The organism is Streptomyces sp. NPDC012510 (assembly GCF_042955065.1).
GTDB lineage: Bacteria > Actinomycetota > Actinomycetes > Streptomycetales > Streptomycetaceae > Streptomyces.
The window spans coordinates 386,443-443,710 of sequence record NZ_JBIBEN010000005.1 but is presented as its reverse complement, the minus strand read 5'-3'; the positions used below and the strand labels follow the sequence as shown (position 1 = coordinate 443,710).

Sequence of the window (57,268 nt, the reverse complement as noted above, 5' to 3'; positions counted from 1 at the left end):
GGCCCATGTGACGGTCGGCGTCGGGACACCGGTTCCCGTCGGGGAGTCGCCGCTGACCGTCGACGACCCCGACATCGCCCTACTGCAGAGGCTCAGGGATGCGCTGGCGGCCCTTTGAGCGGCAGCGGGAGCGCCCCGCCGAGAGGAGACTGATCATGGCCGCGGAGGCCGAAGTCCTCGACGAACTGCACCGGTTGAGGGCACGCGTACCCCAGTTGACCGGCTCGCTGGCGGCCAGTGTGGACGGGCTGGTCCTGGCCCACGACACCCCCGGCGTGGAACCGGAGGGCCTCGCGGCGCTCACGGCCGCCGCGCTCGGCGTCGCCGTACGGATGACGGACGCCGCCGGCCGGGGCGAGCTCCGCGAACTGCTGCTTCGCGGCGACAACGGCTATGTGGCGACCTACGCCGCAGGCTCGTCCGCCGTACTGACGCTGCTGGCCCCGGACCGGGTCAACGTGGGCCGGCTGCACCTGGAGGGCCGCCGCGCCGGCAGCCGTATCGGAAAGCTGATGGACGCCCAGCCCCGGCCGGACGACCCGGCCACCGCCCGGGCGGTCACCAGGAACCCGGCGCGGTCGGTGGCGCAGAGCGCGAGCCCGGCAACCACCCCGTCCCCGACGCCGGCCAAGGCCACGGTCAGGTCGACCATGCCCCGCCGGACTCCCCGTACCACCACCCCACGCACCACCCCCCGAACCACTTCCCACGCACCTACCACCACTGAGAACTGAGAGGACACCACACACCATGGCCAACACCGAGACCGCGTTGAAAGATGCCCTCGCGTCCATCGAGGGCGCGACCGGCGCCGCCCTGGTCGACTACACCAGCGGCATGGCACTGGGCACGATCGGCGGCAGCAAGAGCTTCGACCTCACCGTCGCCGCCGCCGGCAACACCGATGTCGTACGCGCCAAGCTCCGCACCATGGAGCACCTCGGCCTCAAGGGCGAGATCGAGGACATCCTGATCACCCTCTCCGACGCGTACCACCTGATCCGTCTGCTCACGGGTCGCGGCGGCAACGGCCTCTTCCTCTACCTGGTGCTCGACGCCAAGCGGGCCAACCTGGCCATGGCCAGGCACCAGTTGAAGAAGATCGAGGGGGAGTTGGAGGTCTAGGAGACCGAGCACCCGGCGGCCCAAAGCCCGGAGGTCCACCATCCCGACACCACGCTTCGGCGGCGCGCCCCCACCGGGGAGCGCCGCCCAGCACGTTCCTGGGAGGAAGAACCGGGACCGCACACCCGTGCGAACATCGGCGCCACCCCTCCGCTACCGTGTCCGCCCTGAACCGAGAGAAGAGGGTGACTGTGGGAAGAGCGGTACGGGGGACGGTACTGGCCCAGATGGCACTGCTGGCAGGGGTGATGACGGGGTGCTCGGAGTCGGCGGCGGGCGGCGACGCGAAGCCGTCGGCGAGCGCCACCGAGTCGGCGAAGGCCCGGGCCACGGGGGACGCGGAGGGCTCGGAGGCCGCCGTGTCCACCGTCGAGAGGGGTGGCAGCGTAGGCGCGGCCGGTTCCGCCTGCGAACTGCCGGTCACCTTCGACACCGCCGAGAAGTGGCGGCCGGAGGCAGTCGAGACCCAGGCGCCCGGCGGCGGAAGCGGTTCCGAGGAGGACGAGCTCGCCGCCGAGCTGGCGGAGGGGCTGCTCCATCAGGGCCCGTTCACCGCCGCGTGCGAGATCGACGCCAAGCCGGCCGGGAACATCGGCTTCATCCGCGTGTGGACCGGCGAGGCGGGCGCGACGGAGGGCGACGCGAAAGCGCTGCTCAAGAAGTTCGTGGCGGCCGAGGGCGGCACCAGCGAGGCCGAGTACAGCGGGTTCTCCTCGGACTCCGGTGTCTCCGGGACCGAGGTCGAGTACCTCTACACCAGCGAGGCCCTGAACGAGACCAAGAAGGAGCGGGCCTTCGTCGCGGTCACCCCGGGCGGCCCCGTCGTCGTTCACCTCGGCGGCCTCGACAGTCAGGAACATGAGCGGATGCTCCCGGCGTACGAACTCGCCAAGCGGACCCTGCGCACCACCTGAGACCGGACCCCGCGCACCACGAGAGGCCGTACCCCGCGCGTCGCTCGAGCCCCCTGCGCCCCATTCGCACCCCTTCACCACACCATTCACGCCATTCACGCCATTCACACCCAGTGAGCCCTGCCGTGCTGCGAACCGCTGGTGAAGCTCTGAGAATCGGTGGGGAGCGCATCCATGGCGTACGACCGGGCAGGACTTCCCCGGACGGATCACCGACCGGGGAGGTTCTCGTGTCCACCGCAAGCCCCGCCGGAGCGCCGGCGCCCGCCGAGGAGACCGGCCTCAAGCGGGTGCTCGGCCCCAGACTGCTGATCCTCTTCGTGATCGGCGACATCCTCGGGACCGGTATCTACGCGACCACGGGCGCGGTCGCCGGGAAGGTCGGCGGAGCCCTCTGGCTGCCCTTCGCCATCGGTTTCGTCGTGGCGATCCTGACGGCGGCCTCGTACGTCGAACTCGTCGGCAAGTACCCGAAGGCGGCTGGGGCGGCCCTCTACACGCAGAAGGCCTTCAAGCTGCCCTTCCTCACCTTCATCGTCGCGTTCATGGTGATGTGCTCGGGTCTGTCGTCCGCGAGCGCCGCCGCGCGCGCCTTCAGCGGCGACTACCTGGACGAGCTGACGAACGGTGTCCTGCCCCCCACCCTCGTCGCCATCACGTTCATCGTGCTCCTGGCCGCGCTGAACCTGCGGGGCGTCTCCGAGTCGGTGAAGACGAACGTGGTCCTGACCCTGGTCGAGCTGACCGGTCTGCTGATCATCCTCACGATCGGCGCGTGGGCGGTCCTGTCGGGTGACGGGGAACCCTCGCGCCTGACCGAGTTCGAGGCGAGCGGTACGGGATACGCCCTGCTCACCAGTGTGCTCGGCGCCACGGCCCTCGGCTTCTTCGCCTTCGTGGGCTTCGAGGACTCGGTGAACATGGCGGAGGAGACGAAGAACCCGACCAGGACCTTCCCCCGAGCGATCTTCATCGGCGTCGCGGTGACGGGCACGATCTACGTCCTGGTCGCCCTGGTCTCGTCCCTCCTCGTCGACGCCGACACCCTGGCGGGTTCCAGCGGGCCCCTGCTCGAAGTCGTGAAGGCCGGCGGGGTCGACTTCCCGCACAAGCTGTTCGCCCTGATCGCCCTCTTCGCGGTCACCAACTCCGCCCTGATCAACATCATGATGGCCTCCCGCCTCTGCTACGGCATGGCCAACGAGCGCATCCTCCCGCGCGGCATGGCCCGTGTTCTGCCCCGCCGCCGCACCCCGGTCGTGGGCATCGTCTTCGTCACCCTCCTCGCCATCGGCCTCGTCTCCACCGGCGAGATCGAGGGCCTCGGCGACACCACCGCCTTCCTCCTCCTCTGTGTGTTCGCCGTCGTCAACATCGCGGTCCTCGTCCTGCGGCGCGACCGGGTCGAGCACGCGCACTTCCGCACGCCGACGGCGCTGCCGGTCCTCGGCGCCGTCACCGCTCTCGTCCTCGCCAGCCCCCTGGCCGACCGCCCCGTCGACGTCTACATCCGCGCCGGGATCCTGCTGGCCATCGGCATCGCCCTCTGGGCCGTGAACAAACTGGTCCTGCGCGCACGCGGCGAGTCCTGACGCCGAATCGAGGGACTTCAGGGGCGGGGCGGCGCTCCGGAAACCTGGTCCGGCGGTGCGCCGAGCACCGTCCGGCAGTCGTGCCACGCCGCCTCGCTGAGCAGTGGCCGGAATCCGGTGAACAGTTCGAGGAGCCCTGGGCCCCACTTCTCACGGAAGTCGGGGTCCTCGCGGGCGAGGTCCAGTTCGTTGGCGGCGGACAACTCGGCGAAGTCCCGGCGCAGCTGTGGAGCCGGCGTGTGCGTACGGCCGGTGAACCGGTCGTGGAAGGGGGCGTCGGCCCGTGTCAGAACCGGATGGGTGGCTCGTCGGTCGCACGAGCCGTAGAGGTACACGAGCGCTTCGGCCTCGGCACCGATGACCGCCGCCAGGTCGGCACGGCGGTCCGGCGGCAGCAGCGCGGTGGGAAACCCGTCGGTGCCGTAGAACGCGTGGCACAGGCCCGCGAGCCGGAGGGCCGGGCGGGCTCGCCAGAGGCCGAGCCGGGCGTGTACGCGCTGGAGATGGGCGAGGAGAGTGCCGCCGGGGTGAGCGAGGTCGGCGGCACCGAACCGGCGCAGGAGCGTGACGGCCCGGTCGGCCGCGGCGGTGGAGGTGGGCACGGGCCTTACCCTTCGGTGGATGGGCGGATGGGCGGATGGGCGGATCGGCGGGCCGACGTCTGCGACGAGCGGTCGGCACCCTACGATCCCGAGCCGACGGCTCCGGGTCAATCCAGGGAATTCCTCTCCAACACCCAAGCCCCGGCTTGGAGTTCGCCTTTGGCTGCCTCGAGACGAGCGTCACCCGCCCCGGCAGCCGGACGTCTCAGCGGCGGCTTCCTCCCACCCCCGCGTCCCCCGCGCCCACTCCGGTGATCCGGTACCCGGCGACCCGCTTGCCGGTCGGGCGGCCTCCCCGCGCGGAGAGCCAGTCGACGCGGACCCAGAAGAGCTGCCCCGTGGCCAGTTCGCGGCGGCCGAGCCAGGCCGCCTTGAGGCGGAGCCCGGTGCCGAGGCCGGCGAGGAGCATGCCGCCCGCGGCCGGCAGCGCGAAGGAGGAGCCCAGGGCGGCGACGAAGCCGAGGAGCAGCCACCAGCGGTGGCCACGACGCCAGTTGCGCAGGGTCACGGCCCGGTCCTGGAGCACATCGTGCTTGCCGGCCCGCGCGGCTCCACGCGCCGCCGCGAGATACCGGCCCCGCCGAGTCGTCAGCACCACGCCGGCGGCGACGATGAACAGCACGGCCCCGGCCAGCACCCCGATCCGCCGCCCGGTCATCCCCGACGGCACCACGCCGATGCCCGCCGCGACCACTCCGAGCCACCACGACGGCGCCGCCCCGGCCCGCACCACGACGGCCACCCGAGCCAGCCCCTGTCCTCCGCGTGTCACGCTCCCCGCCTCCCGTCATCGAAGGTCGTACGACAAGACGCCGGGCACGGTAACCAGCGAACGTGAGACGCACCTGAGAAACCGGGAAACCGCCGCCGACCTGGAAGCTTTTGGCCCGGAAGCCCTCGAGAGGCCCGGGGAAGCCCCGGGGAAGCCCCCGGGAGGCCCGGAAGGACCGCGACCGCCTGCCGCCGCCGGCCGCCGCCCGCGACCGCCCGCGACCCGCGACCGCCCGCGACCCGCGACCGCCCGCGACGGCCCCCGACGGCCCGACCGGGCGGGCTAATCCACGAACAACCCTCTGGTCGCCGCCTTCGCGTCGAACTCCTCCAGGCGGGCCTGGGCCTCCGGCAGACCGTCGCACATGGCCTCCAGGAGCACCCGGCCCAGCAGCATCGGGGCACAGGCCGTGTCGAAGGCGAGCCCGGTGCCGACGGCGGCGGGCAGCAGCAGATCGGAGGCCTTGGCGACCGGCGCGAAGGCGGAGTCGGCGACCGTGACGACGAAGAGCCCCGCCTCCTTGGCGTACGCCAAGGTCTCCACGACCTCGCGCGGATGCCGGGGCAGCGCGAAGCAGAGCAGCGCGGTCGCGCCCGCCCGGACCGCCGCATCGATCCGGTCGTGGAGCATGCTGCCGCCCTCGTGCAGCAGCCGTACGTCGGGGTGGACCTTCGCGGCGAAGTACGCGAAGCCGTACGCCTGGGAGGCCGCCGCCCGCAGTCCGAGCACCGGCAGCGGCCGGGATCCGGCCAGCAGCCGCCCGGCGCGTTCGACCGGGGCGGGGTCGGCGAGCACCTCGGCCAGGTGCCGCAGGTTGTCGATCTCTGCCTCGACGGCCTGCTGGTACTCGTTGTAGGCGGTGGTGTCCGCGACCGGCTCGGCGGGCGCGACGTCCCGCAGATGCCGGCGCAGCGCCGGATAGCCGTCGAAGCCCAGTGCCACGGCGAAGCGGGTCACGGAGGGCTGGCTGACTCCGGCCAGCTCCGCCAGCTCCACGCTCGACAGGAACGGCACGTCTGCCGCCCGCCGCACCATGCTGTGCGCGATGCGCCGCTGGGTCGGCGTCAGCCGGTGTCCCTCGAAGAGCGCCTGCAGCCGCGCGGCGGGACCGTCCGTCACACCCGTGCCCTTGTCCGCGCTCATGACGCGCTCCCCCTTCGCGGGTCGTCCTGGACGTCCGTCCAGATCTCGGTGAACCGATCGAGCAGTGCGGCCGCCGCACGCACGTCCGCCGTGAGCGGCCGGTCGGCCGGGTCCGCGTCGAGCACAGCCTCCGCCGGCTCCAGCACCCGCCCGACCGGCGGCTCCGGATCCGGCCGCGACTCGTGTCGGCGCAACGCCCGTACGGCACCGACGAGTTCACGGGCGACGACGAGCCGGTACGCGCCGCGCGCCCGCGACGTCCGCTGTGCGGCGAGCGGGGCGGAGGCCGCCTGTTCCTCGGCGCCCCGGGAGACTACAGCGTGGCCGAGCGACGCGGGCGCGGAGAAGGCCCGCAGGTCACCGAGGGCGGCCCCGGCGGCGCACTCCGGGGCAGTGGCCCCGGTGGGCACGTCCTCGGTGCGGTTGGCGCCGACGCCCGTGGAACGGCCGTGCACACGGCCGGTCGCCGCCATCCGCCGTGCGGCGTCCCGGGACTCCTCGACTCGCCGCACCGCCCCGCCGCCGGGCACGGGCCGCGCGAGCCCGTCGGCGAGCCGTACGGCATCGGCGGCCCTCCGCGCGTCCCCGTCGAGGACGACGGGCTCGACCGGAACGGCCACCGCCGCGGCGGAGACGGAGGCCTCCGCTCCCCTGATCCGAGACGGCATCACCCGCGGCCTCCTCACCCTCGGACGGACGCTCCATATTCAGACACCGAGAACTCTGCATGAGGTTATACAGACCAGGCAAGGGAATCCGGGGGCTGTCCCCAGTGCCGACCAGCCCCCGACTCCCTACCGTGAACGGCATGACCGGTATGGATGCCCATGACGCACGGCTCGGCGACACCGAGCTCAAGAAGGAACTCGCCGCCACCCTCCACGCCCGCAGAGAGCTGGGTGAGGACTACGAGTCCGCGCTCGTGGAGTCGTTCCTGGAGAAGGTCGACCAGCGCATCGACGGCGCCGTCGACCGCCGGGTCCGGCGCCAGGTCGCCGAGCAGCAGATGGTGGTGGCCCGTGGCAGCCGCACCCCCGGATCCACCGACACCTGGGGCGAACGCTACGGCTTCGGGGTCGTCTCCCTGGTCGCCGCGATCCCCCTCTCCGGCATCGGCGGCGGTGTGGCCGATCTGCGCGGCCTCTTCGTCACCTGGGCGGGGATCGTGGGTGTGAACGTGGCGTGGGCTCTGCGCGATTCACCGGTGCTGTACCGCCGCCGGGAGAAGCGGCGGGACTCGGAGTAGGAGGAGTAGGCCCGGTCCGAGGCACGGGGGAGTTGTGCGCGGGGACCGCCGCACCCCCGTGTGACGGGGGGCGGGACGACGGCGGTCCCCGCGAGGGACGCGGGCCGGGTCAGGACCGGGCTTGCGCGTCCGTGGCGTCCATGGAGGTCCGGGAGCCGCTCCGGAGGCCCTTGACGCCGTTCGGTCGCCGGCCCGGGCGGGGAGCCGCTCCCGCCCTGCCGACATCCCCCAATGTGCCGGACCCGTGTTAAGCGGGTGCTGCGCGGACGTGACGCGCTCGTACCACTTCTGCGAAGTCACACCCTCGACGCGAGCAAATCATCGCCGTGAAGCACTACTTGCGTTGTTCTCTACTGCTTCGCCTCGCCCTTGGCGAGGAACGCGAGCAGGTCCTGCCGGCTGACGACACCCGTCGGCTTGCCCTCGACGAGCACGATCGCCGCGTCCGCCGAACCGAGCACGGACATCAGGTCGCCGACCGGCTCACCGGAACCGACCTGCGGCAGCGGCGCCGACATGTGCTTCTCCAGCGGGTCGTCGAGCGAGGCGCGCTGGGTGAACAGGGCGTCCAGCAGCTCGCGCTCCACGACGGACCCGACCACCTCGGCGGCCATGACGTCCGGGTGTCCGGCGCCCGGCTTCACGATCGGCATCTGCGAGACGCCGTACTCCCGCAGCACCTCGATCGCCTGCCCGACCGTCTCGTCCGGGTGCATGTGGACGAGGGAGGGGATGGCGCCGTGCACCTTGTCGTTCAGGACGTCGCCGACCCGCGCGCTCGGCCCCTCGTCCTCCAGGAAGCCGTAGTCGGCCATCCACTCGTCGTTGAAGATCTTGCTGAGGTAGCCGCGTCCGCTGTCGGGCAGCAGGACGACGACCACGTCGTCCGGGCCGAGCCGCTCGGCGACCGTCAGCGCGGCGACGACGGCCATACCGCAGGAGCCGCCCACCAGCAGGCCCTCCTCCTTGGCCAGCCGGCGGGTCATCTGGAAGGAGTCCTTGTCGGACACGGCGACGATCTCGTCGGCGACGGTCCGGTCGTACGCGGTCGGCCAGAAGTCCTCGCCGACGCCCTCGACGAGGTAGGGCCGCCCCGAACCGCCGGAGTACACGGAGCCCTCGGGGTCGGCGCCGATGACCTGGACGCGACCGTCACTGGCGTCCTTCAGGTACCGGCCGGTGCCGGAGATGGTGCCGCCGGTCCCCACACCCGCCACGAAGTGCGTGATCCGCCCCTCCGTCTGCTCCCACAGCTCAGGGCCGGTCGAGTGGTAGTGGGAGAGCGGGTTGTTGGGGTTGGAGTACTGGTCGGGCTTCCAGGCACCGGGCGTCTCGCGCACCAGCCGGTCGGACACGTTGTAGTACGAGTCGGGGTGCTCGGGAGCGACCGCCGTGGGGCATACGACGACCTCGGCGCCGTAGGCCCGCAGCACGTTGATCTTGTCGGTGCTCACCTTGTCGGGGCACACGAAGATGCACTTGTACCCCTTCTGCTGGGCGACGATGGCGAGCCCCACGCCCGTGTTTCCGCTGGTGGGCTCGACGATCGTGCCGCCTGGCTTCAGCTCCCCGCTCTGTTCGGCCGCCTCGATCATGCGCAGCGCGATGCGGTCCTTGACCGAGCCGCCGGGGTTGAAGTACTCGACCTTGGCCAGGACGGTCGCCTGGATGCCCTCGGTCACGCTGTTGAGCCTCAGCAGCGGGGTGTTGCCGACGAGGCTGATCATCGAGTCGTGGAATTGCACCGTTGTCTCCGGAGCTGCAAAAAGGGATGGCCGTGATGTTCCGCCAGCCTAAGCCCCACTCTCCGTGTTCTGGCCCCTCTTCACCATCCACAGGGATTGGCCGAGGGCCGGTACGGGGCAAGGAGTGGTTGTACCGGTACGAGGAGGTGGCGGCGACGCATGTCGAGTATGTCTAGGGCGAGGGTGGCCCGGCGCATCGCGGCGGGCGCGGCGTACGGCGGCGGTGGCATCGGGCTGGTCGGTGCGGCTGCCGTCGGTGTGCTGCTGGCCGAGGTGCGGATGGCCAAGCGTGTCGTGGGCAACGGGCACAGCCCGCATCCACCGAGCGCGGAGGGCCTCTACGGCCACGGGTACTACGACCGGTACGGCCGCACATACGGCCCGTACAGCAGTTCGCACGACCGATTGCACGACGCTCACGACGACCCCCCGATCCGCCTCGTCATGCTCGGCGACTCCACGGCCGCCGGTCAGGGCGTGCGCCGGGCCCGGCAGACCCCGGGCGCCCTCATCGCCTCGGGGCTCGCGGCGGTGGCGGAGCGCCCGGTGCGGCTGCGGAACGTGGCACTGCCCGGCGCCCAGTCCGACGACCTGGACCGGCAGGTGGCGCTGGTCCTGGAGGACCCGGCCCAGGTCCCCGACATCTGCGTCATCATGATCGGCGCGAACGACGTCACCCACCGGATGCCCCCGACCCGCTCGGTCCGCCACCTGTCGGCGGCCGTGCGGCGCCTGCGGACCGCCGGGGCGGAGGTGGTGGTCGGCACCTGCCCCGACCTCGGCACGCTCGAACCCGTGCAGCAGCCGCTGCGCTGGCTCGCACGCCGGGCCTCGCGGCAACTGGCGGCCGCGCAGACGATCGGCACGGTCGAACAGGGGGGCCGCACGGTGTCCCTGGGCGACCTTCTCGGGCCCGAGTTCGCCCAGAACCCCCGGGAGCTGTTCGGCCCGGACAACTACCACCCCTCCGCCGAGGGGTACGCGACGGCGGCGATGGCCGTCCTGCCGACCGTGTGCGCGGCGCTGGGGCTCTGGCCGGCGGAGGAGGAGCGGCCGGACGTCAGCCGCCGCGAGGGGTTCCTGCCGGTGGCCCGCGCGGCCGCCGAGGCCGCGTCCGAGGCCGGCACCGAGGTGACGGCCGCGATGCCCACGGGGCCGCGTGGGCCTTGGGCTCTGCTGAAGCGGCGGCGCCGGCGGAGGGTGCCGGTGTCGGACCCCGAGCCGAGCGCTGCCGCGGAGGCGCAACCGGGCGCCTAGGGGGTGCCTGTGATCGGGCGGCCGCGGGTGCGTGGGGGCTGGTCGCGCGGTTCCCCGCGCCCCTGGCAGGGGCGCGGGGAACCGCGCGAGCAACCACGGACCACCCGCGGCCGCCCGATCCCACGCGCCCCGAGCCACCAGGCGCTCCGGCTCAAAAAGCAAGCGCTTAGAAAAGTGCGGTCGGCGTCACACCCGGGTACCCGTGACCCCGGCCATACGGCCGGGTAACTTCCCCCAGAGCCCTGCTTTCCGACCGCATGCCAATGGAGCCGTGATGCCCGAAGCCGTGATCGTCTCAGCCGCCCGCTCCCCCATCGGCCGCGCGGGCAAGGGCTCGCTCAAGGACCTGCGCCCCGACGACCTCACCGCCACGATCATCGAGGCCGCCCTCGCGAAGGTCCCCGAGCTGGACCCGAAGGACATCGACGACCTGATGCTCGGCTGTGGCCTGCCCGGCGGTGAGTCGGGCCACAACCTGGGCCGGATCGTCGCCGTGCAGATGGGCATGGACCATCTGCCGGGCTGCACGATCACCCGTTACTGTTCCTCCTCGCTCCAGACCTCCCGGATGGCGCTGCACGCCATCAAGGCCGGCGAGGGCGACGTCTTCATCTCGGCCGGTGTCGAGACGGTGTCCCGGATGGCCTTCGGCTCCTCCGACGGCATGCCCGGCACCCACAACCCCCTCTTCGCCGAGGCCGAGGCCCGTACGGAGTCCGTCGCCAAGTCGGTGGGCGCCTCCTGGCACGACCCGCGCGAGGACGGCGTGCTCCCCGACCCGTACATCGCGATGGGGCAGACCGCCGAGAATCTGGCCCGCCAGTGGGGTGTGACCCGGCAGGAGATGGACGAGTTCGGCGTCCGCTCGCAGAACCTCGCCGAGGAAGCCATCGAGAAGGGCTTCTGGGAGCGTGAGATCACCCCCGTGACGCTGCCCGACGGCACGGTCGTCAGCAAGGACGACGGACCGCGCGCGGGCGTCACCCTGGAGGCCGTGCAGGGCCTTAAGCCGGTCTTCCGCGAGGACGGCCTCGTCACCGCCGGCAACTGCTGCCCGCTGAACGACGGCGCCGCCGCCCTCGTGATCATGTCGGACACCAAGGCCCGCGAGCTGGGCCTGACCCCGCTCGCACGGATCGTCTCCACGGGCGTCTCCGGCCTCTCCCCCGAGATCATGGGCTACGGCCCGGTGGAGGCGTCGAAGCAGGCTCTGTCGCGTGCGGGCCTCACCGTCGACGACGTCGACCTGTTCGAGATCAACGAGGCCTTCGCCGCCCAGGTGATCCCCTCCTACCGCGACCTGGGCATCCCGCTGGACAAGCTGAACGTCAACGGCGGCGCCATCGCCGTCGGCCACCCCTTCGGCATGACCGGCGCCCGCATCACGGCCACCCTGATCAACTCGCTCCAGTTCCACGACAAGCAGTTCGGCCTGGAGACGATGTGCGTCGGCGGCGGCCAGGGCATGGCGATGGTCATCGAGCGCCTGAGCTGACCGACCGACGAGCCCGCGTGGACCCCTGACCGCACGGGTCCACGCGGGTGCGCACCCACGTGTCCACGCCGGTGCGCACCGTGAAGCTGTGGCCCGGAGTCCCGGAATGCACGGGGCTCCGGGCCGTTTTGTGATCCAATCTCCCCCAGGATGTGACCTATCTCCCGCCGGAGAGCGATTTACGCAGGTCAGAGCCATTACGCCACCAAACAGGGATCAGAAGTCCTGTCCGTTTCGTGACATTACGCACTGACAGCTGGTTAGTCCGCCCTTCAAGCTGATGTAGGAAGTCGGGGGTCGACTTTGAACCGGGAGTACGTCAGTGAGCGCCATGCCGATCGCCTTGCTGCTCACCACGGCCGCCACCGCCGCCGTGGGCGTCGCCGTCCTGCGCACCCTCAGGGAGCTGCGCCGACAGGTCGCCGCCTTGCGCACCGAACTCGCCGAGAGCAGGGCCTCCGGTGGGCGCGCCCTGGTGCCGGCCGCCCGTCCGGCCGCCGACACGGAGGAGATACGCGCGGCCGTCGCCGAGGCGCTGGCCGAGGAGCGGGAGCGTGAGCTGGCCGAGGCGCGGGCGTTCTGGGCCGCCCAGGAGGCCCGTGACGTCACCGACACGCCCTCCCTGCTGGGTCTGCCCGACAGCGAGCTGTTCCTGCCCCGGCAGTCCGATTTCGAAGGTCTGGAGCACCTTGAGCCGGTGACCGAGCCGAGCCTGGAGGGCGACGAGTTCGCCGGCGAGTCCGCGGAGCTGGCGGCGGCCCGCCGACGTCACCCCTCGCACCCCGATTTCGTACCGGTGCAGTCACCTGTCAGCAACGACCACGAGCGCACGGTCGCCGCTCTGGAAGACCTCGCCGCATCCCGCACCGAGCTGGCGGACGTCCGCCCCGGCCCCCTGGGCACCCTCGACGTCTATGTCTTCGCCGACGGCACCACCCTCTGCATGACCCCCGGCCACCGCGAGACCGCCGAACGCCTCGCCACGGCCCTGAGGACCGGCCGGACGCCCGTCCTCCTGGGTGGCTCCGGCATCTCGGGCGCGTACACCCTCACCTTCGAGTGCGGCGAGGAGACGGTCTACATCCTGGCGGACCGCGTCATCGCGTCGCTTTAGGGCCGTTTCTCCACTGCCGGTCGAGGGCGCCCGCCTCCGGCGCGGCGAGAGGGAAGCTCACAGGCGCCCGGAGTCACACACCGGCCCGCCGCTGAGCCTCCTCCACCAGCGCCACCGCCTCCGCCAGCTCATTCTCGTCGGCCAGCACCAGCGCGAGATCATTGCCGGCGACGGTCACCTGATCCGCCGCCGCGAACATCCCCACGTCGGGCATCTCCTGCGGCGGCCCCTGGGGCGCCTCAAGCCGCTGGGCACGCAGTGCCAACTCCCTGGCCAGCCCCAGTGCCTCCGCTGCGGCCCCCCGCTGCAGCCGGCTCTGCGGAGCGGCCCGCAACCGGTCGGCGAAGTGGTCCACGGCACGGGTCAACGGCGTCGTATCAAGCACGCCGCGAGAGTACGCGCCCGCACGCGACTGTTGCCAACACGCCGCCACTCAGGCAACGTGACCTGAAGGACCGGCTTACATTCCCTTTCGTCCGGAGGCGCCGATGTCCCAAGTCTTCTCCGAGGAGACCCATCGCAATCTGCTCGCCCGCATCCCCCATTGCACCGGTCGTGAAGTCTCCGACTGGCTCCGCAAAGTCGACGAAGGCCCCGCTCTCTTCAATTTCGAGGAGAAGGTCAGCTGGCTCCGGCACGAGTACGACCTCGCGTACGGCCACGCCAAGGCGATCATCCATGAGTACGACCTGAGGAGGGCCGCGCGAAAACTGCTCTGACGCGGACGTCGGGGCAGCCGAGAACCGCGAAGGGCCCGCGAACCGGATGGTTCGCGGGCCCTTCGACCGTTGTCACGTTCCACTGCGCTGCGGCCCCTGTCGGAGGCTGGTCGCGCGGTTCACCGCGCCCCTGCAGGGGGCTCTAGTCGTCGCCGCTGAAGATGGCGACCAGACGGAGCATCTCGACGTAGATCCACACCAGGGTCATGGTCAGGCCGAACGCGGCCAGCCAGGCCTCGTCGCGCGGGGCGCCGTAGGCGATGCCGTCCTCGATCTGCTTGAAGTCGAGGGTCAGGAAGAACGCGCCGAGCAGGATCGCGAGGATGCCGACGATCGCGCCGAGCGGGCCCATGCTGCGCAGTCCGCCGTCCGGGGCGACCCCGAACACGACCAGCAGCAGGTTGACCGCCATGACGAGGATGAAGGCGATCGCGATGGTCATGCCGATGCGGGCGTATCGCGCCGTGACCCGGATCCAGCCCGCCTTGTAGACCAGGAGGGTGGCGCCGGAGACGGCCATCGTACCGAGCACGGCCTGGAAGGGTGCGCCGGACCACCGCGAGTTGAACATCTCGCTGAGCACGCCCAGGAAGACACCCTCGAAGGCGGCGTACGTCAGGATCAGCGCGGGTGAGGCCTTGCGCTTGAAGGACTGCACCATCGCCAGGACGAAGGCGATGAGCGCGGCGCCGATGGCCAGGCCGAAGCTGGTGGGCGTCACCGGCAGGACGGCCCAGGCGAGGGCCGCGCCGACGACGACCGTGCCGAGCGTCATGGCCGAGCGCAGGACGACGTCGTCCATGGTCATGGCGCCCGTGCGGGCCGGGGCCTGCGGCGGGACGCCGTGCTGTACGTCCTGCTGGGCGTACGGGTTCGTCGCGTACGGGTTGCCGCCCTGCTGGGCGTAGGGGTTGCCCTGGGTGCCGACAGCTGCTCCCCCGGCCTGCGGCGCGGTGTTGAAGCCCGCGTAGCCGTTGTCGCGGCTGAACCCCCGTCGCGAGAAGACCGGGTTGCTGCTCCTCATTTCACTCCTCCATGGCCACCCTGCGTGGCCTTGGCTCAAGAGTAATAGGTAGGCAAAGGATTGCCTCTAGTGCCTGGGGAGGATCTTTCCCTCGCCCTGACATCGAACACGCTACGCGTTTCCCTGATTCCCCGTGCCACGCCCCCCTCAACCCATGACCAACCCGGTACACCCCCGCGACCGTCCAGAGATCAACCAGCTGTCCGGAGGTGTCGGGGTGCCGTCGGAAGAGGGCCGCCGAGCGGCGCGGAGGACGCGCGTCACTCCAAGGAATGAATGGTGCGGATCTGGGGTAAATGCTCGGGTTGGTCGGAAGTGCCCGGAACCGGACTTGAACCGGTACGCCCGCGAGGGGCAGCGAGGTTTAAGCTCGCCGTGTCTGCATTCCACCATCCGGGCAGGCCATCGGCTCCGCACTGAGGTTCCGAGCCTATCGGGGCGCCTCCCCCGAACAGTCGAAGAGCGGACCGATGTTGTCTTATTTTATTGACGTCTGAGGGTGCATCAGCCCACGGAACACGCCATCCGCACTTGCCAATAGCCTTTCGGACGGCACGGCCGCCTGCATGCGGAATGACGGAATTTCACCGCCCGAACGAGCGGTCCCACCCGCGACACGGGCGGTGACGCGGTGACTCGTGTCGGTCATGACCCCCACGGACCCCTCGGGACCCTCCGTCATCCCCAGGTATGACGCGACCGCCGCCCGTCCGTCGGAAGTCTGCCCCCGGAACCGGAACAGCGGCTGACTACACGACGCCCCCGCGTCGCGACGATGGAGTCACCGCACCAAACGAGTGGCCTCCGGCACGCCCGGCCGTCCCTCGATCACCCCAAACGCCGTCGCCCTGACAGGAGTTCGCCCCCGTGACCACCACTCCCCTCGCCGACCGGGCCACCGCCGTGGCCGCCCGCGCCACGGAACTGTCGAAGGTCTACGGACAGGGCGAGACCCGGGTGGTCGCCCTGGACCAGGTCACCGTCGACTTCCAACAGGCGCGGTTCACCGCGATCATGGGCCCCTCGGGGTCCGGCAAGTCCACGCTGATGCACTGTGTCGCCGGCCTGGACACCTTCTCGTCAGGCTCCGTCCGCATCGGCGAGACCGAACTGGGCGCGTTGAAGGACAAGCAGCTCACCAAGCTCCGCCGGGACAAGATCGGCTTCATCTTCCAGGCGTTCAACCTGCTGCCGACGCTGACGGCGCTGGAGAACATCACCCTCCCGATGGACATCGCGGGCCGCAAGCCGGACAAGCAGTGGCTGGACACCGTGATCGGGATGGTGGGCCTGGCCGACCGGCTGAGCCACCGCCCCGCCCAGCTCTCCGGCGGCCAGCAGCAGCGCGTCGCCGTGGCGCGGGCGCTCGCCTCACGGCCGGACATCATCTTCGGCGACGAGCCCACCGGAAACCTCGACTCCCGCTCGGGCGCCGAGGTGCTGGGCTTCCTGCGCAACTCCGTGCGGGAGTTGGGGCAGACCGTGGTGATGGTGACGCACGACCCGGTGGCGGCGGCCTACGCGGACCGGGTCGTCTTCCTCGCCGACGGACGCGTCGTCGACGAGATGCACGAGCCGACGGCGGACTCCGTCCTGGACCGCATGAAGAGGTTCGACAGCAAGGGCCGCACCAGCTAGCGGACTCCACCCCTCGGCCCCGCACACCGGCCGAGGCAGTCCTCCCCCGGCCCCGCACACCGGCCCAGGCAGTCCTCCCCCGGCCCCGCACAGCAACCGAGGGAGCCTCTTTGAGCCCGCACACCAGCCAGGCGACTTCTCGGCCGGCCGGGCCCTCACCACCACCGCTTCGCGGACACCCATCGCCTCCCGCCCCCGAAACAGGGACCCCTTTCATGTTCCGTACCGCCCTGCGCAACGTGCTCTCGCACAAGGCCAGGCTTCTCATGACCGTGCTCGCGGTGATGCTCGGCGTCGCCTTCGTGTCGGGCACGCTGGTCTTCACCAACACCATTTCGGACGCGCTCCAGAAGAGCTCGGCCACCGGTTTCGACCACGTCGACGTCGCGATCGAGACGGCGTGGCAGCCGGACGAGGGCGACACCGTCGCCGAGCAGCCGAAGCTGACGCCGGGGCTGCTGGCGAAGGTCGAGCGGGCGCCCGGTGCCGAGTCCGCGACCGGTGTGGTGAGCGGGTCCACCGCGCTCGCCGACAAGAACGGCAAGCTGATCGGCGACGGTTTCCAGTCGCAGGGCGGTAACTACTGGGGCACCGACGACCCCCGGTACCCGATCCGGGACGGCCGCGCGCCCAAGGGCGAGAACGAGGTCGCCATCGACTCGGCGACCGCGAAGCGCGCCGGGTACGAGGTGGGCGACACCATCCGGCTGTCCGTCGACGGCCCGGTCCTCACCCCCACCATCAGCGCGGTCTTCACTACGGACGACGGCAATGTCGCGGCCGGCGGCAGCCTCGCCCTGTTCGACACGGAGACCGCCCAGAAGCTCTTCCACAGTGAGGGCGAGTACGACTCGATCAACGTGACGGCGGCGGCCGGCACCAGCCAGGCCCAGCTGCAGCGGGCCGTCGAGAAGGTCCTTCCCGAGGACACCGCCTCCACGATCACCGGACAGGAACTCGCCGACCAGCAGGCCACGCAGATCGCCACGAGCATGAGCGGCATGAAGAACGCGCTGCTGGTCTTCGCGGGGATCGCGCTGTTCGTGGGCACGTTCATCATCGCCAACACCTTCACCATGCTGGTCGCCCAGCGCACCAAGGAGCTGGCGCTGCTGCGCGCGGTGGGCGCCTCCCGCCGCCAGGTGACCCGCTCGGTGCTGATCGAGGCGTTCATGGTGGGCGCGGTCGCCGCGGTCACCGGTCTCGCCGCCGGCATCGGTATCGGAGCGGCGATGCGGTCGCTGATGGGCACGCTCGGCGCGACCGTGCCCGACGGCCCGCTGGTGGTCTCCCCCGGCACGGTCGCCACCGCCCTGCTCGTCGGCGTGCTGATCACCATGCTGGCCGCCTGGCTCCCGGGCCGCCGCGCGGCGAAGATCCCCCCGGTCGCCGCGATGAGCAGCGTGCACGCACAGGCCACCACCAAGTCGCTCGTCGTACGGAACACGATCGGCGCACTGTTCGCCGGCGCGGGCATCGCCACCGTCCTGTTCGCCACCACCATGGACGGCTCGGACGGCCAGGCCCCGATGGGTGTCGGCGCCGTGCTCCTGATCATCGGCGTGTTCGTCCTGACGCCCCTGCTCTCCCGCCCTCTGATCGCGGCCGCCGCCCCGCTGATGCGTGTGTTCGGGGTCTCCGGCAAGCTCGCCCGGCAGAACTCCGTGCGCAACCCGCGCCGCACCGCCGCCACCGCCTCGGCACTGATGATCGGTCTGACACTGATCACCGGGATGACGGTGATGGCGGGCAGTCTGCAGAAGACCATCGACAAGATGGCCGCCGACGCGATCAAGGCGGACTACGTCGTGTCGATGACCACCAGCGCCTACCTCTCCCCCGACGTGGAGAAGAAGCTCGCCGCGACCGACGGCGTCACCGCGATCTCACCGCTGCGCAACGCCGAGTCCCGCATCGGGGGCGAGACCGAGTACCTCACCGGCGTCAACGGCTCGGCCATCGGCGAACTCACCGACTTCACCGTGGACGACGGGACGTTCAAGGTCGGCGGCGGGGACGTCGTCGTGGACGCGGACACCGCCGCGCGACGCGGCTGGAAGGCCGGCTCGACGGTCACCGCCGGCTTCGAGGGCGGCGAGAAGCAGAAGCTGACGATCGCCGGGGTCTACGAGAGCAACGAACTGATCCGGGGCATCCTCATGGACAACAGGACGCTCACCGAGCGTCTGCCCGATTCCGTCGACCCGGCCGACATGATGGTCATGGTCAAGACCTCGGCCGGTGCCTCCGACGCCTCCAAGGACCGCCTGGAGCGGGCCCTCGGCGACAACCCGGCGATCCAGGTGCAGGACCGCGAGGACCTCTCCGCCGAGGTGGCGCAGATGTTCACGCTGATGCTGAACATGCTGTACGGCCTGCTGGCCATGGCCGTGATCGTCGCCGTCCTCGGGGTCATCAACACCCTCGCCATGTCGGTCTTCGAGCGCTCGCAGGAGATCGGCATGCTCCGCGCGATCGGTCTGGACCGGCGGGGCATCAAGCGGATGGTCCGTCTGGAGTCCCTCGTCATCTCCCTCTTCGGCGGTCTCCTCGGCATCGGCCTCGGCGTCTTCTTCGGCTGGGCCGCCGGTGAGCTGCTCGCCGCCAAGATGGCGACGTACGAACTGGTCATACCCTGGGCCCGGATGTCCGTCTTCCTCCTCATGGCCGCCACCGTCGGCATCCTGGCCGCACTGTGGCCGGCCCGCCGCGCGGCGAAGCTGAACATGCTGTCGGCGATCAAGTCGGAGTAACCGCGAGGAGGGTGCGACAGCATGCGTGTGGGTCCCGTTCCGCCCAGGAACGGGACCCACACGCGTCCGCTCACGCCCGCGAACGCACGGTCAGGCGCCCCATGTCCTGGCCCTGAGCGGCAGCCCCGACGCACCCCCTCCCGGGGTCCTTACGGCCAGTACCTGGTTGACGCCGAGGTGGTTGCGTTCGAAGCCGACGGCGGAGGCGGCCATGTAGAGGCGCCAGACGCGGGCGCGGCCGGGCCCGACGAGGGCGACGGCCCGGTCCCACTGGGCTTCGAGGTTGGTGACCCAGGCGCGCAAGGTGAGGGCGTAGTGCTCGCGGAGGGACTCCACGTCACGGACCTCGAAGCCGGCGCGTTCGAGCTGGGTGACGGTGGTGCCGACGGGGGCGAGTTCGCCGTCCGGGAAGACGTACGCGTCGATGAAGCCGTTGATGGAGTACGTGCTCTCGTCGCGCTGGGGCCGCCGCGAGATCTGGTGGTTGAGCAGCCGGCCACCGGGGGCGAGGAGCCGGTACAGGTCCTCGGCGTACTTCAGGTACCGCTCCGCGCCGACGTGTTCGGCCATACCGACGGAGGAGATCGCGTCGTAGGGGCCGTCGCTGACGTCGCGGTAGTCCTGGACACGGATCTCGACACGGTCGGTCAGGCCCTCGTCGGCGACGCGCTTGCGGGCGTACACCGCCTGCTCACGGGAGAGGGTCACGCCGACGACCCGGGCGCCGTACTCACGGGCGGCGTGCACGGCCAGGGAGCCCCAGCCGCAGCCGACGTCGAGGAGCCGCGTGCCCGGGGTGAGGTCGAGTTTGCGGCAGATGAGGTCGAGCTTGTCGCGCTGGGCGGCTTCGAGGGTGGTGGTGCCGTCACCGGCCGCCCAGTAGGCGCAGGAGTACACCATCGAGGGTCCGAGGACGATCTCGTAGAAGTCGTTGCCCACGTCGTAGTGGTGGCTGACGGCCCGTCTGTCGGTGCGCCGGGTGTGCAGGTGGCGGGTGCGGACCTCCTCGCGGGGTGGTTCGGGCGGGACCAGGACGGCGGGACCGGCCAGCTTCAGCAGCCCCCTGACGGCCGCCCGCACCTCCGGATCGCGCAGGGCCTCGGACAGACTCCGGGCGTCCTCGTCCCGCTCCCACACATGGCCCGCGATCAGGTCCAGTACGGCGTACAGGTCGCCGTCGACTCCGAGGTCACCGGCGACCCACGCGCGGGCCAGGCCCACTTCGCCGGGCTTCCACAGCAGCCGGCGCAGGGCCCTGCGGTTGCGCACCACCAGCGCGGGGGCATCCGGCGGGCCGGCCGTCGATCCGTCCCACGCCCGAAGCCGGACCGGGAGCGGGGCTCCCAGCGCCTGCTCGAACAGGGCGCTCATCCGCGATGCGGCATCCTGCATGGCGTACACCTCCGTGACGAGAGATCCCGGAATGTCCAACGCCACGGTAATCACCGGCGAGGCGGTGTCTTATTCCCGCCGGACGGTGTGTTGTTCGGGTGCGGGTGCGTGGGGCTTCTCGCGCGGTTCCCCGCGCCCCTGAAAGACCAGGCCCCGCGCCTTTGAAAGACCAGGGCGCGGCCCGTGCTCCCGCGCCCACTGACCGAAGCGTCTCGGGAACGCCGAAGGACCCCCCGCACCACGGATGGCGGAAGGTCCTTCGGGTCGTTCAGCGGTGACCGGGAGGGGTCAGGAGGCCTTGGCCTTCTCCTCGGTCTTGGCGGCCGGAGCGGCGGCGACCGGCGCCGGCTTGGCGGCCTCGTAGAACTCCTCGCGAGGAGTCTCGATGGCGCCGAGGGAGACGACCTCGCGCTTGAGGAACATCGCGAGCGTCCAGTCGGCGAAGACCCGGATCTTACGGTTCCAGGTGGGCATCGCGAGACCGTGGTAGCCACGGTGCATGTACCAGGCGAGACGGCCCTTGAGCTTGATCTTCATCTTGCCCATGACGATCATCGCCACGCCCTTGTGGAGGCCGAGGCCCGCCACCGCGCCCTTGTTGGAGTGCGCGTACTCCTTCTGCGGGAAGCCCCGCATACCGGAGACCACGTTGTCGCCGAGGACCCTGGCCTGACGCAGCGCGTGCTGGGCGTTCGGCGGGCACCAGGCGTTCTCGACACCGGCCTTGCGGGCGGCGACGTCGGGCACCTGGGCGTTGTCGCCGGCGGCCCAGATGTAGTCGGTGCCCTGGACCTGGAGGGTCGGGGCGGTGTCGACGTGGCCGCGGGGGCCGAGCGGCAGACCGTAGCGGGAGAGGACCGGGTTCGGCTTGACACCGGCGGTCCAGACGATCGTGTTGGAGTCGACCTCGAGCCCGTTCTTCAACACGACGTGGCCGTCGACGCAGGACTCCATGGAGGTGTTGAGGTAGACCTCGACACCTCGGCCCTCGAGGTGCTCCTTGCCGTACTTGCCGAGCTTCGGACCGACCTCGGGGAGGATCTTGTCGGCGGCGTCGACGAGCACGAAGCGCATGTCCTCGCGGGACACGTTGTTGTAGTACTTCGCGGCGTCGCGCGCCATGTCCTCGACCTCGCCGATGGTCTCCGCGCCGGCGAAGCCACCGCCCACGAAGACGAAGGTCAACGCCTTGCGGCGGACGTCCTCGTCGGTCGTGGAGTCGGCCTTGTCGAGCTGCTCCAGCACGTGGTTGCGCAGGCCGATGGCCTCCTCGATGCCCTTCATGCCGATGCCCTGCTCGGCGAGGCCGGGGATCGGGAAGGTGCGGGAGACCGCGCCGAGCGCGATCACCAGGTAGTCGAAGGGCAGCTCGTACGCCTCGCCGACCAGCGGGGCGATCATGGCGACCTTGCGGTCCTGGTCGATGGTGGTGACCCGGCCGGTGAGGACCTCCGCCTTGGGGAGCACGCGTCGCAGCGGGACGACGACGTGACGCGGGGAGATGCTGCCGGCGGCGGCTTCGGGGAGGAAGGGCTGGTAGGTCATGTACGACCGGGGGTCGACGACCGTGACGGTCGCCTCGCCGTAGCGCATCTTCTTGAGGATGCGCCGAGCTGCGTACAGGCCTACGTACCCACCGCCTACTACGAGGATCCTGGGACGCTCCGTGGTGCTCATGCCATCGAGTATGTACCCGCCATCCGGGGGGTGCTCGTGCGCCCCTTCACAAGCTTCCCCGCCCCCTCTGATACACTGCGCGGCCCCGTTGACCGGGGGCACCCCTCACCAGGGAACCGGCCGGGGGGTTTGACCGTTGTCAAGGCCGCGTGAACTGCCGTTCCGGCCTCTCGACGGCACTGGACCACTCTCCGGTTTCACCCGGACGAGACCCCCGCGACACTCCCTCGGGAACGGCCGGTTGACCCCCGGGAACCCCGGAAGGCTCTGCGAAGCCTCAAAACATCGCTCAACAGGGGCGATTCTCTTGTGAAGAACTTCACGAAGTTTCTCGGCGCCGGGTCGACGAGGGGTGCCACAGCCCCCCTCGGACGCGCTCATGCGTTATCCGAACAGCTCAAGCGAGGCCGTCGGCGCACAGCCACCGCGCCCCCACCGTCCTCACGAGCCCCGCGGGCTACGCCACGGACCAGGCGATGCCGTCCAGAATGTCGTGTTCGCTCACCACGACCTCCGTCGCCCCGATCCGCTCCATGATCGTGAGGAGGACGAGCGCACCCGCCGCGATCACGTCCACCCGGCCGGGGTGCATCGACGGGATCGCCTCCCGTTCGGCGTGCGTGGAGCGCAGCAGCCACTCGGTGATCTCCCGCACCCGCTCGTAGGGGATGCGCGAGTGGTGGATGGCCGTCGAGTCGTACGCCGGCAGGTCCTGGGCGATCGCGGACAGGGTGGTGACCGAACCGGCCAGCCCGACCAGGGTGTGCGCCTCACGCAGCGGCACGTCCTGCTCGGCGAGGTCGAGGGCCGCCTCGATGTCGGCGCGGATCGCCTCGACCTGCTCCGGTGCGGGCGGGTCGACGACCGCCCCGTCCCGGACGAGGTGCCGCTCGGTCAGCCGTACGCAGCCGATGTCCACGGAACGCGCGCCGCGCACGGTCTCGTCGCCGACGACGAACTCGGTGGAGCCGCCGCCGATGTCCACGACCAGGTAGGGCCTGGTGAGGTCGGTGCGCCCCGTCAGCTCCTTGGTGGCGCCGGTGAAGGAGAACTCGGCCTCCTGGTCCCCGGAGATCACCTCGGGCCCGACGCCGAGGATGTCGAACACCCCGCGCACGAAGTCGTCCCGGTTCTCGGCGTCCCGGGAGGCGGACGTGGCGACGAACCGGACGCGCTCGGCGCCCAGTTCCTTGATGACGGCCGCGTACTCACGGCAGGCCGCGAAGGTCCGCTCCAGCGCCTCGGGGGCCAGTCGGCCCGTACGGTCGACGCCCTGGCCGAGCCGGACGATGGTCATCCGCCGGTCCAGCTCGACGAGTTCACCGGTGGACGGTTCGACGTCGGCCACGAGGAGCCGGATGGAGTTCGTACCGCAGTCGACGGCGGCGACCCGGGTCACTTGGCAGCCTCCCCGGTCTCGCCGGCGGCGTCGGCGTCGGCGTCGGCGGAGTCGACGGGCCCGGCCACGAACCAGCCGGACTCGCTCGCGTCGGCTTCCCCGCCCTCCCGCGCGGGCGGCGTCGACGGCACCACGCACGGCCCCTTCGCCCACCACTCCGGGAGCATCGCGATGGCCTCGTCGCCCAGCGGGTTCACGCCCGGACCGGCGGCCAGGGAGTGGGCCACGAGCACGTGCAGGCACTTCACACGGTCCGGCATGCCGCCCGCGCTCGGGAAGCCCTTCAGGACCTCTATCGCGTCGCGGCGGGCGATGTAGTCCTCGTGGGCGGCCTGGTACGCGGCGGCCAGCTCGGGGTCGGTCGCGAGCCTCTCCGTCATCTCCTTCATCACGCCGTTCGCCTCCAGCGTGCCGATCGCGGAGGCCGCGCGCGGACACGTCAGGTAGTACGTCGTCGGGAAGGGCGTGCCGTCCGGCAGGCGCGGTGCCGTCTCGACGACGTCCGGCTGCCCGCACGGGCAGCGGTGCGCGATCGCGCGCAGCCCGCGCGGCGGGCGCCCGAGCTGCTGCTGGAAGGCCTCGACATCGGCGTCGGTCGGCTCGGTGCGCGGGGTGGGCGGCGGGGGCGTTTCCATACCTGTACGTCAGTCTCTCTAGAGCTCTGGTCGGTTCACTGGCCGGCGGCGACGGCCGGGGCGGCGGCGTCGGCCTTGTCGACCCCGTCCCAGACGTTGGTGTACCAGGGGCGGTCGGCCGCGCCCTGCGTCGTACGGGACTGCTTCGCCGCGTCCGGGTCGATCATCGTGTAACCGGTCTCGCCCGGCATCACATAGTGCAGCCGCTCCCGGATGCGCTGCTCGGCGTACGCGTCGTCCTGCCAGCGTGCCTTGAGGTCGCGCAGCTCCTCGACCCGCCGGCGCGCCTCCTCGCGCTGCCGCTGCGTGTCCGCGATCTCGGCGCGCTGCGAGACGTACTGCCTCATGGGATAGGCGAGCGCCACGATCAGCGAGCAGAGGACGAGGGCGAGGAGCGCGGCCCGGCCGGTCAGCCGGGAACGGCGCGCCTGCCGCTTGGTCTGGGAGCGGTAGACCCGGGCCGCCGTCTGCTCGCCGAGCAGCTTCAGCCTGGTCGCGGTGGAGAAACGGTCCCGGTCCCGGTCCTTCACGGCCATGTCCCGCGTCCCCTTCCGCTTCTGCCTTCTCCTGCGCGCATGTGCGTACGTCCCCGCACACGGTACGGGACCGGTACGGGGACGTACGTACGACTGGCTCGGGCTTGGCCCTCAACGGGTCAGCCGACGGCTCAGCCCTTGAAGCGCGGGAAAGCGCTGCGGCCGGCGTACACCGCGGCGTCGTCGAGGATCTCCTCGATGCGCAGCAGCTGGTTGTACTTGGCGACGCGGTCCGAGCGGGCCGGGGCGCCGGTCTTGATCTGACCGCAGTTCACGGCGACGGCGAGGTCGGCGATGGTGACGTCCTCGGTCTCGCCGGAGCGGTGGGACATCATGCACTTGAAGCCGCTGCGCTGGGCCAGCTCGACGGCGTCCAGGGTCTCGGTGAGGGAACCGATCTGGTTCACCTTCACCAGCAGCGCGTTGGCGGCGCCTTCCTCGATACCGCGGGCCAGCCGCTCGGGGTTGGTGACGAACAGGTCGTCGCCGACGATCTGGACCTTGTCGCCGAGGCGCTCGGTGATGGTCTTCCAGCCGTCCCAGTCGTCCTCGAACAGCGGGTCCTCGATGGAGACGAGCGGGTACGCGTCGACGAGCTCGGCGTAGTAGTCCGTCATCTCGGCGGCCGAGCGCTCCTTGCCCTCGAAGACGTACACGCCGTCCTTGTAGAACTCGGAGGCGGCGACGTCGAGCGCCAGGGCGATCTGCTCGCCGGGGGTGTAACCGGCCTCCTTGACGGCCTCCAGGATGAGGTCGAGTGCGGCGCGGTTGGAGTCCAGGTTCGGGGCGAAGCCGCCCTCGTCGCCGAGGCCGGTGTTCAGGCCCTTGCGCTTCAGCACCTTCTTGAGGGTGTGGTAGACCTCGGCGCCCCAGCGCAGGGCCTCGGAGAAGGACTCCGCGCCGATCGGGGCGATCATGAACTCCTGGATGTCCACGTTGGAGTCGGCGTGCGAGCCGCCGTTCAGGATGTTCATCATCGGCACCGGCAGGAGGTGCGCGTTGGGGCCGCCCAGGTAGCGGAAGAGCGGGAGGTCGCTGGCCTCGGAGGCGGCGTGGGCGACGGCGAGGGAGACGCCGAGGATGGCGTTGGCGCCGAGGGAGCCCTTGTTGTCGGTGGCGTCCAGGTCGAACATCGCCTGGTCGATCAGGCGCTGCTCGGTGGCGTCGTAGCCGACGAGCTCCGGGCCGATCTGCTCGATGACCGCGAGGACGGCCTTCTCCACGCCCTTGCCCAGGTAGCGGTTGGGGTCACCGTCACGGAGCTCGATGGCCTCGAAGGCACCCGTGGAGGCGCCGGACGGAACGGCGGCACGACCCGTGCTGCCGTCGTCGAGGCCGACCTCGACCTCGACCGTGGGGTTGCCTCGGGAGTCCAGGATTTCCCGGGCTACGACGACGTCGATGGACGGCACGAGCATCTCCTTCTTGGGATGTGACGCGATGTGACGCTGTTTGCGACTAGAGCCTAACCGCCCCGGGCCTGTCGGCAGCCGACCGACCGTCCCGTGGACAGACAGACCGTATCCATTGTTCCCGGCCGGAACAAAGGGGGGGTGGACAAGAAGGAAGCAGGAGAAGCTGGAGAAGGGGGCGCGAGCAACGAAAAACCCCGCTCCGGTGCGTACGGGGGAATGCGCACCGGAGCGGGGAGCCCGTAGGGACGGGGGGACGGCCCTCACGGGGTCTTCACTATGGAGGACACGGCCGTGAGGGGGCTGTGGTTCAGCCGGGGAGCGGCCTGTTTTCCCGGCCCGGCTGAACCCGCCTCACCGGCCCGGCCGTTGGGGCGGCCGTGAAGGAGGGCCGGTGGTGCCTGACGCCCGGTGGCCGTTGCGGCCCGGGGTCGGGGGTCAGCTCAGGTGGAGCTGCTGGCCCGGGAAGATGAAGTCGGCATCGTCGATGATGTCCTTGTTCAGCTCGTAGAGCTTCTCCCAGCCGCCCTCGACGTTCTCCTTCTCGGCGATGGCGCTGAGGGTGTCACCGCTAGCGACCTTGTACTCGCCGTCGCCCTTCTTGACCTTCTTGCCGGTCGGGGTCTCGACGGTGGCGCGCTCGGAGGAGCGGGAGGCACGGGTCTCCTGGGTGCTCTTCTGAGTGCCCTCCTGGGCGCTCTCCTGCGAGGAGCCGGAGTTCGAGCCCGAGTTCGACGAGGAGGCCGGGGCACCGTCGTACGAGGCGCCGGACAGGCCCTTGCCGCAGACCGGCCAGGCACCCTTGCCCTGGCTCGCGAGGACCTTCTCGGCGATCTCGATCTGCTGCGCCTTGCTGGCCTGGTCGGCGGTGGAGGCGTACTTCGTACCGCCGTACCCGGCCCAGGTGGAGGCCGCGAACTGCAGACCGCCGTAGTAGCCGTTGCCGGTGTTGATGGACCAGTTCCCGCCGGACTCGCACTGGGCGACGGCGTCCCACTCGGAGGCGGTGGCGGCGGAGGCGCTGCCGGCGGCCATCAGCGGGGCGGCGATGGCGGCGGCGCCGGTGACACCGGCGACGGCGATGGCGCGAGCGGCCTTGGACGGGCGGCGGTGCTTGCCAGTGCTGGAAAACAGCATGAAGTGATCCCCTCACCGACGCCTGCGAGGTGAGCTGTCGGGTTCGGGCCGGTTGAGTTGCCCGGCCGCGCCCGCTCGCCTTTCGGCTCGCGTCACGCGGCTTCACCCCGAGCCGGTGCCGGTGGTGCGCCCCGAAGGGCTCGACCGCCGGACCCGGCACTTACCTTGGGTCCCCCGCTCCTGCCTACGGCGCTTGACGCGACGACTGTTCCTTGCGGCCGTTGGCAGGATTCGGCGTACCGACCGCAGGTGCCCGCTGTGGCGAGCGGTCACGACCGTAATCACGAGATTCGCCGAATTTCAAAGACGATCAGGGGGTCTGTGATTCATCTCCCACCGAGATCAAATCGGGCATTAGCGGGCTAAACCCGATCTGAACTCGCGCTACTTTTCGCCCGTTTCGGCACCGACTTCGAGGGTCTGACCGGGAAGGATGAGGTCCGGGTCGGTTCCGACCGTGCTCTCGTTCTCGGCGTACAGCTCCCGCCACCCGCCGTCCACCCCGAGCGAGTTCGCGATGCCCGTCAGACTGTCGCCCGTGCGGACGGTGTACGAGCCGTCCACGACCTCGCGCGCCGCGTCGCCGCTCCGGGAGGCGTGACGGCCGGAGGCCGAGGAATCGGTAGGCGATCCGTCGGCGGCGTCCGCGTCCGCGCCCGTGCCGTCACCCTCGTCGGCAGTGGCACCACGGTGACGGCCGGTACCGCTGCCGCCCTCACCGGCGGCCTTGGTGGAATCCTCGATGACACCGGGGGACGATTCGGACAATTCTCCCGAGTCGGTCGACCCGGAGGAGCCGGGAGAGCTGGAGCGGTCGGACTGGTCGGTCGTATCGGTGGAACCGGATGAATCGCCGGAATCAGCCAACTTGGTGGAGTCTGACGAACCTGATGAACCAGAAGAACCGGAAGAAGTGGATGAATCGGATCTCTCAGGCGAGCGACTCGAAGGGGATGAAGGAGTCGAACTCGAAGACTCGCCGGAGTCCGGCGAGTCGCCCGTGAGGCCCGTGTCCACGTCGGCTGAGCCTGAGTCGCCGGCGAGGTTGTGGAGCACTCCGCAGGTGGACCAGACGCCGACGCCCTGGTCGGCGAGCACCTTTTCGGCCACCGCTATCTGCTGCGAACGGCTGGCCTGGTCGGCGCTGGTGGCGTAGGCGAGGCCGCCGTACTTCTCCCAGTTCTCCTGGGTCAACTGCAGGCCGCCGTAGCGACCGTTACCGGTGTCCGCGCTCCAGGAGCCGCCGCTCTCGCACTCCGCCACCTGGTCCCAGGTGGTCCCGTCGGCCGCACTCGCGCCGGTGGCACCGAGGAAGGGGATCGCGATGGCCGAGCCGGTCACTCCGGCCGCGACGAGGAGGGCCGGAGCCTGACGGGGGCGACGGTGACGACCGGTCCCGGAGAGCATGCGGTTGCCTTTCACACGACAGCAGTGACCTGTGCGAAGGGTGTGGCGTCAGCCCTTCGCACTGACGTGTGAACGTATCGGGAGTCGATCAGTTGTCACAAGTCAATGCAGTACAGATCACGTGAAGATCACAGACTTGAGGGTGCGTCATCTTCCGGCGCGGAGCGGGGTAGTGCTACGGGTTGCCCACCCGCCGTGAAATCCACCGGAAGCGTGCGCAACCCACGCATGATGAGCCCACCCCGCCATCGCACATCAGCCGGATCCACCGCGAGTCGGAGGTCCGGGAGGCGGGTGAGGAGGGTGGAGAGGGCGGTGTGGGCTTCGAGGCGGGCCAGGGGGGCGCCGAGGCAGTAGTGGATGCCGTGGCCGTAGCCGAGGTGCTGGTTGTCCCGGCGGGAGAGGTCGAGGGTGTCGGGGTCGTGGAAGCGGGCCGGGTCACGATCGGCCGCGGCGAGGACGACGAGGACGGGGTCGCCGGGGGCGATGTCCTGGCCGCCGATCGTGAGGGGTCGGGTGGCGAAGCGCCAGGTGGCGAGCTCGACAGGGCCGTCGTAGCGGAGGAGTTCCTCGACGCCGGTTTCGAGCAGCGCGGACTCGCCGGCAGCGAGGGAGCTCTGCAGGCGTTCTCGTTGCTCGGGGTGGGTGAGGAGGGCGTACATGCCGTTGCCGATGAGGTTGACGGTCGTCTCGAACCCGGCGAACAGCAGGATGAACGCCATCGCCGCGGCCTCGTTCTCGGTGAGGTGCTCTCCGTGGTCGGAGGCGCGGATGAGCGCGGAGATGAGGTCCTCGCCGGGGGTGGGGGTCTCGGGGAGCGCCTCGCGCTTGCGGTGGATCAGGTCGGCGAGGTAGCCGCGCATCTTCTTCACCGACCGTGCGACACCGCCGCGTGGGCCGCCGCCGTGCCGGATCATCATCCCCGCCCAGTCCCGGAAGTCGTCCTGGTCCTCCCGGGGGACGCCGAGCAGGTCGCAGATCGCGTAGATGGGGAGGGGGAAGGCGAACTCGTGGATGAGGTCGGCTTCGCCCTTGTCCGCGAACCGGTCGATGAGGTGGTCGGTGAGTTCTTGGACACGGGGGGCGAACTCGGCGACCCGGCGAGGTGTGAACGCCTTGGAGACGAGGCGGCGGAGTCTGGTGTGGTCCGGCGGATCGATGTTCAGCAGGTGCGTCATCAGCTCGGCCTTGCGCTCACCGGGGATGCCGGTCTTGCCCTTCGCGTGCGCGGGCTCGTCGTGATGCGCCGGGTTCTTGGACAGGCGCGCGTCGGCGAGGGCCTGCTTGGCGTCGGCATAGCGGGTGACCAGCCAGGCCTCCACACCACTGGGGAGTTTCGTGCGGTGCACGGGGGCGTGGTCGCGGAGCCAGGCGTACGCCGGGTAGGGGTTGGTGGCGAACTCCCAGGTGAAGAGGTCGGGGGGCGCCGCGGGGTGGGGGTGGGGCTGGTTGGTCACTCCCCGACGGTAGCCGGAGTGTCCGAGGTCCCGTCGAGTGCCGTCATTGCACGGAGTGCCGTCAGCGCACGCGGGTAACCCATGTCGGCGGCCTTGCGGCACCAGTCCCTGGCCTCGTCGGACTTGCCCTGTTTGAGCAACAGCACGGCAAGGCGATAGGCGGCATAGGAGTCGCCGGCTTCGTAGCCCTCCACGTACTGCGCGCACGCTTCCGTGAGCCGCCCCTCCTTCTCGAGTACGAGGCCGTAGTGGGCGCAGTCCAAGGGGTAGCCCTCGGTGTCCTCGAAGTGCTCTTCGGCTTCCGCCAACGTCTGGGGCGGGTTCTGCGCGTGCTGCAGCAATTCCGCCGCCGTCCGGCTGCCCGCGTCCTCCGCGCGTCGCAGCCAGACCTGGGCCACCTCACCCTCGTTCCACATGAGGTGCCACCTGCCCATGCTCAGGGCGGCCTGGGCGTTGCCGAAAATGGTCGCGGTCAGGTAGAGATTCCACGCCTCGTCGTCGTCGCCGCTTCCGAACAGCAGGTCACCCAGTTGGTGCGCGGCATCACTGTCACCGGTCACGGCGGCCTTGCGCAGCCACCGTTTGGCGCGCTCCCGGTACACCCGTCCCGCCTCGCGCGCGGCGCTGACACTTCCGCTCTCCGCCGCAGCTTCCAGATACCTCAGTGCCCCCGCTTCGTCCCCGGTGTGCAGCAGGTGCTCCGCCCACTCCTCGGCCGCCTGTGGGTGTCCCGCGTCCGCCGCCCTGCGCAGCAGTTCCTGCCGCTCGTCACCTCCTGTGCGCTCGGCCAAAGCGAAGATCAAGGGCGCTTCTCCCGCCTCGACACGGGCATGCAGCGCCGCCCGGGCCGCGTCCAGTACGGCTCCACGCTCGATCGGCGCACCGGCCTCGGCCTCGTCCAGCAGCAGCCACCACACCTCGTCCGGCACGGGTTCCAGGTCCTGCGCACTCAGCGCCTCCGCGACCAGCGCCCCGTACGCCCGCCAGGTGCCGGCCCGTTCGCCCGCCACGAGCAGCCCCGAGACCCCGAACATCGGTGTCGTCGCCCAGTCGAGCGCGTCCTCGAAGGACTCCCGTTCCACCGTGCCGTACCGCTCCTGGACCTCCCTGAGCAGTTCGACCGGTACCGCTCCCCTCACGCCGCATCGCGTCAGATCCACGGCTGCCCTGACCAGCAGCTGCCCTCGCGGTCGCTCCACCCGGGTGCCCTCGCGCTGCCACTCGTCGAACAGCAGGTGGCCGATCGCGAAGTAGGATGCCGCGCCCTCCTTGCCGCTCCACAGGTACGCCGCGTACGCGCGCGGATCGTCCTCGTACGCCGCCAGCCGTTCCAGTTCGGCCTCGCTCCATTCGCGCGGCAGCTCCACGGTGCGGGCCATGGCGACGACGCGGTCACCGGGGGAGGTTCCGGAACGGCGTCGGTAGTACTCGTCCGGGCTCATCGTGCCGAGGACGACCACGCCGAGACCGGTGAGCCGGCCCAACAGCCGCTGGTCCAGGCCCCCTTCGCCGAGGTGATCGGCCAACTCGTCCAGCCAGATGACGTAGTCGCCAGGCTCGTTCTTCAGCACGGCGAGCAGTTCGCGCAGGTCCTCGCCGGGGTGCGGAGCGTACAGGCGGCCCTCCAGCGACCGCACCGCGTGCCACGCGATGTACGACTTGCCCGCGTACGGCATCCCCAGGATCAGCACCAGGCCGCTGTGCGCGAGCTTGACGCGCAGCTCCTCCTCGCGGTCGCGTGGGACGTACGGCGGCACGGCGGGCAGCCCGGGTATGTGCCGGGTCGGGCGTACACCGAACTCCAGGGGCTCCACCTCGCCGACGGGCCGCCACCCGGTCGGGCCGGGGGTGTTGCCGTAGTGGTTGTGCTGTACGCCGACTACCTGGTCGTGGAAGGTCGCGTCGCGGAAGTCGATGTGGTCCCCGGCGATCCGGTCGCCGGTCGAAAAATGGACGCTGCCTGCCTGGATGACAGGGGCGTGGTTGATCCCGCCGGAGATCGTGTTGACCGTGAGGGTCTGCCCGTGGCGTGTGTTCTCCACCTGGTCGAGGAGTCGGGAGTACCGGCCGGGGTGCTTTCTCCGCTGCTTCTTCAACCACTCGTGCAGCTCGACCGTGGACACCGTGTCCACGTCCACAAAGGGCAGGTCCACCATGGCGAGCAGCCACTGCCGCTTCGCTCTCGGCATGTTCTGAAGTACCCGTGCCAGCTCCTCCAGCTCCCGGTCCACACAAGCCCCCCGCGTCGCAACCAGCCGTGAGGTCAACCGTACTAAGCGTCCAGTCCCTCGGCAGCCCGCACCGCGTCCCTGTAGGTCCGCGCGGCAGCCCTGAGGGCCGCCTCCGGATCGACGCCGGCGGCCTCCGCCCGCACCGCCAGCGCCAGGAGTTCGTATCCGGGGCCCTCGCCCTTGGGGAGGGGGACGTCCAGGCCTGCCGTCCGTACCCGTGAGGAGAGCTTGGCGGCGAGGGCGAGGCCGGGCTGGCCGAGGGGTATGCCGTCCGTCACCGACTCGCGGCGCTTCTCCACGGCCTTGGTGCGCAGCCAGTGCTGCTTGACCTCTTCCGGCGTCGTGGCGGTCGCGTCGCCGAAGACGTGGGGGTGGCGGTGGATGAGTTTGGTGACGATGCCGGCGGCCACGTCGTCGATGGAGAAGGGGGTGTCCGGGTCGTCCTCGGCGATGCGGGCGTGGAAGACGACCTGGAGGAGGACGTCGCCCAGTTCCTCGCGGAGTTCGTCGCGGTCGCCCTCCTCGATGGCTTCCACCAGCTCGTACGCCTCTTCGATGCCGTACTTGGCGAGGCCCTTGTGGGTCTGCTGGGAGGACCAGGGGCATTCGGCGCGGATCCGGTCCATGACCTGGACGAGGTCGAGGAGGCGGGCGCCGGGGAGGTCGTAGGAGGCGGGGAGGAGCTCAAGGGACGGCATGGGGACGCGGCCGGAGCCGGCGAGGCGGGCCAGGCCGTCGGTGAGGCGGGGTTCGCCCTCGGCGGTCGCCACGACGACCACGGTGCGGTCGCCGGCGCAGGCGTCGACCAGTTCCTCGGCCGTCGGGGTCGCCTGCTCGACCGTGATGCCCGCCTCGCGGAGGTAGGGGAGCTGGGGGTGCGCCCCGTCCGCGCACAGGACGCGGTCCGCCCCGTGCAGCGCCTGCCAGGCGGGCCAGGAGAGCAGGCCGGGCGCGACACGGTGGCTGGTGGTGAGCAGGACGACCCGGCCGGGGGCGGACTCGGTGGCGGAGGCCGTGGCCGGGGTGTCGGGGGCGCCGTGGGGGCGGTTGGCGTTCACATCACGAACGTAACCCACACCGCCGACGACCCCCGAAGTTATCCACAGGCCGTGAGGGGGTGTCCGGCCCGGACAGGGGGCGCGTCGGCGCTGGTCCGTGGTCGCTACGCCGGCTCGGGTGTCGTCGTCCTCGTGACCTGTCGCAGCCACGGTGTCTTGGCCTCTACGAGGCCCACCCGGCCGTTCGGGTCGACGCCCCAGCTTCCGTAGCGGGGGTTGAGGTCGACGTCGAGTTTCTCGGAGGCCTCGGCGAGGGCCTTCCAGAAGACGGTGCCGCCCTGGGGGGTGTTCAGGTCGGCGCCGAGGGCGGCGGAGAGTTTCTGGACCTCGATGTCGCTGCGGAGGCTCTCTTCGAGCTGCTCGGGGGCGACGCTGTAGCGCTGCAGATAGGCCTGCTCGAGAGCCGCCGCGCCACCGGTGTCCGCCTCCAGGTCGGAACGGTACTTCTGGACCTCCTTGCGGGTGACCGTCACACCGGCGTCCTCCAGGGCCTGGTCGAGGACCTTCTCCAGGACCATGCCGTTCAGCGTGTTGCGGGTGAGGGCGCTGGTCTGGGCGACGGCCTGCTGGTACTGGGCTTGGTCGTGGCTGATCGCGCGCTGGGCGGCGCGTACCTCGTTCACCCGGTTCTCCAGTTGCGAGACCGTGATCCGGTCGCCGCCGACGACGGCCGCCGCGCCGGGATGCGCGTCGCTCCCGCAGGCGGTGAGGAGCGGGGACGCGGCGGCGATCGCGGCGGAGAGGAGAAGCGCGGTGCGACGGCGGCGGTGCAAGTGGGCCTCCCGAGGAGATTGTGCGGCGATGCACAAAGTCTTGCCGGTGATCGATGGTAGGCAGTGGCCCTGCTCTCGGCCAGCCATTCGACCAACGATTCACGTCGACTTCGGGCACCGCCTTGCCGCCCGGGGCCTCGTGCCCGGCTGCCCGGTGCCCGTCGGGGTGGGCGACTTCCCTCAGCCCCGCACCTGCCCCAGCCACTGCAGGGTGCGCCGGACCTCGCCCGCCAGCGGGTGGCCCGGCCCCCGCAGCCGTTCCACGTCGAGCAGCAGACGGCCCAGGGTCTCGTGGGCGGCGCCGCGGTCGCCGAGGGCGAGGAGGAGCTGGCCTATGCGGCGGCGGACGTCGAGGGAGAGCTCGGGGTCGCCGCTCACGTACTGGTTTTCGAAGTACGGCAGCAGGGAGCGGTACTCGGCGAGGGCCGCGGCCGGTTCGCCGAGCTGTTCCAGGCACTGGGCGGACTCGTAGCGGAAGCGCAGGGCCTGGGGGTCCGCCTGACCGGCCTCGGCGGCGCGCTCGTCGGCGAGGCGGCGCAGTTCGGGCAGGGCGCGGCGGTACTGGCCGTCGTCCATGAGGGTGGCCGCGTACTGCTTGCGCAGGGTGCGGACGACGGGTGAGTGCTCCCCGTGCTGGGCGGCGGCGGCCGGGAGGATCTGGCCGAGGATGTCGACGGCCTGGGTGATGCGGCCTTCGCCGAGGAGCCGCTTGACCTCGTCGACGGCGCCCGCCACATCGGGCTTGTCAACCACGGGCGCGGGGGCGGGCGCGGCGGTGGGCTGGGGCGCGGGGATGCGGGCACGGTCCGGCCAGGGGGCGTGCGGGCGCAGGAAGGGACGGGTGGGGTCGAGCGGGGAGCCGGTGGGCATGCCGCGCGCGGGGAGCAGCGGGAGGAGCTGTTCGTACGTCTCCTGTGCGGAGGACGGGCGGTGCTGCGGGTCCTTGGAGAGCAGGCGCAGGACCAGGGCCTCCAGTGTCTCGGGCACCTCGGGGCGCGTACGGCGTACGGGGGCCGGCGGTTCGTAGAGGTGGCGGTGGAGGACACCGAGGGCCGTGGAGCCGGTGAACGGGACGTTCCCGCTGAGCAGTTCGTGCATCAGCACACCGAGGGCGTACAGGTCGGTGTACGGGCCGACCGCGCCGCCCATGGCCTGTTCCGGGGCCATGTAGGCGGGGCTGCCGATGGGTGAGCCGGTGTGGGTCAGGCGGGTGGTGTCGGTGTCCATGACGGAGGCGACGCCGAGGTCGAGGACGGTGACCGTGCCGTCCTGCTTGACCATCACGTTCCGCGGCTTGAGGTCGCGGTGGATGATCGGCACCGCGTGCACCGCGGACAGTACGGCGCACAGCTGCGCGGCGACCGACACCGTCCACTGCCACGGGTAGGGGTCGTGCTCGGCGAGGTGGTCGGCGAGGTCGGCCCCGTCGACGTACTGCATGACGAGGAACAGCTCCTCGCCCTCGCTGCCCGCGTCATGGACCGTGACCAGACCGGGGTGGTCGACCTGGGCCGTGACCCGGCACTCGCGCACGAAGCGGCGGCGCAGCTCGTCGGCCTCGTGGCCCGCGACCTTGTCCGGACGCAGCAGCTTCACCGCCACACGCCGGTCGAGACGCTGGTCGTACGCCGTCCACACCTGGCCCATGCCGCCCTGCCCGATGAGCGTGGACAGCTCGTAGCGGCCGGTGATCAGGCGTCCGCTCCCGGGGGTCACCTGTCTCCTTCGTGGTTGCGGAGATAGTCACTGAGCTCGTCGAGCTCGGCGCGCACCTGGTCGATGCGGGCGGGCCCGGGGCGCTGCGGCTCCGGGGTCGGCTGGGGCTGCGACGGAGGCTGCTGCACGGGCGGCTGCGGGACCGGCGGGGCAGGGGCGTAGGGCTGCGGGACCTGGACCGGCGGGTAGCTGTATCCGGACTGCTGGGCGTTGTGCCCGGACTGCTGGGCGTTGTAGCCGGATTGCTGGGCGTTGTATCCGGACTGGTGCGAGTACGCCGTGGTCTGGGCGTACGGCGACGGCGGGGCCGTACGGAAGCGGCTGTAGTGACGTATGTCCGCGGCGAGGTAGTAAGCGACTATCGCCATCAGGCCGCCGAGCAGGAGCGACATGCCGACATCGCCCCTCCAGGTGGTGAACTCGTCCTCGCCCGGGTCGGTGCCGATGAGATAGAGCGTCACGACGATGTGGACGACCGCGAGGGCGAACAGCCACCAGTCGAGGGTCCTGCGGGTCACCGAGGCGAGCCGCAGCAGGCACGCCCAGGCGAGAAGACCACAGCTCATGACCGCGACCACCACGAAGATCACACGGAGGGTGACCTTGCCCCCTTGGTCGGGGCCGGGGGGCGGTGTCGGCGCGTAGCCGTGGCCGTGCATGGCTGCTCCTGAGGGCCTGGTGAGAGCGGACGAGCGATGTCGTTCCGAGGGTATAGGTCGGTCACGACATGAGGTCCAGGTTGTGGACAACCGTTGTAGTACCGCAGTGCTGGTCACGCCGCCCGACGCGGAGTGGTTCCGTCCGGTAGGCGATCGTCAAGGGGGAGTTCGCCGTACGGACGGGCGGACGGGCGGACAGGCAGGCAGGCAGGCAGGCAGGCAGGCAGGCAGGCAGGCAGGCAGCACGGTTCCCCCGGTTCAGTCCGGGGCGACCGTACCGTCCGTCAGGCCGTCGTACATGCCCCGTACGAGCCGTTCACCGAGGCGGCCGGCCTGGCGGAGGGCGTCCTCGAAGGCGGCGAGGGCACGGAACCGTTCGCCGTAGCGGCGCTGTTGCTCCAGTGGGAGCCGGGGCAGTTGGAGGCGGCGCACGTCCAGGCGGCTCGCGGTGGAGGCGTAACTGCTGGCCTGGCGGCTGTTGGCGGTGGAGCGCAGGAAGCCGGCGACGAACCAGGCGTCGAGCGCGGCCGGATCGGGGCGCAGCAGGGTGAGGTTGCGGCCGAGGGCGGCGCCGGCGGTCTCCTCGTCGATCACCCGGGCGACACCGCCGCCGCCGAGGACGGGGACGACGACGTCGCCCGGCTCCACGAGCACGGGTTCCTCGCTGCTCTCCGGCAGGGTCCCCGAGGGCGCTGTGCCGGCCAGGACGTCGTGGTCGGTGAGCACGCGCGCGTGGGGGCCGCTTCCGCCGGTGCGCAGCGTCAGTGCTCCGCCGCGTCCGAGTTCGCCGACCGTGGTGAGCGGCCAACGCGCGGGCTGCGCCTCCTCCGCGAGCGGGGGCGTGAGGTCGGCGGTCAGACGGAGGGTCTGCCCGAGGCGTTCGCGTACGGCGGTCAGCTCCTCGGCGCCGCCGCCCGCCGCCGGGGGCGGCAGATGCCGGGCGGGGGCCAGGTCGACGTCGTCGTCGAGCAGTTCGATGACCGGCACCGATCGGCTGAGCCCCGGCCGCTCCGGCGACTCGCCCGCCCGGCCGAAGGGCCGCCAGGCGTCGAGCACGGCGGTGCGCACCGCCGTCCAGTCGAAGCCGCTCCGCCCTTCCGCGACCAGCCGCCCGGTGTCCACCAGCAGCAGCTCGGGCGGCGCGGGCGTCTTACCGGGCCGGCGCAGCACCCACAGGTGCAGCGGGATGTTGTACGGGGGTGCCGCGCCCACCGGCAGGGCGATCACGGCGCGCAGTGCGCCCCGACGCAGCAGGTCGGCGCGGATTCGACGCCCGGAGCGGCGGCTCGCGGCGGCCGGCGGCATCAGCAGGACGGCTGTTCCGCCGTCCTCCAGGCGGGCCAGGGCGTGCTGCACCCAGGCGAGTTCGGATTCCGTACGGGCCGGGAATCCGTACTCCCAGCGCGGGTCGTAGGCGAGTTCGTCGTGCCCCCAGTTGCGCTCGTTGAACGGCGGGTGGCACAGCACCGCTTCGGCCCTCAGGTGCGCGAAGGCGTCCGCGCGGAGGCTGTCCCCGGGGGCGGTGCGGATGGTGCTCTCGGAGCGGAGGGCGAGGCGGAGCGCGGTCAGGGCGGCCAGTGCGGGGGCGTTGTCCTGACCGTAGAGCTCCTGGCCGGGGCGGGCGGCGACGGCACGCAGAAGGGCGCCGGTGCCGCAGGCCGGGTCGAGCACCGAGCGGGCGGGCCCGGCGAGTTCGGCCATCAGCTCGGCCAGTTCGCCCGGAGTGAGCGTGTACTGGCGCGGGTTGGCGTCGAGGTGCCGGGCGAGCAGGAACTCGAAGGTCTGGCGTGCGCCCAGGTCGGCGGCCAGTTCGGTGGCGCCCCGCAGCAACGGGACGGACGGCAGGAGCTCGGCGGGCGTCGGGTGGGGCTCGGCGGGCGTCGGGTGGGGCCCGGCGGGCGCGAGGCCTGGGCCCGGGCCGAAGCGTGGGGCGAGGACGTCCGCGAGCGGCTCGGGCAGCATCCGGGCCAGCCGCTCGTCGTCGGTGCACCTGCTCAACTCCAGCCAGGCCAGCGGCCGGTCGTGGAGGTACAGCAGGGCGCAGCCGACGTGCACCAGGGCCGTGACGGGGCCGTCGGGGTGGCCGGTGACCTGTTGCCAGACCCGTTCCCTGAGGGGTACTTCGGCGAGTTTGCCCTGAGCGCGCAGCCAGTCCTCGACCTCGCCGAGGGCGAAGGCCGGGCTGGTCTCGGTGCCGCCGACCGGTTTGGGGAAGTCGGCGTGCCGGCGGCGCCAGTTGCTGACGGCGGCGCGGCCCACGCCGGCGAGCCGCGCGATGTCCGCGGCGGTGACCTCTGTCCCGTTCGCCTGCACGCGCCCGGCTCCCCTCATCCCTTGGTCTGTGGCGTCGAGCATACCGACGCACGCAAGATCTACCCATACACAGCGTGAACACGCATGGACATGTGAACCATGTTGACTCGGTTCACAAGCTCTGGTCTCATTGACTCAGCGAACGGCGGGCGACCCGAAACGGATGGTCACACGTCGGCTCGACCGCACCGTCACACACCGGGGAGGAACACGGCCATGGGCATGAAGTCCCAGATCGCAAGGAACGCGGCGGTCGGACTCCTCGTCATCGGTGTGGTCTCGGCGAACACCGGGAACACCGGCACCGTCGGGAACGGCGGCAGTTCAGCCGACTGCTTCAAGGCCTTTGTGAACACCCACGGCACCGCCGCCGAGCAGGCTGCGGTCTCCCACGTCACCAGCGTTCACACGCCCGCCCCACCGGCGGGCGCCACGGACTCCACCGACGTCCGCACGGACTTCACCGGCGGACCGTCCGGCGGCGGCACCGGCCCCGCCCGGCTCATCTCCGCCGCCTTCGCCGCTTTCGCCGACTGGAAGCGCGGCGATCGAGGCCGCGTCACGGTCTACGACTCCGTCGGCGAGGAACTCGACACCCGCACGTACTGAGGCCACCGCTCATCGGCCCGCACGACGACACCGCTCACGCAACTCACCGATTCCCAGGGGGAACTCCCATGCGTCGCACCGCACTCGCCGCTCTCTGCATCGCCGCCACGGCCACCTTCTCGCTCACCGGCTGCCTGCCCGGCGAGGACAAGGCCGACGGCCCGTTCCCCGGACTGTCCGGGGGTGAGATCGCCGACAAGGCCGTGAAGGCCACGTCGGACGCCGACTCGCTCCGGATGAAGGGGGAGATCCAGGACGACTCCGCCGGCGGCACGGTCCAGATGGACATGGCCATGAACAAGAAGGGCGACTGCGCCGGCACGCTGAGCATGAACGGCGAGGGTGAGGCCGAACTGATCAAGGTCGGCGACACCATCTACATGAAGTACGACGAGGCGTTCCTGCGTGCCCAGTCGAAGGACGCCTCCAAGGAGGAGGCCGACATGGCCGTCGAGTGGCTCGCCGACAAGTGGACCAAGACGTCCGCGACCGCCGAGGACTCCAAGGACATCGCGGGCTTCTGCGACCTCGACACGGTGCTCGCCGACTTCGAGGACGTGAACTCGGACGCCAAGCGCGGCAAGACCACCGAGACCGACGGCGCCCCCGCGATCACCCTCCAGGAGCGGGACGGCAAGGACCGCTACACCCTGTACGTGGCAACCGAGGGCAAGCCGTACCTCCTGCGGGTCGTCAGCAAGTCCGGCGACGAGCCCGGCGACCTCACCTTCACCGACTACGACAAGCCGGTCCCGGCCAAGGCCCCCAAGGGCAAGGTCATCGACCTGGACGAGGACTTCGGCTGACCCGGCCCGCCGGCCCGCCTCCCGGACCCCGACTCAGTCGGCGTGGAAGCGGGCCGGCGCCTTGGTGGGACTGCCGCCCGAGGGAAGCTTCTGGCCGGGGCAGGTGCTCAGGACACGCTTCATGGCGGACTGTTCGGCCGAGGTGACCCACAGGCCGTACTTCGTCTTCACGGCGACCTGGGCGGCCACATACGTGCAACGGTACGCCTTGTTGGGCGGGAGCCAGGTGGCCGTGTCACCGTCACCCTTGCCCCGGTTGGTGCCTGAATCCACCGCGAGAAGGTTGAGCGGGTCGTTGGCCAGCGCTATGCGCTTGCTGTCGTCCCACTGCTGGGCGCCCTTCTGCCATGCGTCGGACAGGGCCACGATGTGGTCCACGTCGATCTTGCTGCGCCCTCGTACGTACGGCACGTCCTCACCGGTGTACGGGTCGGGGTCGAGCACGCCGGAGGCCACTATGCAGTCGCCGTCCCGGAACTCCACGTCCTCCAGGTCGCGTTTGAGTATGTCGTCGCGGGTTATCTCCATCTCCCTGTTTTCTGCGATTCACGTGAGTGACAGCCGTGTCCTGCCGTTGTGCCTCGCCGTTATCAGTCACATCAAGAGGCACATGAGCGACATGCTCAGACAGGAGAGGGATCAATGGTGTTACGTACGGAGAAGGCCGTCTCGCCCACCACGGGAGAGGTCACCTGGTTACTCGTCGACGAGGAGACATACCGGCCTCACCCCGAGGCTCGGGAGTTCTCGCTCTACCTGCGGGGCGCCGGACGCTCACCGCAGACCCAGCGCGCCTACATTCCTCGGATCGGCCGCTTCCTCAACTGGTGCACGGGTCGCGGCACGGACTGGAAGACCGCAGGACTGAGCGACGTCACCCGATTCAAGTTCCACGTCGAGCAGACACCGACCAGGCAGGGGCAGCTGCCAACAGGGAAGACCGTCAACGCGGTCCTCACCCCCGTATGCGAGTTCCTCCGATTCTGCGCCGTTCAGGGGCATGTGGCCCATGAGGTCGCCGCACGGCTGAGCGAGCCTCGCTTCCTCACCTCGCCGCCCAGTGGCTTCGATCCGGGCGAGGGTGGCCAACATCTCATGATCAAGGCTCGTGTTCTGAAGGCACCTGAGATCGAGAAGGCGCCGGCGACGCTCACGACTCCCCAAGTCGCTCAGGTACTTGAGGCGGCTCGCACAGCTCGCGACCGGCTGCTCCTGACCGTGCTCGTCGAAGGCGGTCTGCGGATCGGTGAAGCTCTTGGGCTGCGGCGGGAAGACATGCATCTGCTGCCTGACTCCACGCATCTCGGCTGCCGAATTCGCGGCGCTCACCTGCACGTCCGGCCTCGTCAGGACAACGAGAACGGCGCACGCGCGAAGGCCGGCCGTCACCGAATGGTCCCGCTGACGCAGACGGCAGTCCATCGTTACCGCGATCACCTCGCCGAACGAGAGGAGATCGCCGAAGCCGCCGACTGCGACTACGTGTTCGTCAACCTCGTAGGCGGCGCCGTGGGTCGTCCGGTGACGTATTCCAACGCCAAACAGGTCATCGAACGGATCGGGAAGCGCTGCGGTCTCCGTGCACGCCCGCACATGATGCGGCACACGGCGGCGACCCAGTGGATTCGTAGCGGAGTCGCACCAGATGTGGTGCAAACCCTGCTGGGACACGCATCGTCGGCGAGCACCGCCGTCTATGTGCACGCCCATGACGAGGACCTCCGGGCCGCCGTCGACCGTCTCGCGCCGGAGGCCGCCCGATGACGCATGCCGCCAGCCTCGCCGTCGCCGTACCATCCGGCCGCAGTGAGCCCGAGTGGTCGGACTGGCTCTCCGGGCGCCTCGCTCCTGGTTGGCGGACAGGAGAGTGGGACCAGGGCAGAGCGCTGTTCACGGCGGACCCGAACAATCCTGCCACCAAGGTGTTCAGCTGCCTCATTGCCGCCTGCTCCACTCACGTCGCGGGCAACGGGGCCCGCTGTGACGCCTGTCGCAAGGCCCGGCTTCTCCGGGGCAACCCGGCTGACTTCGACGCGACGTATGTCCCCGTGGTGTCCCGCCGCAGGCCCAACGTCTCGGATGGAGCGTCGCCCGGAGTGTCCCAGTTCTCTCTGTCAGGGGTATCGCCAACCGTGTGCCGCGAAATGCTGTACGGACTCCAGCAGCGTGACGCGGCCGGGATCAGCCTGGTTCCCCAGCAAGTCCGCCGTATCGTGGCTGGGCTCCCCTCGGGACTCGGGTCGCTGCTGGAGCTGGGCGAAGACTTCGCCTCCGGGCTCCCGGCCGCTGCCGCCGGAGTGCTGAACGGTGTGCTGCTCCATGTCCGGCGCGCTCGCGTCGAGTTCGAGGGCGTCGACCCGACCGTTGGTGATGTCTGGGAGTGTGCGCTGGTCGGGCTGACCGCCGGGCGCGGCAGGAAGTACATCGCCGTCCACGGTGGCATCGACTTCCGGCCCGTGCGTCAGCAGTGGCTGCGGGAGTTGGTGAAGGAGTACGGCCGTACCGTCCGGCCCTGCGTTCTGGACCTGCGCCAGACGGTGTACGCAGCGAGCATCGCCTCGTCCGCCCTGGCGAACCGCGCGGACGGTGAGGCCCCGGAGCGGCTGTCGATGGCGGACATGAATGCCGTGGTGGACATGTTCCGCATCATCAAGCGTCCCGAGGACGGGCACGACTACTCAACCAGTCACCGCCGGACGCTACTGCGTTACTGGCGCGCGTTCCTTGAGTTCGCCCGCCAGGCCGGGATGATGGACCACGTGCCCGGGGGGTTCGCGTTGAACCCCCGCTTCCACACCATCGCCGCCGTCGAGGTGTCCGAGGACGACATCGGCCGGGCCGTACCGGAGCGCGTCATCGCCCAACTCGATGCGCATATCGCTCTATTGGGCACCTCGACGTCGTACGAGAGCGGCGGTTGGTCATCCGCCGGCTTCGCGCGGATGTACCAGGTGGTCTATACGGTCCTCCGTGACACCGGCCGCCGCCCCGGCGAGGTGACCAGCCTGCGCCGCGAGTGCCTTGAGCGGGTCGACGGCAAGCCCACCCTCCTCTACGACAACCACAAGCGCCGCCGTCACGGACGTAGGCTCCCCATCGCCGAGAGCACGGCCCAGGCCATCGAGGCATGGCAGAAAGAACTCGACCGGCTGCCAGCTGTACCCGCCTGCGAGCAGTGGCTTTTCCCCTCGCCGGGTCAGCGCAATCGTCCACGTCGCGGTCATTTGACCACCTCGCAATTCTGCAACAGGATCTTCCGCGACTGGGTGGACGAGCTGATCCCGGATCTTGTGGACGACCGCCTGGACGACAACGGCGAACCGCTCGCTTACGACCGCACGCAAATCGTCCCGTACGGATTCCGCCACGCGTACGCCCAGCGTCATGCTGACGCCGGAACCCGTCCGGACGTCCTCCGGGAGCTCATGGACCACCGGTCCCTGGACGTCACCATGGGCTACTACAAGGTCTCCCTGACCAGGAAACAGGAGGCGGTCAAGACGGTGGCGAGACTCGCCGTCGACCGACATGGCGCTCCGCACGGCTTCGAGGACGCCCTTGCTTACGAGGTCGAGAGCGTCGCGGTCCCCTATGGGGGCTGCACCGAACCGAGCAACGTCAAGGCCGGCGGCGGACACTGCCGCATCCGCTTCCAGTGCGCCGGCTGCGACTTCTACCGACCCGACCCCTCCTACCTCCCGGCCCTGGAACAGCAGATCGCGGACCTGCGGGCCGACAAGGAGTCCGCCCTGGCCATGGATGCCGCCGACTGGGTCGTACGCAATCTCGACGACCAGATTCGCGCGTACGCGAAGTCGGCCGACGAGATGCGTCGGAAACTCGAAGAGATGCCGCCGGAGGAACGGGCTGCAGTCGAGTCGGCCTCACGCGAACTACGCAAGGCACGCTCCGCCGCAGCGTTCTTCCCCATCCAGGCGCTGCACACGCGGAGCCCAGAGTGAAGCCGTTGCCGTCGGCAGGCGGCAACGGTCGGGACGCGCGTATCGAGCGCTTGCACGCCAGTCGTACCCGTGACAGCGAAGCCAAGACGGCACGCGCGCTGGAAGCGGTGAGCGACCTGCTCAGCTCCGGGCGCCGGATCAGCGTCGCCCAGGTCGCCCGCGAGGCATCGGTGTCTACCTGGTTCATTTACAACCAGCCCAAGGTGCACGACGCCGTCCGGGCCGGTATGACCACCCAGCGCGAGCAGGGCCTGCGAGGGCGTTCAGCACCAGGCACGCAGCCTGCATCACCTGCTGCGTTGCAGACGGAGCTTGCTCTGGCACGAGAGGAGATCAAGGACCTCAAGCGGGAACGGGACCGGCTCCGAGAGCGCGTCCGCCTGTCGCTGGGAGCCGAGATCGAAGAGGTCGACCGCAACCGCCTGGTGGAGCGCGTTCAGCAACTGGAACGCGAGAACGCCGATCTGAGAAGCCAACTATGCGCAGCTCGGGATCAGTTGAACGCTCTGAAAGGGCGACTACAGGAAGCCGAGGATGAACTCGTCGCCGCCAGAGCCGGGCTCCGACGCGCCATGCGATCGGTGCCCCCGCGGTGAACATGCACCATCTGAAATAGCTGGCCAGGGGTCTGGCATGGTGCCTGCTTTACCGTCAAGATGACGGCGGCTCAGTGTTGAGCCTGTCGGCAGGCACTCGCTCGATGCGGGTCCAGCCCCTCCAGCCACGCTCCTTCAGAATCGCCAGCACCAGTTCGGCGCCCGGTGCGGACTCCAGCATGGATGAGTCCATCAGGGCGACGAACTGATCGTCGAAGCCATCGGCCCCCACGTCGCCGGCCTCCACAGCGCGAATCATCAGGCGCTCCAGGATGTCGGCGACCTCGACGATCCGTGGATCGCCGGCCCGCCAGTCGGGCTCCCCGGTGAAGAAGCTGTAGAGCCTCACCATGTCGGGGTCGTCCAGTTCCTCGTGCTTCTTGGCGATCACGGAGTCGATCAGGTCCGGCACCTGCGCGGCGATCATGATCCAGGCATCCCGCTCCAGCTCGATATACCGCTCCCCGACGCCGAGACCGCGCAGCCGGTCGAGGTAGCCCACGACGCTCTGCGGAAGCGCCAGGTGTTCTCCGGCGGCGAGCCGGGCGAGCCGGCTGCGGGTGCCCTGCAGCCGCCGGATCTCGGCGCGCAGATCCTTGTCGATCTCCTGGACACCGCCGGCGAACTCCTCCGGGTCGGCGTCGAGGAGTTCCTGCACCCTGGCCAGCGGCACGCCTGCATCAGCCAGAGTGCGGATCCGGATCAGTCGCACGACCGCGGCGGCATCGTAGATCCGGTACCCGGACCGGTCGCGCTCGGGCTCGGGCAGCAGCCCGACCTTGTGGTAATGGCGGACCGCCCGTACCGTCACCCCGGCGTACGCCGCAAGCTGGCTGATGGTGAGCATGAGTCTCAGACTGCCTCAGGCGATCTTCCGGCGATAGGCGGCCATCGCGAAGACGTACGCCACGACGAGGATGCCGACGCACCAGGCGAGGGCGGTCCAGATGTCGTCGCCGACAGGCCGCTGGGCGAACAGGCCGCGGATCGTGTTGACGATCGACGTCACCGGCTGGTTCTCGGCGAACCAGCGCACCGGGCCGGGCATCGTCTTTGTGGGCACGAACGCCGAGCTGACGAACGGCAGGAAGATGAGCGGGTAGGCGAACGCGCCCGCTCCCTCGACCGACGACGCGGAGAGCCCGGGGATCACGGCGAGCCAGGTCAGCGCCAGGGTGAACAAGAGCAAGATGCCGGCGACCGCGAGCCATGCCGACACTCCTGCCCCCGAGCGGAAGCCCATGAGCAGAGCGACGCCCATGACGAGCACGAGCGCGATCAGGTTGGCGACCAGAGAGGTGACGACATGGGCCCACAGCACACCCGACCGCGCGATCGGCATGGACTGGAATCGCTCGAAGATCCCGCTCTTCACATCGGTGAACAGCCGGTACGCCGTGTAGGAGATGCCCGATGCGATGGTCATGAGCAGGATGCCGGGCAGCATGTAGTTCACGTACGAAACCGACCCGGTATCAATGGCGCCGCCGAACACGTAGACGAACATCAGCATCATGGCGACCGGCGTGATGGCGGTCGTGATGATGGTGTCCATGCTGCGTGTGACATGGCGCAGGGTCCGCCCCGTGAGCGCGGCAGTGTCGCTGAAGAAGTACGCGGTCATCGTTGTCCCCCAGTTGTCATGCCGGTGGCGTCGCTCTTGTCGCCGCCGCCGATGACCGAAAGGAAGATCTCCTCCAGAGTCGGCTGCTTCTCGACATACTCGACCTTGGCGGGCGGGAAGAGCTGCTTGAGCTCCGCAAGGGTGCCGTTCACGATGATCCGCCCCTGGTGGAGGATCGCGATCCGGTCGGCCAGCTGCTCGGCCTCGTCCAGATATTGTGTGGTGAGCAGCACCGTCGTTCCGTGGCCGGCGAGCTCCTTGACCGCATCCCACACCTCGATGCGCGCCTCGGGGTCGAGTCCGGCCGTCGGCTCGTCCAGGAAAATCACCGGGGAATTCCCGATGAGACTCATCGCGATGTCCAGCCGACGGCGCATCCCACCCGAATAAGTCGACACTCGCCGCGCGCCCGCCTCGCTCAGCGAAAAGCGCCTCAGCAGGTTACCCGCAATCGCGCCCGGGTCCTTGAGGTGGCGCAGCCTGGCCACGAGGGCGAGGTTCTCCCGACCGCTGAGGATTTCATCGACGGCCGCGAACTGCCCGGTGAGACTGATGGACTCCCGCACGTCCGCCGCTTGCGTGGCGACGTCGAAGCCGTTGACGCTCGCCGTCCCCGCGTCGGCCTTCAGGAGCGTGGCGAGGATCCTCACGGTCGTGGTCTTGCCCGCCCCGTTGGAGCCGAGCAGGGCGAAGATGCTGCCCGACGCCACGTCGAAGTCCACACCGCGCAGCACTTCGAGCTTCCCGTACGACTTCTCCAGACCTCGCACGCGCATCGCCGGACCGGCGATCGTTTGGGCCGTCATGGTCATCTGCCTCCTTTGCGGAGCTGTTCCACGCGTCTGCGTGGACACCCCTGCCGGAAGGATGGGGGGTTGACCCAGCGTCAAGGTCAAGCCGGCTCCGACGGCGGCATCCGTCTCCTGCTTGTTCTGACGAACCCGAAGCCAACCGCTGACAAAGGATCTACTCCTCAGATGCCGTCCACGACCAGCGCGGGCACCCGGAAGACGGTCACAGCCGCCCTCTCAACCGCCGCACTGCCGCAGCATCATCTGTTTGTCCGCAGCCGTCACCGGCATCTCGTACTTGATGGCGACCTGGGCAAAACGGACCGCGTAGGCGCAGCGGATCGGCTTGTTCGGCGGGAGCCAGGAGGCGGGGCCGGAGTCGCCCTTGGCCGAGTTGGCCCGACCTTCGACCGGGATCAGATTGAGCACGTCGTTCGCGAGTTGCTTGCGCTTGGCCTCCTGCCAGCGCGAGGCGCCCATCTGCCAGCTGTAGGACAACGGCACCACGTGGTCTATCTGAACCTCGGCGGCCTTCTGCTTGCGCCACTCGATGGTCGTCCCGGTGTACGGGTCGTGCAGCGTCATCGCGATGACCACACAGTCGGAGCCAGCTCGGAAGCGAAGGTTCTGGCCATCACGATGAATGAGATCGTTTCGCGTGTCACACCCGTTCCTGGCCAACGGCACCCCGTCGGCAGTGTCCATCCAGGCGTACCCGAACTTGTCGCGGGCGTAGCCCGTCTTGGGACCCCGCCCCTTCGTGGACAACTCCTCGATGAGCTTTCGGGCCGCTGCCTTGTCCGCGTCCGTCGTCACGGGTGCGAGTCCCGGTTTCGTACCCTCTGGATTCTTGAGCGGACTGACCGCCCGTCCGTGCGCTGCAGTGGGTCCTGCCCCCGTCGAGGAACTGTCGTCGCCGAGACCCTCGCATCCCGAGACGAGCAGCACGGCAGCTGCCAACATCGTCGCCGGACGGAAGAAGCGAGCGTTCCCAACAGCCCTGTGCCTCACGTCCCTCTCAGTAAGCACAGCTCACCACTCCCCGCGTAAGCTGCGCAAACACCTCAGTCATCCGGCGAACGATAGAGATAACGCGGGTGTCGCAGCTGTTGGAGTCCGTGTCGGCCCAGGGGCTGCCGAACTCGCCGCGGTCGTAGTTGCTCCTGGGCGCCCGCCCCTTGACGGTCAGCGCCTCGGCGGCGGCCATCGCGGCGCCGCCCCCGCCGGGGTTCTCCTGCGGTCCGGACGATCCCTGCCCCTGTGTGTCCAGCTCGCAACCGCTCACGGCGACGAGCACCAGAGCGACGGTGGCGACCCCACCCCTCCAACGCACCACGCGACACCCCTTCTTCAAGTCCCGTACGTTCCCCGCACTCACGCGGTCCTGCGTGGGGTTCCCCGTCTCCCCCGCACGACACCGTAGCCACCGTCGAGCGGCCGTACGGATACTCTCGGCCAGGAGAGCAGGGGCACATGTTCGCCTGCAAGTCAACGCAAACGAACATGCAGCCCTCCTGCCCCATCAGTCGTTCGGCATGCCGCACGCGCAACTAGCGCGGTCATTCCAGCAGTTCAGAGAGGCTTGCATCCCCACTGGCGCAAGCGTTGCGACGAAGGCGGCATTCAAACACGTTCACACTCTTGACACGCCTCCACCGCAAGCATTCTTATGTGCTGCACCGTTAGTTTCAGCCATCTTTTGGTTGAACTCGTGCTGTCCTGTCGTGAATGGAATCCCCGATGCGTCGTGTTTGGCTCTTCGTGCTTGCCGTGCTGATAGGTCTACTCCCGCAAACCCTTCTCACGGGCACCGCGCACGCGGCTGGTGTCACCATCCCCAACGCCACCCAGTTCACGGACACCACGGGCGCGGTCGTGCACGCCCACGGTGGTGGCGTGATCAAGGTCGGCTCGTTCTACTACTGGTTCGGCGAGAACCGGAACGAGGACAACACCTTCCGGTACGTCTCCGCCTACCGGTCGGCCGACCTCAAGACGTGGGAGTTCCGACGCCATGTCCTGACCCAGGCCACGGACCCGGAGCTGGCCGTCGCCAACATCGAACGCCCCAAGGTCATCTTCAACAGCGCCACCGGCAAGTTCGTGATGTGGATGCACAAGGAGAACGGCAGCGACTACACCCAGGCCCGCGCCGCCGTCGCCGTCTCCGACACCGTCGACGGCGACTACACCTGGCAGGGCAGCTTCCGGCCGCTCGGCCACATGTCCCGCGACATCACCGCCTACGTCGACGACGACGGCACGGGTTACATGATCTCCGCCGCCCGCGAGAACCGTGACCTGCACATCTATCGTCTCAGCCCCGACTACCTCACCGTCGAGAGCCGGGTCCAGTTGCTGTGGCCGGGCCAACTGCGTGAGGCGCCCGCCCTGTTCAAGCGCAACGGCGTGTACTTCCTGCTCACCTCCGGTGCCACCGGCTGGCGGCCCAACCAGCAGATGTACTCCACCGCGACCAGCATCACCGGGACCTGGAGCGGCCTGCAGAACGTCGGTGACTCCACCGCGTACGGCTCCCAGACCACGTTCGTCCTGCCGGTACAGGGCACGGGCGGCACCGAGTACCTGTACATGGGCGACCGCTGGGGCAACTCCTTCAACCAGAACGTGAACGCCTCCCAGTACGTGTGGCTGCCCCTGGAGTTCCCGACGTCCACCACGATGACCATGGACTGGTTCCCGCAGATCAGCATCGACACGGCCGCCGGCAAGGTGGACGGCGTCGGCGGGCCGTGGGAGGCGCTCGCCGCGCGGCACAGCGGCAAGTGCCTCGACATGCCGAACAAGTCCGTGGAGAACGGCACCCAGTTCGTCCAGTACACCTGCAACGGCGGCACCAACCAGGCCTACTGGTTCAAGGACCTGGGCACCGGATACGTGCAGCTCATGGCCAAGCACAGCGGCAAGTGCGTGGACGTGGCCAACAACTCCACCGCCAACGGCAACCCGATCATCCAGTGGCCCTGCGGCACCGGCGCCAACCAGCAGTGGCAGCTCCAGGACGCCGGGGACGGGTACGTCCGTCTGGTCTCCCGGCTGAGCGGCAAGTGCCTCGACATCAGCGACGCCTCCACCGCCGACGGCGCCAAGCTGATCCAGTGGACCTGCGGCACCGGCACCAACCAGCAGTTCAAGCGCGGAGCCTGATCACACGGCTGATCACACGGAGCCTGATCACGCGCAGCCCTCGTGTCCCACCCGCCGCGGCCCCGACCGGAGTTCTTCCGGTCGGGGCCGCGGTACTCACGACCCCAGGATCGACGCCAGGAACTCCCCGGTCCACCCCAGCAGCTCCCGGCCGACCAGCGGCTTCCCGCCCACCTTCGCCGTCTTCGGGCGGGGCACCAGCACCTGGTGGACGGCCGGCTTGATGACCGTTCCCGGATACAGCCGCTTGAGGCGCAGCTCCTGCGACTCCCGCAACTCCACGGGAGCGAACCGGATGTTGGTGCCCTGGAGGACGATCTCCCCCACGCCGCAGGCGCGGGCGAGCATGCGCAGCCCGGCGACCAGCAGCAGGTTCTCCACCGGCTCGGGCAGCTTGCCGTAGCGGTCGACGAGTTCCTCGCGCACCGCCGCGACGTCGGCCTCGTTGTTGACGGACGCGATGGCCCGGTAGGCCTGGAGCCGCAGCCGCTCGCCGGGGGCGTAGTCGTGCGGGACGTGTGCGTCGACCGGCAGCTCGATCTTGACCTCGAGCGGCGGCTCCTCCTCGATCTCGCCGGTCTCCAGCTGGCGCCGGTAGTCCGCGACGGCCTCGCCGACCATACGGACGTAGAGGTCGAAGCCGACGCCCGCGATGTGGCCGGACTGTTCGCCGCCCAGCAGGTTGCCCGCGCCCCGGATCTCCAGGTCCTTCATCGCCACGTACATGCCCGCGCCCATCTCCGTGTGCTGGGCGATGGTGGCGAGGCGTTCGTGGGCGGTCTCCGTCAGGGGCTTCTCGGGCGGGTAGAGGAAGTACGCGTAGCCGCGCTCCCGGCCTCGTCCCACGCGGCCCCTGAGCTGGTGCAGCTGGGACAGGCCGAAGTTGTCGCCGCGCTCCACGATCAGCGTGTTGGCGTTCGAGATGTCGATGCCCGACTCCACGATCGTCGTCGAGACGAGGACGTCGAACTTCTTCTCCCAGAAGTCGACGACGACCTGTTCCAGAGCCTGTTCCGACATCTGGCCGTGGGCGGTCGCGATCCTCGCCTCCGGGACGATCTCGCGCAGCCGGGCCGCCGCACGGTCGATCGACTCCACCCGGTTGTGGATGTAGAAGACCTGGCCCTCGCGCAGGAGTTCGCGGCGGATGGCCGCGCCGATCTGCTTCTCCTCGTACGGGCCGACGAAGGTGAGCACCGGGTGGCGCTCCTCCGGCGGGGTGGTGATCGTCGACATCTCCCGGATGCCCGTGACCGCCATCTCCAGGGTCCGGGGGATCGGGGTGGCCGACATCGTGAGTACATCGACGTTGGCGCGCAGCTTCTTGAGCTGCTCCTTGTGTTCGACGCCGAAGCGCTGCTCCTCGTCGACGATGACCAGACCCAGGTCCTTGAACTTCGTCTCGGAGGAGAAGAGGCGGTGGGTGCCGATGACGATGTCGACCGCCCCTTCGCGCAGGCCCTCCAGGGTGGCCTTGGCCTCGGTGTCGGTCTGGAAGCGGGACAGGGCCCGGACGTTCACCGGGAACTGCGAGTACCGCTCGCTGAACGTGCCGAAGTGCTGCTGCACCAGCAGCGTCGTGGGCACCAGCACGGCCACCTGCTTGCCGTCCTGGACGGCCTTGAAGGCGGCCCGGACCGCGATCTCCGTCTTGCCGTAGCCGACGTCGCCGCAGATCAGACGGTCCATGGGGACCGTCTTCTCCATGTCCTCCTTGACCTCGGCGATCGTGGTCAGCTGGTCGGGGGTCTCCGCGTACGGGAAGGCGTCCTCCAGTTCGCGCTGCCATGGGGTGTCCGCACCGAACGCGTGACCGGGCGCCGCCATCCGGGCCGAGTACAGCTTGATCAGGTCGGCGGCGATCTCCTTGACCGCCTTCTTGGCCCGCGCCTTGGTCTTCGTCCAGTCGGCGCCGCCCAGGCGGTGCAGGGTGGGCGCCTCGCCACCGACGTACTTGGTGATCTGTTCGAGCTGGTCGGTGGGGATGTAGAGGCGGTCACCGGGCTGGCCGCGCTTGGCGGGGGCGTACTCGACGACCAGGTACTCGCGGGTCGCGCCCTGCACGGTCCGCTGGACCATCTCGATGTAGCGGCCGACGCCGTGCTGCTCGTGGACGATGTAGTCGCCCGCCTCCAGGGTGAGCGGGTCGATGGTCTTGCGGCGGCGGGCGGGCATCCGGGCGCCGTCCTTGCCGGCCGCCTTCTGGCCGGAGAGGTCGGTCTCCGTGAGGACCGCCAGCTTGAGGGCGGGGTCGATGAAGCCGTAGTCGATCGAGCCGCACGCCACATGCACGACGGACGGGGCGATCCGCCCCAGGTCGGCCTCCAGACGGGCCGCGATCCCCTCGCCGCCCAGGACCTCGACCGTGCGGGCGGCCGGCCCGTGGCCCTCCGTCACGAAGACCGTGCGCCAGCCGTCGGCGAGCCAGCCCTTGGTGTCCGCGAGCGCCTTGGCGGTGTCGCCGCGATAGGTCTCGGGCGCGTGCATGCCCAGCTTGAGGGTGTCGGCCGCCGCGTCAGCGGCGTATGTGTCCGTCAGTTCCTCGTCGGCCGCGAACGGCGACACCGACCACCACATCATGTCCAGCTCACGCGCCCGGTGCCGCACGTCCGCGATGGACCAGAGCGAGGCCGCGCCGACGTCGATGGGCGCCTCGCCGCCCCCGGCGGTGGCCGCCCACGACGCCTGCAGGAACTCCTGCGAGGTGGCCACCAGGTCCGCCGCGCGCGTGCGCACCCGCTCCGGGTCGCACACCACCGCCATGGCGCCCTTCGGCAGGACGTCGATCAGCAGTTCCATGTCGTCGACGAGGACCGGAGCGAGGGATTCCATGCCTTCGACGGCGATGCCTTCGGCGATCTTGCCCAGGAGTTCGCCGAGTTCCGGATGGCGTTCGGCCAGGACACGCGCGCGCTCACGTACGTCGTCCGTGAGGAGGAGTTCACGGCACGGCGGTGCCCACAGGCCGTGCTCGGCGACCTCGAGGGAGCGTTGGTCGGCGACCTTGAAGTACCGGATCTCCTCGATGTCGTCGCCCCAGAACTCCACCCGGAGGGGGTGCTCCTCGGTCGGCGGGAACACGTCCAGGATGCCGCCGCGTACGGCGAACTCGCCGCGCTTCTCGACCAGTTCGACCCGCGAGTACGCGGCAGCCGCCAGCGCCTCGACCGTACGGTTCAGGTCGGCGGTCCCGCCCGAGCGCAGCGCGACGGGCTCCAGGTCGCCCAGGCCCTTGACCTGGGGCTGGAGGACCGAGCGGACGGGCGCGACGACCACCGACACCGGGCCGGTCTCCGGGTCGTCCGGGCTCGGGTGGGTCAGACGGCGCAGTACGGCGAGACGGCGGCCGACGGTGTCACTGCGCGGGCTGAGGCGCTCGTGCGGGAGGGTCTCCCACGCCGGGTACTCCACCACGCCCTCCGGGGGCAGGAGCGAGCGCAGGGCCGCCGTCAGGTCCTCGGCCTCGCGACCCGTCGCCGTCACGGCGAGTACGGGGCGGCCGGTGTCGCGGGCCAGGGCGGCCACCGCGAAGGGGCGGGCGGCCGGTGGGCCCACCAGGTCGACGTGGGTACGGCGGCCGTCGGCCGCCGCCCTGATCGCTTCGGCGAGGGGGGCGTCCTTGACTACGGCGTCTAGCAGACCGTGAAGGCTCATTCGGGGCGTTTCCCGTCCGGGTGGGCAAGGTGGGGGGCTGTTGGCTTGGGTGGCTTGAACTGGCCGTGGGGCTGGCTTGGGGTGCTTGAGGCTGGTTGTGGGGCTGCGGTTCGGGGGAGCCGGGGGCAACACGAACGCCCGGACTCGTGTGACGGGCCGGGGGTGTCCAGGGTACGACGAGCGGTGTGGGGGGTGTGGACGTGTTGTGTCTCGCCTCCGCCGCCCCTGCCTGTCCCCCGTAGAAGGGCTGCGCCCCTTCGACACCCCGGCGCGGGTCCGGGTGGGGGTTGCTCGCGCAGTTCCCCGCGCCCCTGAGAAGCAGGGGCTGCGCCCTCTGCTTCTCAGGGGCGCCTAGTCTTTTGAGGCACGCCGTCACACCTCCCCCATCCGAACGTGAGCCCCTATGGTCCCGAGCGCCCCCTCCACGCATCCCTCGGCGCTCATACCCGCCCCGGTCACGTCGGCGGGCTCGCCCACGCGTCCTGGCCGGCGGTTCCTCCTCGCGGGCCGGGAGCCGTACGTGCTCGCGGTCGTGCTGTTCGCGGCGTACGCGGCCGTGTCGGTCGGGCGGTTCCGGCGGATGGGGACCCGCTCGTACGACCTGGGCATCTACGAGCAGGCGGTGCGGGCGTACGCGCACTTCCAGACGCCGATCGTCGAACTGAAGGGGCCGGGCTACAACGTTCTCGGGGACCACTTCAGTCCGGTCACCATGCTGCTCGCGCCCTTCTACCGGGTGTTCCCCTCCCCGGTGACCCTGCTCGTCGTCCAGGCGGCGCTGTTCGCGGTGTCGGCGATACCCGTGACGCGGGTGGCGACACGGCTGCTCGGGCGGGCACGGGGACTCGCGCTGGGGGTGGCGTACGGGCTGTCGTGGGGGCTGCAGAAGGCCGTGGACTTCGACTTCCACGAGATCTGCTTCGCGGCCCCGCTGATCGCGTTCTCGCTGGAAGCCCTGCTGCGGCACCGGTGGCGCGCGGCGCTGCTCTGGGCGCTGCCGTTGGTGCTGGTCAAGGAGGACCAGGGGCTGACGCTCGCGGTCATCGGGGTGGTGGTCGCGCTGCGGGCCCGGCGGCACGGTTCGCCGCGTGCGGTGCCGTACGCCCTCGCGGTCGCCTCGTTCGGCACGGTCGCCACGCTGCTCGCCTTCACCATGATCATCCCGGCCTTCAACACGAGCGGCGGCTCCGACTACCTGGCCAAGGTCGGCGGCGCCGGTCCCTTCGACGGTCTGGACGTCAAGATCCGTACCGTCCTGTGGCTACTGATCCCGACCAGCGGACTGCTCGCCCTGCGCTCCCCCCTGCTTCTGGCCGTCCTGCCCACCCTCGGCTGGCGGTTCGTCTCCTCCGACCACCACTACTGGGGCACGGACTGGCACTACAGCGCCGTTCTGATGCCGATCGTCACCCTCGCGCTGGTCGACGCGCTCACCACCGCCCGTCACAGCCCCCGCCCGTGGCTGCGCTCGTACGCCCTGCATCTGCCCACCGCGGTCACCGCCGCCTCGCTCGCGCTGACGACCGCGCTGCCGCTGGGCACCCTGACCCAGGCCGACGCCTACCGCGTCCCGGACCGGGTCAGGGCCGTGGAGAAGCTGCTGGGCACCATCCCGGACGGGGCCACCGTCGAGTCCAACATCGGCCCCATCAGCCGGCTGACCTCCCGCTGCCGCGTCTTCTGGATCGGCCGGACCAAGGGCCTCGCGCCGGACTACATCGTCTTCAACAACGCCTCGGGCTGGGTCAAGGACGTCCCCGGGTACGCCCGTCAGCTGCATCCGCGGGCCCGGTACGAACTGAAGGGCGTCATCCAGGGTTATGTCCTTTTGGGGCGCATCTGAGAAAAGGGAGATGCGGAATATAGAATTCATTTTCCCACCGCCCGAAAGGACAATAGCCCGCACTTACCCGACGTGTCATCGTTGCAATCGCTTCCAGCAGCCGAGCAGAAAAGGAAAGCAGCCTTGACCACGTTACGCAGAGCAATTCCCGGAGCCGCCCTTTCGGGAGTCCTCCTTCTCACCGGTGCCGCACCCGCCCTGGCCGGTCCCGCCCGGTCGGACGGCGCACCGTCCACGCAGGCCGCCGCCGCGGCCCCGACCAAGGCACAGAGGCTCGCGAAGCTGAAGACGGTGACGGGGGACTCGTCCGCCTCCCAGACCAAGTGGTACACGGCGCTCGGTCAGCACCGGACGAACAAGCAGGCAATCAAGAAGTACAAGTTCAACTGGGACACCGACTACTGCTCCTGGGCACCGGAGAAAATCGCGGGCGGGTACGACTTCTCGTTCGCGTGCTATCGGCATGACTTCGGGTACCGCAACTACAAGAAGATCGCGGGCAAGGCCGCGTTCAAGCGGTCCCACAAGCTCCGGATCGACAAGGCGATGCTCGGCGATATGAACCGGGCCTGCGGCCAGAGGTTCTGGGCCGACCCCCTGACGCCCGCCGCGCGCAAGAAGGCCAAGGCGGCCTGTCTGAAGACGGCGAAGAAGTACTACTCGGCCGTCCGCTCCTTCGACTGAGAACGACGTCCGGCGGGGCGTGGCATCACTGCCCACGCCCCGCCGGCCCCCCGGCCCATGCCCCGCCGCGCTACTCCGTCGCGATCGCGTTGAGTACGTTCATCCGTCCCGCCCTGAAGGCGGGGATCAGTGCCGCGAACAGTCCGACGAACGCCGAGCCGATGAACACCCCGATGATGGTCGGCCACGGAATGTCCAGGACTTTCAGGCCCTCCAGGGCGAGGAGCCTCTGGGCGGTCGCGCCCCAGCCCATCCCCAGACCCAGCCCCAGCAGCGCGCCGAACAGGGCGATCACCACGGACTCCAGCCGGATCATGCGGCGCAGCTGGCGGCGGGAGAGGCCGATGGCCCGCATGAGGCCGATCTCCCGGGTGCGCTCGACCACCGACAGGGCCAGGGTGTTCACGACGCCGAGGACCGCGACGATGATCGCCAGGGCCAGCAGACCGTAGACCATGCTGAGCAGCTGGCCGACCTGGTCCTTCAGGTTCTGCTTGTAGTCGGTCTGGTCCATGACCTTGACCGTGGGATCCTTGGAGACGGCGGTCTTGAGCGCGGCGTACGCCCGGTCCTTGCCGCCCTCGTCCGCC

At 70.0% G+C, this 57,268-nt stretch carries 48 protein-coding genes, 1 tRNA gene, 2 pseudogenes and 1 riboswitch (2 of these 52 running past the window's edge); of the genes and pseudogenes, 20 read left to right on the top strand and 31 right to left on the bottom strand.

Translation table 11 applies throughout. The features are described from left to right. The 5 genes from ACFY9I_RS12310 to ACFY9I_RS12290 all read left to right on the top strand — a co-directional run. Positions 1-118, top strand: partial view of a hypothetical protein gene (locus ACFY9I_RS12310; RefSeq protein WP_391000225.1) — the 3' end only. It extends 932 nt beyond the left edge of the window; only the last 118 of its 1,050 coding nucleotides appear in the window; the start codon falls outside the window, past its left edge; its stop codon occupies positions 116-118. A gap of 37 nt (positions 119-155) precedes the next feature. Further along, complete coding sequence (locus ACFY9I_RS12305; RefSeq protein WP_391000223.1) at positions 156-734, top strand: roadblock/LC7 domain-containing protein; 579 nt, start codon at positions 156-158, stop codon at positions 732-734. A 16-nt stretch (positions 735-750) separates the two neighbouring features. Further along, positions 751-1,125, top strand: coding sequence for a hypothetical protein (locus ACFY9I_RS12300; RefSeq protein WP_391000220.1), 375 nt, complete (start codon positions 751-753; stop codon positions 1,123-1,125). Between the two features lie 227 nt (positions 1,126-1,352). After that, the gene (locus tag ACFY9I_RS12295) at positions 1,353-2,039 is read left to right on the top strand and encodes a lipoprotein (protein WP_391000217.1); all 687 of its coding nucleotides are present in this window, start codon (positions 1,353-1,355) and stop codon (positions 2,037-2,039) included. Positions 2,040-2,269: 230 nt separating this feature from the next. Next, the gene (locus tag ACFY9I_RS12290; RefSeq protein WP_391000214.1) at positions 2,270-3,631 is read left to right on the top strand and encodes an amino acid permease; all 1,362 of its coding nucleotides are present in this window, start codon (positions 2,270-2,272) and stop codon (positions 3,629-3,631) included. Between the two features lie 17 nt (positions 3,632-3,648). On the opposite strand, the gene ACFY9I_RS12285 is transcribed toward ACFY9I_RS12290, so the two are convergent. The 4 genes and pseudogenes from ACFY9I_RS12285 to ACFY9I_RS12270 form a co-directional block, all read right to left on the bottom strand. After that, the gene (locus ACFY9I_RS12285) at positions 3,649-4,233 is read right to left on the bottom strand and encodes a DUF6817 domain-containing protein (protein ID WP_391000211.1); all 585 of its coding nucleotides are present in this window, start codon (positions 4,231-4,233) and stop codon (positions 3,649-3,651) included. A gap of 205 nt (positions 4,234-4,438) precedes the next feature. Continuing rightward, entirely contained in the window at positions 4,439-5,005 is a 567-nt protein-coding gene (locus ACFY9I_RS12280; RefSeq protein WP_391000209.1) for a hypothetical protein, read from the bottom strand. 282 nt (positions 5,006-5,287) lie between these two features. After that, positions 5,288-6,148, bottom strand: coding sequence for a MurR/RpiR family transcriptional regulator (locus ACFY9I_RS12275; protein ID WP_391000207.1), 861 nt, complete (start codon positions 6,146-6,148; stop codon positions 5,288-5,290). Beyond that, positions 6,145-6,534: pseudogene (locus tag ACFY9I_RS12270) on the bottom strand (histidine ammonia-lyase); the annotation flags it as partial. The gene ACFY9I_RS12275 and the pseudogene ACFY9I_RS12270, both read right to left, overlap by 4 nt. A 431-nt stretch (positions 6,535-6,965) precedes the next feature. Between ACFY9I_RS12270 and ACFY9I_RS12265 the strand changes: the two are divergent. Then, positions 6,966-7,394, top strand: coding sequence for a hypothetical protein (locus ACFY9I_RS12265; protein WP_391000400.1), 429 nt, complete (start codon positions 6,966-6,968; stop codon positions 7,392-7,394). A 350-nt stretch (positions 7,395-7,744) separates the two neighbouring features. On the opposite strand, the gene ACFY9I_RS12260 is transcribed toward ACFY9I_RS12265, so the two are convergent. After that, positions 7,745-9,139, bottom strand: a complete 1,395-nt coding sequence (locus ACFY9I_RS12260) for a cystathionine beta-synthase (RefSeq protein WP_391000204.1) — start codon at positions 9,137-9,139, stop codon at positions 7,745-7,747. Positions 9,140-9,298: 159 nt separating this feature from the next. On the opposite strand from ACFY9I_RS12260, the gene ACFY9I_RS12255 reads away from it, so the two are divergent. The 3 genes from ACFY9I_RS12255 (at position 9,299) to ACFY9I_RS12245 (ending at position 13,005) form a co-directional block, all read left to right on the top strand. Beyond that, positions 9,299-10,396, top strand: a complete 1,098-nt coding sequence (locus ACFY9I_RS12255) for a GDSL-type esterase/lipase family protein (RefSeq protein ID WP_391000201.1) — start codon at positions 9,299-9,301, stop codon at positions 10,394-10,396. Between the two features lie 274 nt (positions 10,397-10,670). After that, positions 10,671-11,891 carry an acetyl-CoA C-acetyltransferase gene (locus tag ACFY9I_RS12250; protein WP_391000199.1) on the top strand — a complete coding sequence of 407 codons (1,221 nt, stop codon included), beginning with the start codon at positions 10,671-10,673 and terminating at the stop codon, positions 11,889-11,891. Between the two features lie 331 nt (positions 11,892-12,222). After that, entirely contained in the window at positions 12,223-13,005 is a 783-nt protein-coding gene (locus ACFY9I_RS12245) for a hypothetical protein (RefSeq protein ID WP_391000398.1), read from the top strand. Positions 13,006-13,078: 73 nt separating this feature from the next. On the opposite strand, the gene ACFY9I_RS12240 is transcribed toward ACFY9I_RS12245, so the two are convergent. Further along, positions 13,079-13,390 (bottom strand): hypothetical protein, encoded by a 312-nt coding sequence (locus ACFY9I_RS12240; RefSeq protein WP_391000196.1) that lies wholly within the window; start codon positions 13,388-13,390, stop codon positions 13,079-13,081. Between the two features lie 103 nt (positions 13,391-13,493). Between ACFY9I_RS12240 and ACFY9I_RS12235 the strand changes: the two genes are divergently transcribed. After that, on the top strand, positions 13,494-13,724 hold the full coding sequence (locus ACFY9I_RS12235; RefSeq protein WP_045556307.1) for a DUF4287 domain-containing protein: 231 nt from the start codon (positions 13,494-13,496) through the stop codon (positions 13,722-13,724). A gap of 142 nt (positions 13,725-13,866) precedes the next feature. Here ACFY9I_RS12235 and ACFY9I_RS12230 read toward each other — a convergent pair whose 3' ends face one another. Next, entirely contained in the window at positions 13,867-14,748 is an 882-nt protein-coding gene (locus tag ACFY9I_RS12230; protein ID WP_391000193.1) for a Bax inhibitor-1/YccA family protein, read from the bottom strand. Positions 14,749-15,064: 316 nt separating this feature from the next. Further along, positions 15,065-15,147 (bottom strand) — tRNA-Leu (locus ACFY9I_RS12225). A gap of 468 nt (positions 15,148-15,615) precedes the next feature. On the opposite strand from ACFY9I_RS12225, the gene ACFY9I_RS12220 reads away from it, so the two are divergent. Continuing rightward, a complete protein-coding gene (locus tag ACFY9I_RS12220; RefSeq protein WP_391000190.1) occupies positions 15,616-16,386 on the top strand; it encodes an ATP-binding cassette domain-containing protein in 771 nt (256 codons plus the stop codon). Positions 16,387-16,601: 215 nt separating this feature from the next. Next, entirely contained in the window at positions 16,602-19,139 is a 2,538-nt protein-coding gene (locus ACFY9I_RS12215; protein ID WP_391000187.1) for an FtsX-like permease family protein, read from the top strand. A 90-nt stretch (positions 19,140-19,229) separates the two neighbouring features. On the opposite strand, the gene ACFY9I_RS12210 is transcribed toward ACFY9I_RS12215, so the two are convergent. From ACFY9I_RS12210 to ACFY9I_RS12140, 15 genes are all read right to left on the bottom strand, one after another. Then, positions 19,230-20,531, bottom strand: coding sequence for a class I SAM-dependent methyltransferase (locus ACFY9I_RS12210; protein WP_391000184.1), 1,302 nt, complete (start codon positions 20,529-20,531; stop codon positions 19,230-19,232). A gap of 288 nt (positions 20,532-20,819) precedes the next feature. Continuing rightward, positions 20,820-22,208 (bottom strand): FAD-dependent oxidoreductase, encoded by a 1,389-nt coding sequence (locus ACFY9I_RS12205; RefSeq protein ID WP_391000181.1) that lies wholly within the window; start codon positions 22,206-22,208, stop codon positions 20,820-20,822. 457 nt (positions 22,209-22,665) lie between these two features. After that, entirely contained in the window at positions 22,666-23,607 is a 942-nt protein-coding gene (locus ACFY9I_RS12200) for an exopolyphosphatase (RefSeq protein ID WP_391000178.1), read from the bottom strand. Beyond that, on the bottom strand, positions 23,604-24,242 hold the full coding sequence (locus ACFY9I_RS12195; RefSeq protein WP_391000175.1) for a DUF501 domain-containing protein: 639 nt from the start codon (positions 24,240-24,242) through the stop codon (positions 23,604-23,606). Before ACFY9I_RS12195 ends, ACFY9I_RS12200 begins: the two co-directional genes overlap by 4 nt. Before the next feature lie 35 nt (positions 24,243-24,277). Continuing rightward, positions 24,278-24,778: a septum formation initiator family protein gene (locus ACFY9I_RS12190; RefSeq protein ID WP_391000172.1), complete on the bottom strand. Its 501-nt coding sequence runs from the start codon at positions 24,776-24,778 to the stop codon at positions 24,278-24,280. Between the two features lie 131 nt (positions 24,779-24,909). Continuing rightward, positions 24,910-26,190, bottom strand: coding sequence for a phosphopyruvate hydratase (gene eno, locus ACFY9I_RS12185; RefSeq protein ID WP_391000170.1), 1,281 nt, complete (start codon positions 26,188-26,190; stop codon positions 24,910-24,912). A gap of 438 nt (positions 26,191-26,628) precedes the next feature. After that, the gene (locus ACFY9I_RS12180) at positions 26,629-27,327 is read right to left on the bottom strand and encodes a transglycosylase family protein (RefSeq protein WP_391000167.1); all 699 of its coding nucleotides are present in this window, start codon (positions 27,325-27,327) and stop codon (positions 26,629-26,631) included. A gap of 4 nt (positions 27,328-27,331) precedes the next feature. Beyond that, positions 27,332-27,529: riboswitch (cyclic di-AMP (ydaO/yuaA leader) on the bottom strand. 182 nt (positions 27,530-27,711) lie between these two features. Beyond that, entirely contained in the window at positions 27,712-28,734 is a 1,023-nt protein-coding gene (locus ACFY9I_RS12175) for a transglycosylase family protein (RefSeq protein WP_391000165.1), read from the bottom strand. A gap of 128 nt (positions 28,735-28,862) precedes the next feature. Next, positions 28,863-30,191: a cytochrome P450 gene (locus ACFY9I_RS12170; RefSeq protein ID WP_391000162.1), complete on the bottom strand. Its 1,329-nt coding sequence runs from the start codon at positions 30,189-30,191 to the stop codon at positions 28,863-28,865. Beyond that, entirely contained in the window at positions 30,188-32,380 is a 2,193-nt protein-coding gene (locus tag ACFY9I_RS12165; protein ID WP_391000160.1) for a hypothetical protein, read from the bottom strand. The genes ACFY9I_RS12170 and ACFY9I_RS12165 overlap by 4 nt, the downstream gene beginning before the upstream one ends. A gap of 83 nt (positions 32,381-32,463) precedes the next feature. Further along, a complete protein-coding gene (locus ACFY9I_RS12160) occupies positions 32,464-33,480 on the bottom strand; it encodes a nucleoside triphosphate pyrophosphohydrolase (RefSeq protein WP_391000157.1) in 1,017 nt (338 codons plus the stop codon). A gap of 104 nt (positions 33,481-33,584) precedes the next feature. After that, the gene (locus tag ACFY9I_RS12155) at positions 33,585-34,253 is read right to left on the bottom strand and encodes a SurA N-terminal domain-containing protein (protein WP_391000155.1); all 669 of its coding nucleotides are present in this window, start codon (positions 34,251-34,253) and stop codon (positions 33,585-33,587) included. A 180-nt stretch (positions 34,254-34,433) separates the two neighbouring features. Continuing rightward, on the bottom strand, positions 34,434-35,927 hold the full coding sequence (locus ACFY9I_RS12150; RefSeq protein WP_391000396.1) for a protein kinase: 1,494 nt from the start codon (positions 35,925-35,927) through the stop codon (positions 34,434-34,436). Between the two features lie 38 nt (positions 35,928-35,965). Further along, positions 35,966-36,628 (bottom strand): hypothetical protein, encoded by a 663-nt coding sequence (locus tag ACFY9I_RS12145; protein ID WP_391000152.1) that lies wholly within the window; start codon positions 36,626-36,628, stop codon positions 35,966-35,968. A gap of 258 nt (positions 36,629-36,886) precedes the next feature. Then, positions 36,887-38,941 carry an N-6 DNA methylase gene (locus ACFY9I_RS12140; RefSeq protein ID WP_391000149.1) on the bottom strand — a complete coding sequence of 685 codons (2,055 nt, stop codon included), beginning with the start codon at positions 38,939-38,941 and terminating at the stop codon, positions 36,887-36,889. A 216-nt stretch (positions 38,942-39,157) separates the two neighbouring features. On the opposite strand from ACFY9I_RS12140, the gene ACFY9I_RS12135 reads away from it, so the two are divergent. Together ACFY9I_RS12135 and ACFY9I_RS12130 are read left to right on the top strand one after the other, a co-directional pair. Further along, entirely contained in the window at positions 39,158-39,550 is a 393-nt protein-coding gene (locus tag ACFY9I_RS12135; RefSeq protein ID WP_391000146.1) for a hypothetical protein, read from the top strand. A gap of 68 nt (positions 39,551-39,618) precedes the next feature. Further along, entirely contained in the window at positions 39,619-40,356 is a 738-nt protein-coding gene (locus ACFY9I_RS12130) for a hypothetical protein (protein ID WP_391000143.1), read from the top strand. 33 nt (positions 40,357-40,389) lie between these two features. On the opposite strand, the pseudogene ACFY9I_RS12125 reads toward ACFY9I_RS12130, so the two are convergent. Then, positions 40,390-40,875: pseudogene (locus tag ACFY9I_RS12125) on the bottom strand (HNH endonuclease family protein); the annotation flags it as partial. Between the two features lie 123 nt (positions 40,876-40,998). On the opposite strand from ACFY9I_RS12125, the gene ACFY9I_RS12120 reads away from it, so the two are divergent. From ACFY9I_RS12120 to ACFY9I_RS12110, 3 genes are all read left to right on the top strand, one after another. Further along, a complete protein-coding gene (locus ACFY9I_RS12120) occupies positions 40,999-42,120 on the top strand; it encodes a tyrosine-type recombinase/integrase (protein ID WP_391000140.1) in 1,122 nt (373 codons plus the stop codon). Between the two features lie 380 nt (positions 42,121-42,500). Continuing rightward, on the top strand, positions 42,501-44,318 hold the full coding sequence (locus ACFY9I_RS12115) for a tyrosine-type recombinase/integrase (RefSeq protein ID WP_391000137.1): 1,818 nt from the start codon (positions 42,501-42,503) through the stop codon (positions 44,316-44,318). Then, complete coding sequence (locus ACFY9I_RS12110; RefSeq protein WP_391000135.1) at positions 44,315-44,914, top strand: DUF6262 family protein; 600 nt, start codon at positions 44,315-44,317, stop codon at positions 44,912-44,914. Before ACFY9I_RS12115 ends, ACFY9I_RS12110 begins: the two co-directional genes overlap by 4 nt. Positions 44,915-44,969: 55 nt before the next feature. Here ACFY9I_RS12110 and ACFY9I_RS12105 read toward each other — a convergent pair whose 3' ends face one another. The 5 genes from ACFY9I_RS12105 to ACFY9I_RS12085 all read right to left on the bottom strand — a co-directional run bounded on the left by ACFY9I_RS12105 (position 44,970) and on the right by ACFY9I_RS12085 (position 48,665). Further along, positions 44,970-45,761, bottom strand: a complete 792-nt coding sequence (locus ACFY9I_RS12105; RefSeq protein ID WP_391000132.1) for a MerR family transcriptional regulator — start codon at positions 45,759-45,761, stop codon at positions 44,970-44,972. Between the two features lie 15 nt (positions 45,762-45,776). Then, a complete protein-coding gene (locus ACFY9I_RS12100) occupies positions 45,777-46,538 on the bottom strand; it encodes an ABC transporter permease (protein WP_391000129.1) in 762 nt (253 codons plus the stop codon). Further along, positions 46,535-47,344 carry an ATP-binding cassette domain-containing protein gene (locus tag ACFY9I_RS12095; protein WP_391000126.1) on the bottom strand — a complete coding sequence of 270 codons (810 nt, stop codon included), beginning with the start codon at positions 47,342-47,344 and terminating at the stop codon, positions 46,535-46,537. The genes ACFY9I_RS12100 and ACFY9I_RS12095 overlap by 4 nt, the downstream gene beginning before the upstream one ends. A 222-nt stretch (positions 47,345-47,566) precedes the next feature. Further along, the gene (locus ACFY9I_RS12090) at positions 47,567-48,292 is read right to left on the bottom strand and encodes a DUF1524 domain-containing protein (RefSeq protein WP_391000123.1); all 726 of its coding nucleotides are present in this window, start codon (positions 48,290-48,292) and stop codon (positions 47,567-47,569) included. A gap of 55 nt (positions 48,293-48,347) precedes the next feature. Further along, positions 48,348-48,665, bottom strand: a complete 318-nt coding sequence (locus ACFY9I_RS12085; RefSeq protein ID WP_391000120.1) for a hypothetical protein — start codon at positions 48,663-48,665, stop codon at positions 48,348-48,350. 404 nt (positions 48,666-49,069) lie between these two features. Between ACFY9I_RS12085 and ACFY9I_RS12080 the strand changes: the two genes are divergently transcribed. Further along, entirely contained in the window at positions 49,070-50,497 is a 1,428-nt protein-coding gene (locus ACFY9I_RS12080; protein ID WP_391000117.1) for an RICIN domain-containing protein, read from the top strand. Positions 50,498-50,593: 96 nt separating this feature from the next. Here the strand turns inward: ACFY9I_RS12080 and mfd are convergent, their stop codons facing one another. Further along, on the bottom strand, positions 50,594-54,151 hold the full coding sequence (gene mfd, locus ACFY9I_RS12075; protein ID WP_391000114.1) for a transcription-repair coupling factor: 3,558 nt from the start codon (positions 54,149-54,151) through the stop codon (positions 50,594-50,596). A 403-nt stretch (positions 54,152-54,554) separates the two neighbouring features. Here mfd and ACFY9I_RS12070 point away from each other — a divergent pair, with 403 nt between their 5' ends. Together ACFY9I_RS12070 and ACFY9I_RS12065 are read left to right on the top strand one after the other, a co-directional pair. Beyond that, positions 54,555-55,994, top strand: coding sequence for a DUF2079 domain-containing protein (locus ACFY9I_RS12070; RefSeq protein WP_391000113.1), 1,440 nt, complete (start codon positions 54,555-54,557; stop codon positions 55,992-55,994). 123 nt (positions 55,995-56,117) lie between these two features. Continuing rightward, entirely contained in the window at positions 56,118-56,678 is a 561-nt protein-coding gene (locus tag ACFY9I_RS12065; protein WP_391000111.1) for a phospholipase A2, read from the top strand. Between the two features lie 70 nt (positions 56,679-56,748). Here the strand turns inward: ACFY9I_RS12065 and ACFY9I_RS12060 are convergent, their stop codons facing one another. Further along, on the bottom strand, positions 56,749-57,268 hold the 3' end of the coding sequence (locus tag ACFY9I_RS12060) for an FtsX-like permease family protein (RefSeq protein WP_391000108.1). 2,066 nt of this gene lie beyond the right edge of the window; the window shows 520 of its 2,586 coding nt (coding positions 2,067-2,586); its start codon lies off the right edge, out of view; the stop codon is at positions 56,749-56,751.

What these genes read in the sequence shown, in the direction of transcription:
- ACFY9I_RS12305 (WP_391000223.1), top strand. Translation starts at nt 156, where the DNA reads ATGGCCGCGGAGGCCGAAGTCCTCGACGAACTGCACCGGTTGAGGGCA.
- ACFY9I_RS12300 (WP_391000220.1), top strand. Translation starts at nt 751, where the DNA reads ATGGCCAACACCGAGACCGCGTTGAAAGATGCCCTCGCGTCCATCGAG.
- ACFY9I_RS12295 (WP_391000217.1), top strand. Translation starts at nt 1,353, where the DNA reads ATGGCACTGCTGGCAGGGGTGATGACGGGGTGCTCGGAGTCGGCGGCG.
- ACFY9I_RS12275 (WP_391000207.1), bottom strand. Translation starts at nt 6,148, where the DNA reads ATGAGCGCGGACAAGGGCACGGGTGTGACGGACGGTCCCGCCGCGCGG.
- ACFY9I_RS12265 (WP_391000400.1), top strand. Translation starts at nt 6,966, where the DNA reads ATGGATGCCCATGACGCACGGCTCGGCGACACCGAGCTCAAGAAGGAA.
- ACFY9I_RS12255 (WP_391000201.1), top strand. Translation starts at nt 9,299, where the DNA reads ATGTCGAGTATGTCTAGGGCGAGGGTGGCCCGGCGCATCGCGGCGGGC.
- ACFY9I_RS12250 (WP_391000199.1), top strand. Translation starts at nt 10,671, where the DNA reads ATGCCCGAAGCCGTGATCGTCTCAGCCGCCCGCTCCCCCATCGGCCGC.
- ACFY9I_RS12245 (WP_391000398.1), top strand. Translation starts at nt 12,223, where the DNA reads ATGCCGATCGCCTTGCTGCTCACCACGGCCGCCACCGCCGCCGTGGGC.
- ACFY9I_RS12235 (WP_045556307.1), top strand. Translation starts at nt 13,494, where the DNA reads ATGTCCCAAGTCTTCTCCGAGGAGACCCATCGCAATCTGCTCGCCCGC.
- ACFY9I_RS12230 (WP_391000193.1), bottom strand. Translation starts at nt 14,748, where the DNA reads ATGAGGAGCAGCAACCCGGTCTTCTCGCGACGGGGGTTCAGCCGCGAC.
- ACFY9I_RS12215 (WP_391000187.1), top strand. Translation starts at nt 16,602, where the DNA reads ATGTTCCGTACCGCCCTGCGCAACGTGCTCTCGCACAAGGCCAGGCTT.
- ACFY9I_RS12210 (WP_391000184.1), bottom strand. Translation starts at nt 20,531, where the DNA reads ATGCAGGATGCCGCATCGCGGATGAGCGCCCTGTTCGAGCAGGCGCTG.
- ACFY9I_RS12205 (WP_391000181.1), bottom strand. Translation starts at nt 22,208, where the DNA reads ATGAGCACCACGGAGCGTCCCAGGATCCTCGTAGTAGGCGGTGGGTAC.
- ACFY9I_RS12195 (WP_391000175.1), bottom strand. Translation starts at nt 24,242, where the DNA reads ATGGAAACGCCCCCGCCGCCCACCCCGCGCACCGAGCCGACCGACGCC.
- ACFY9I_RS12190 (WP_391000172.1), bottom strand. Translation starts at nt 24,778, where the DNA reads ATGGCCGTGAAGGACCGGGACCGGGACCGTTTCTCCACCGCGACCAGG.
- ACFY9I_RS12180 (WP_391000167.1), bottom strand. Translation starts at nt 27,327, where the DNA reads ATGCTGTTTTCCAGCACTGGCAAGCACCGCCGCCCGTCCAAGGCCGCT.
- ACFY9I_RS12175 (WP_391000165.1), bottom strand. Translation starts at nt 28,734, where the DNA reads ATGCTCTCCGGGACCGGTCGTCACCGTCGCCCCCGTCAGGCTCCGGCC.
- ACFY9I_RS12165 (WP_391000160.1), bottom strand. Translation starts at nt 32,380, where the DNA reads ATGCCGAGAGCGAAGCGGCAGTGGCTGCTCGCCATGGTGGACCTGCCC.
- ACFY9I_RS12145 (WP_391000152.1), bottom strand. Translation starts at nt 36,628, where the DNA reads ATGCACGGCCACGGCTACGCGCCGACACCGCCCCCCGGCCCCGACCAA.
- ACFY9I_RS12135 (WP_391000146.1), top strand. Translation starts at nt 39,158, where the DNA reads ATGGGCATGAAGTCCCAGATCGCAAGGAACGCGGCGGTCGGACTCCTC.
- ACFY9I_RS12130 (WP_391000143.1), top strand. Translation starts at nt 39,619, where the DNA reads ATGCGTCGCACCGCACTCGCCGCTCTCTGCATCGCCGCCACGGCCACC.
- ACFY9I_RS12120 (WP_391000140.1), top strand. Translation starts at nt 40,999, where the DNA reads ATGGTGTTACGTACGGAGAAGGCCGTCTCGCCCACCACGGGAGAGGTC.
- ACFY9I_RS12115 (WP_391000137.1), top strand. Translation starts at nt 42,501, where the DNA reads ATGCTGTACGGACTCCAGCAGCGTGACGCGGCCGGGATCAGCCTGGTT.
- ACFY9I_RS12105 (WP_391000132.1), bottom strand. Translation starts at nt 45,761, where the DNA reads ATGCTCACCATCAGCCAGCTTGCGGCGTACGCCGGGGTGACGGTACGG.
- ACFY9I_RS12100 (WP_391000129.1), bottom strand. Translation starts at nt 46,538, where the DNA reads ATGACCGCGTACTTCTTCAGCGACACTGCCGCGCTCACGGGGCGGACC.
- ACFY9I_RS12095 (WP_391000126.1), bottom strand. Translation starts at nt 47,344, where the DNA reads ATGACGGCCCAAACGATCGCCGGTCCGGCGATGCGCGTGCGAGGTCTG.
- ACFY9I_RS12090 (WP_391000123.1), bottom strand. Translation starts at nt 48,292, where the DNA reads ATGTTGGCAGCTGCCGTGCTGCTCGTCTCGGGATGCGAGGGTCTCGGC.
- ACFY9I_RS12080 (WP_391000117.1), top strand. Translation starts at nt 49,070, where the DNA reads ATGCGTCGTGTTTGGCTCTTCGTGCTTGCCGTGCTGATAGGTCTACTC.
- mfd (WP_391000114.1), bottom strand. Translation starts at nt 54,151, where the DNA reads ATGAGCCTTCACGGTCTGCTAGACGCCGTAGTCAAGGACGCCCCCCTC.
- ACFY9I_RS12070 (WP_391000113.1), top strand. Translation starts at nt 54,555, where the DNA reads ATGGTCCCGAGCGCCCCCTCCACGCATCCCTCGGCGCTCATACCCGCC.